The sequence below is a fragment of the Bradyrhizobium sp. SZCCHNRI1009 genome (assembly GCF_032487575.1).
Lineage (GTDB): Bacteria > Pseudomonadota > Alphaproteobacteria > Rhizobiales > Xanthobacteraceae > Bradyrhizobium.
Map to the genome: position 1 here is coordinate 1 of NZ_JAUEUL010000016.1, position 57,671 is coordinate 57,671.

47 protein-coding genes, 2 tRNA genes and 1 pseudogene (1 of these 50 running past the window's edge) are annotated in these 57,671 nt (G+C 66.0%); 26 read left to right on the plus strand and 24 right to left on the minus strand.

Annotated elements, in window-relative coordinates; translation table 11 throughout:
• The first annotated feature begins 676 nt into the window (after positions 1–676).
• Positions 677–2,722 carry an acyltransferase family protein gene (locus tag QX010_RS23670; RefSeq protein ID WP_316182205.1) on the plus strand — a complete coding sequence of 682 codons (2,046 nt, stop codon included), beginning with the start codon at positions 677–679 and terminating at the stop codon, positions 2,720–2,722.
• Here the strand turns inward: QX010_RS23670 and QX010_RS23675 are convergent.
• The 3 genes from QX010_RS23675 to QX010_RS23685 form a co-directional block, all read right to left on the minus strand.
• Complete coding sequence (locus tag QX010_RS23675; protein ID WP_316182206.1) at positions 2,716–3,888, minus strand: hypothetical protein; 1,173 nt, start codon at positions 3,886–3,888, stop codon at positions 2,716–2,718. The genes QX010_RS23670 and QX010_RS23675 overlap by 7 nt on opposite strands.
• Before the next feature lie 229 nt (positions 3,889–4,117).
• The gene (locus QX010_RS23680) at positions 4,118–4,930 is read right to left on the minus strand and encodes an alpha/beta hydrolase (protein ID WP_316182208.1); all 813 of its coding nucleotides are present in this window, start codon (positions 4,928–4,930) and stop codon (positions 4,118–4,120) included.
• A gap of 26 nt (positions 4,931–4,956) precedes the next feature.
• Positions 4,957–5,928, minus strand: a complete 972-nt coding sequence (locus tag QX010_RS23685) for an alpha/beta hydrolase (protein WP_316182209.1) — start codon at positions 5,926–5,928, stop codon at positions 4,957–4,959.
• Positions 5,929–6,034: 106 nt separating this feature from the next.
• Between QX010_RS23685 and QX010_RS23690 the strand changes: the two genes are divergently transcribed.
• Complete coding sequence (locus tag QX010_RS23690) at positions 6,035–6,946, plus strand: LysR family transcriptional regulator (protein WP_316182211.1); 912 nt, start codon at positions 6,035–6,037, stop codon at positions 6,944–6,946.
• 146 nt (positions 6,947–7,092) lie between these two features.
• On the opposite strand, the gene QX010_RS23695 is transcribed toward QX010_RS23690, so the two are convergent.
• Complete coding sequence (locus tag QX010_RS23695; protein WP_316182212.1) at positions 7,093–7,644, minus strand: carboxymuconolactone decarboxylase family protein; 552 nt, start codon at positions 7,642–7,644, stop codon at positions 7,093–7,095.
• A gap of 93 nt (positions 7,645–7,737) precedes the next feature.
• Between QX010_RS23695 and QX010_RS23700 the strand changes: the two genes are divergently transcribed.
• Positions 7,738–8,538 carry an AraC family transcriptional regulator gene (locus QX010_RS23700; RefSeq protein WP_315801516.1) on the plus strand — a complete coding sequence of 267 codons (801 nt, stop codon included), beginning with the start codon at positions 7,738–7,740 and terminating at the stop codon, positions 8,536–8,538.
• Between the two features lie 30 nt (positions 8,539–8,568).
• On the opposite strand, the gene QX010_RS23705 is transcribed toward QX010_RS23700, so the two are convergent.
• The 6 genes from QX010_RS23705 to QX010_RS23730 form a co-directional block, all read right to left on the minus strand.
• On the minus strand, positions 8,569–12,087 hold the full coding sequence (locus QX010_RS23705) for a PAS domain-containing hybrid sensor histidine kinase/response regulator (protein WP_316182213.1): 3,519 nt from the start codon (positions 12,085–12,087) through the stop codon (positions 8,569–8,571).
• Between the two features lie 301 nt (positions 12,088–12,388).
• Entirely contained in the window at positions 12,389–13,618 is a 1,230-nt protein-coding gene (gene hemA / locus QX010_RS23710) for a 5-aminolevulinate synthase (RefSeq protein ID WP_315801514.1), read from the minus strand.
• Between the two features lie 209 nt (positions 13,619–13,827).
• Positions 13,828–14,886, minus strand: coding sequence for an MBL fold metallo-hydrolase (locus QX010_RS23715; RefSeq protein WP_315801513.1), 1,059 nt, complete (start codon positions 14,884–14,886; stop codon positions 13,828–13,830).
• Between the two features lie 115 nt (positions 14,887–15,001).
• Positions 15,002–17,140 (minus strand): HAMP domain-containing methyl-accepting chemotaxis protein, encoded by a 2,139-nt coding sequence (locus tag QX010_RS23720; protein ID WP_315801512.1) that lies wholly within the window; start codon positions 17,138–17,140, stop codon positions 15,002–15,004.
• 243 nt (positions 17,141–17,383) lie between these two features.
• Positions 17,384–18,118, minus strand: a complete 735-nt coding sequence (locus QX010_RS23725) for a porin family protein (RefSeq protein WP_315801511.1) — start codon at positions 18,116–18,118, stop codon at positions 17,384–17,386.
• Positions 18,119–18,337: 219 nt separating this feature from the next.
• Positions 18,338–18,649, minus strand: a complete 312-nt coding sequence (locus QX010_RS23730) for a hypothetical protein (RefSeq protein ID WP_315801510.1) — start codon at positions 18,647–18,649, stop codon at positions 18,338–18,340.
• Positions 18,650–18,944: 295 nt separating this feature from the next.
• Between QX010_RS23730 and QX010_RS23735 the strand changes: the two genes are divergently transcribed.
• Positions 18,945–20,933 carry a methyl-accepting chemotaxis protein gene (locus QX010_RS23735; protein WP_316182216.1) on the plus strand — a complete coding sequence of 663 codons (1,989 nt, stop codon included), beginning with the start codon at positions 18,945–18,947 and terminating at the stop codon, positions 20,931–20,933.
• Between the two features lie 81 nt (positions 20,934–21,014).
• On the opposite strand, the gene QX010_RS23740 is transcribed toward QX010_RS23735, so the two are convergent.
• From QX010_RS23740 to QX010_RS23750, 3 genes are read right to left on the minus strand one after another with little or no spacing between them, the layout of a single operon-like run.
• Positions 21,015–23,279 (minus strand): xanthine dehydrogenase family protein molybdopterin-binding subunit, encoded by a 2,265-nt coding sequence (locus tag QX010_RS23740; protein ID WP_316182218.1) that lies wholly within the window; start codon positions 23,277–23,279, stop codon positions 21,015–21,017.
• Positions 23,269–24,327: a xanthine dehydrogenase family protein subunit M gene (locus QX010_RS23745; protein ID WP_316182220.1), complete on the minus strand. Its 1,059-nt coding sequence runs from the start codon at positions 24,325–24,327 to the stop codon at positions 23,269–23,271. The genes QX010_RS23740 and QX010_RS23745 overlap by 11 nt, the downstream gene beginning before the upstream one ends.
• The gene (locus QX010_RS23750) at positions 24,324–24,818 is read right to left on the minus strand and encodes a (2Fe-2S)-binding protein (RefSeq protein WP_316182222.1); all 495 of its coding nucleotides are present in this window, start codon (positions 24,816–24,818) and stop codon (positions 24,324–24,326) included. Before QX010_RS23750 ends, QX010_RS23745 begins: the two co-directional genes overlap by 4 nt.
• A gap of 197 nt (positions 24,819–25,015) precedes the next feature.
• On the opposite strand from QX010_RS23750, the gene QX010_RS23755 reads away from it, so the two are divergent.
• Positions 25,016–25,615 (plus strand): TetR/AcrR family transcriptional regulator, encoded by a 600-nt coding sequence (locus tag QX010_RS23755; protein WP_316182224.1) that lies wholly within the window; start codon positions 25,016–25,018, stop codon positions 25,613–25,615.
• Between the two features lie 16 nt (positions 25,616–25,631).
• Here QX010_RS23755 and QX010_RS23760 read toward each other — a convergent pair whose 3' ends face one another.
• The 4 genes from QX010_RS23760 to QX010_RS23775 all read right to left on the minus strand — a co-directional run bounded on the left by QX010_RS23760 (position 25,632) and on the right by QX010_RS23775 (position 28,831).
• A complete protein-coding gene (locus QX010_RS23760) occupies positions 25,632–26,150 on the minus strand; it encodes a hypothetical protein (protein ID WP_316182225.1) in 519 nt (172 codons plus the stop codon).
• Positions 26,137–26,424 (minus strand): hypothetical protein, encoded by a 288-nt coding sequence (locus tag QX010_RS23765; protein WP_315801503.1) that lies wholly within the window; start codon positions 26,422–26,424, stop codon positions 26,137–26,139. Before QX010_RS23765 ends, QX010_RS23760 begins: the two co-directional genes overlap by 14 nt.
• A gap of 75 nt (positions 26,425–26,499) precedes the next feature.
• Positions 26,500–27,201, minus strand: a complete 702-nt coding sequence (locus QX010_RS23770; protein WP_316182227.1) for an alpha/beta hydrolase — start codon at positions 27,199–27,201, stop codon at positions 26,500–26,502.
• An 829-nt stretch (positions 27,202–28,030) separates the two neighbouring features.
• A complete protein-coding gene (locus QX010_RS23775; protein WP_315801501.1) occupies positions 28,031–28,831 on the minus strand; it encodes an IclR family transcriptional regulator C-terminal domain-containing protein in 801 nt (266 codons plus the stop codon).
• Between the two features lie 211 nt (positions 28,832–29,042).
• Between QX010_RS23775 and QX010_RS23780 the strand changes: the two genes are divergently transcribed.
• The 4 genes from QX010_RS23780 to QX010_RS23795 all read left to right on the plus strand — a co-directional run bounded on the left by QX010_RS23780 (position 29,043) and on the right by QX010_RS23795 (position 35,108).
• Positions 29,043–30,401, plus strand: coding sequence for an aromatic ring-hydroxylating dioxygenase subunit alpha (locus QX010_RS23780; RefSeq protein ID WP_316182229.1), 1,359 nt, complete (start codon positions 29,043–29,045; stop codon positions 30,399–30,401).
• Positions 30,402–30,675: 274 nt separating this feature from the next.
• Entirely contained in the window at positions 30,676–32,115 is a 1,440-nt protein-coding gene (locus tag QX010_RS23785; protein ID WP_316182231.1) for a glutamine synthetase family protein, read from the plus strand.
• A gap of 288 nt (positions 32,116–32,403) precedes the next feature.
• Positions 32,404–34,008: a hybrid sensor histidine kinase/response regulator gene (locus QX010_RS23790; protein WP_315801498.1), complete on the plus strand. Its 1,605-nt coding sequence runs from the start codon at positions 32,404–32,406 to the stop codon at positions 34,006–34,008.
• A gap of 62 nt (positions 34,009–34,070) precedes the next feature.
• On the plus strand, positions 34,071–35,108 hold the full coding sequence (locus QX010_RS23795) for a magnesium and cobalt transport protein CorA (RefSeq protein ID WP_315801497.1): 1,038 nt from the start codon (positions 34,071–34,073) through the stop codon (positions 35,106–35,108).
• 94 nt (positions 35,109–35,202) lie between these two features.
• On the opposite strand, the gene QX010_RS23800 is transcribed toward QX010_RS23795, so the two are convergent.
• A complete protein-coding gene (locus QX010_RS23800; protein ID WP_316182234.1) occupies positions 35,203–36,486 on the minus strand; it encodes a hypothetical protein in 1,284 nt (427 codons plus the stop codon).
• 119 nt (positions 36,487–36,605) lie between these two features.
• On the opposite strand from QX010_RS23800, the gene QX010_RS23805 reads away from it, so the two are divergent.
• Together QX010_RS23805 and QX010_RS23810 are read left to right on the plus strand one after the other, a co-directional pair.
• Positions 36,606–37,334 carry an SDR family oxidoreductase gene (locus QX010_RS23805; RefSeq protein ID WP_316182235.1) on the plus strand — a complete coding sequence of 243 codons (729 nt, stop codon included), beginning with the start codon at positions 36,606–36,608 and terminating at the stop codon, positions 37,332–37,334.
• Positions 37,335–37,539: 205 nt separating this feature from the next.
• Positions 37,540–39,615, plus strand: coding sequence for a HAMP domain-containing methyl-accepting chemotaxis protein (locus QX010_RS23810; RefSeq protein ID WP_316182238.1), 2,076 nt, complete (start codon positions 37,540–37,542; stop codon positions 39,613–39,615).
• 454 nt (positions 39,616–40,069) lie between these two features.
• On the opposite strand, the pseudogene QX010_RS23815 reads toward QX010_RS23810, so the two are convergent.
• The 4 genes and pseudogenes from QX010_RS23815 to QX010_RS23830 form a co-directional block, all read right to left on the minus strand.
• Positions 40,070–40,615 (minus strand): annotated as a pseudogene (locus QX010_RS23815) (IS3 family transposase); the annotation flags it as partial.
• Between the two features lie 451 nt (positions 40,616–41,066).
• Positions 41,067–41,420, minus strand: coding sequence for a response regulator transcription factor (locus QX010_RS23820; RefSeq protein WP_316182240.1), 354 nt, complete (start codon positions 41,418–41,420; stop codon positions 41,067–41,069).
• 187 nt (positions 41,421–41,607) lie between these two features.
• Entirely contained in the window at positions 41,608–42,294 is a 687-nt protein-coding gene (locus tag QX010_RS23825; RefSeq protein WP_316182242.1) for a response regulator transcription factor, read from the minus strand.
• Positions 42,275–43,009 (minus strand): sensor histidine kinase, encoded by a 735-nt coding sequence (locus QX010_RS23830; protein WP_316182244.1) that lies wholly within the window; start codon positions 43,007–43,009, stop codon positions 42,275–42,277. Before QX010_RS23830 ends, QX010_RS23825 begins: the two co-directional genes overlap by 20 nt.
• Positions 43,010–44,086: 1,077 nt before the next feature.
• Between QX010_RS23830 and QX010_RS23835 the strand changes: the two genes are divergently transcribed.
• Entirely contained in the window at positions 44,087–44,302 is a 216-nt protein-coding gene (locus QX010_RS23835) for a hypothetical protein (RefSeq protein WP_315801491.1), read from the plus strand.
• Between the two features lie 5 nt (positions 44,303–44,307).
• Here QX010_RS23835 and QX010_RS23840 read toward each other — a convergent pair.
• A tRNA-Thr gene (locus QX010_RS23840) sits at positions 44,308–44,382 on the minus strand.
• Between the two features lie 352 nt (positions 44,383–44,734).
• On the opposite strand from QX010_RS23840, the gene QX010_RS23845 reads away from it, so the two are divergent.
• From QX010_RS23845 to QX010_RS23895, 11 genes are all read left to right on the plus strand, one after another.
• Positions 44,735–44,917 carry a hypothetical protein gene (locus tag QX010_RS23845; protein WP_316182246.1) on the plus strand — a complete coding sequence of 61 codons (183 nt, stop codon included), beginning with the start codon at positions 44,735–44,737 and terminating at the stop codon, positions 44,915–44,917.
• A 25-nt stretch (positions 44,918–44,942) separates the two neighbouring features.
• Positions 44,943–46,661, plus strand: a complete 1,719-nt coding sequence (locus QX010_RS23850) for an FAD-dependent oxidoreductase (RefSeq protein WP_316182248.1) — start codon at positions 44,943–44,945, stop codon at positions 46,659–46,661.
• Positions 46,662–46,808: 147 nt separating this feature from the next.
• The gene (gene murA / locus QX010_RS23855) at positions 46,809–48,098 is read left to right on the plus strand and encodes a UDP-N-acetylglucosamine 1-carboxyvinyltransferase (protein WP_316182250.1); all 1,290 of its coding nucleotides are present in this window, start codon (positions 46,809–46,811) and stop codon (positions 48,096–48,098) included.
• Positions 48,099–48,116: 18 nt separating this feature from the next.
• Entirely contained in the window at positions 48,117–48,566 is a 450-nt protein-coding gene (locus QX010_RS23860) for a DUF2948 family protein (protein WP_316182252.1), read from the plus strand.
• An 87-nt stretch (positions 48,567–48,653) separates the two neighbouring features.
• Positions 48,654–49,949 (plus strand): histidinol dehydrogenase, encoded by a 1,296-nt coding sequence (gene hisD / locus QX010_RS23865; protein ID WP_316182254.1) that lies wholly within the window; start codon positions 48,654–48,656, stop codon positions 49,947–49,949.
• Positions 49,946–50,452: a UPF0262 family protein gene (locus QX010_RS23870; protein ID WP_006613054.1), complete on the plus strand. Its 507-nt coding sequence runs from the start codon at positions 49,946–49,948 to the stop codon at positions 50,450–50,452. Before hisD ends, QX010_RS23870 begins: the two co-directional genes overlap by 4 nt.
• Before the next feature lie 54 nt (positions 50,453–50,506).
• Entirely contained in the window at positions 50,507–50,977 is a 471-nt protein-coding gene (locus QX010_RS23875; RefSeq protein WP_316182256.1) for an arsenate reductase ArsC, read from the plus strand.
• Between the two features lie 181 nt (positions 50,978–51,158).
• On the plus strand, positions 51,159–51,788 hold the full coding sequence (locus tag QX010_RS23880; RefSeq protein ID WP_006613056.1) for a Maf-like protein: 630 nt from the start codon (positions 51,159–51,161) through the stop codon (positions 51,786–51,788).
• 48 nt (positions 51,789–51,836) lie between these two features.
• On the plus strand, positions 51,837–52,034 hold the full coding sequence (gene yacG / locus QX010_RS23885; RefSeq protein ID WP_315801484.1) for a DNA gyrase inhibitor YacG: 198 nt from the start codon (positions 51,837–51,839) through the stop codon (positions 52,032–52,034).
• Positions 52,035–52,208: 174 nt separating this feature from the next.
• Positions 52,209–52,284: transfer RNA gene (locus QX010_RS23890), tRNA-Phe, on the plus strand.
• Between the two features lie 202 nt (positions 52,285–52,486).
• Positions 52,487–53,776: a tyrosine-type recombinase/integrase gene (locus tag QX010_RS23895; RefSeq protein ID WP_316182258.1), complete on the plus strand. Its 1,290-nt coding sequence runs from the start codon at positions 52,487–52,489 to the stop codon at positions 53,774–53,776.
• Here the strand turns inward: QX010_RS23895 and QX010_RS23900 are convergent.
• Positions 53,773–53,991: a hypothetical protein gene (locus tag QX010_RS23900; protein ID WP_316182260.1), complete on the minus strand. Its 219-nt coding sequence runs from the start codon at positions 53,989–53,991 to the stop codon at positions 53,773–53,775. The genes QX010_RS23895 and QX010_RS23900 overlap by 4 nt on opposite strands.
• Before the next feature lie 316 nt (positions 53,992–54,307).
• On the opposite strand from QX010_RS23900, the gene QX010_RS23905 reads away from it, so the two are divergent.
• The 3 genes from QX010_RS23905 to QX010_RS23915 form a co-directional block, all read left to right on the plus strand.
• Positions 54,308–54,661, plus strand: a complete 354-nt coding sequence (locus QX010_RS23905; RefSeq protein ID WP_316182261.1) for a hypothetical protein — start codon at positions 54,308–54,310, stop codon at positions 54,659–54,661.
• A 1,041-nt stretch (positions 54,662–55,702) separates the two neighbouring features.
• Positions 55,703–55,885, plus strand: a complete 183-nt coding sequence (locus tag QX010_RS23910; RefSeq protein WP_316182262.1) for a hypothetical protein — start codon at positions 55,703–55,705, stop codon at positions 55,883–55,885.
• A gap of 498 nt (positions 55,886–56,383) precedes the next feature.
• Positions 56,384–57,671, plus strand: partial view of a DEAD/DEAH box helicase gene (locus tag QX010_RS23915; protein ID WP_316182336.1) — the start only. The gene runs 1,544 nt beyond the window's last position; only the first 1,288 of its 2,832 coding nucleotides appear in the window; its start codon is at positions 56,384–56,386; its stop codon lies beyond the right edge, outside the window.

Genomic DNA, 57,671 nt, shown 5'->3' on the forward strand with positions numbered 1-57,671 from the left:
CAGCCTTGAGGCCGGCCGATCACCGGTCTACAAAAAAGACAGTTGCTCCCCGGGGACCGGCGTTCTTGCCCCCGTCATCCGCAACATCGTCGTCACGGACTTGGCATCAGCACCGGGATGCCAGGACCACACGGCTTGACCGTGCGCACCGGATCGTTCGTCCGCAGGCCAAAGCCCGCTGCGAGCCGACGCGCCCACCGCATCCCGCGCCCCACGTTCGTGACGATCGCGAAGCGCCCCTCATGGCGGGCACGGGATGCCGCAAGATGTATCATGATTTCGGGGAAAAAGAAAGCAGATTCGGCGGGCCGTGAACTTGTCGATCCGAATCGATAGCTGAACAGGTTGGAGTTCCGAGGACTCTTGGGGCAAGCGAACGCGCGCGGTCCTTGATCGCGCTGAAGCTGCGAGCAGACGGTGGCTCTGCCGAGACGCGCTGGTGCGTTTGATCCGAGCATCGGCTGACGGCAAACGGCCGTCGCTGGGGGACAACGGAGGCAGACGTAGACAGGAATAACTGGCCGGGGCCCACCGGCTGGGTGCTCAAGGGGATATGAAAATATCAGCGGGTTTGAGCTTCCGTCACGATTTCGGGTTTGATCGCCAAAAAATTGCAGATTAATGAATTTGCTCGCGCCGGAAGTATTTGGGCGCGTGCGGAAGAGAGCGGGTCGTTATGCATTCACCAGCCGAGGTGCGCCACGCCAGGGACGCCGTCCATGGGCCTCTCTACCGGCCAGACATAGACGGATTGAGAGCTGTCGCCGTTCTCTCCGTGGTCGCCTTTCACGCCTTCCCTGGCACGCTCCGAAGCGGCTTTGTCGGTGTCGACATCTTCTTCGTGATATCGGGCTTCCTTATCACATCAATTATTCTCGGCGGGCTGGAAAGTGGCACATTCAGCTTTCAGGTCTTCTACGCCCGGCGGATCAAACGGATATTTCCCGCGCTCGCACTCGTGCTAACCGCATCGTTAGCAGCGGGCGCGCTTCTGCTACTGCCAGACGATTTCCGTCTGCTCGGTAAGCATGTGGCCGCTGGCGCGGGCTTTGTTTCCAACTTTGCTCTGTGGCAGGAAGCCAACTATTTCGACGTCGCGGCAGACACCAAAATCCTTCTGCATCTCTGGTCGCTTGGCATCGAGGAGCAGTTCTATCTCCTGTGGCCGGCGCTGATCTGGATTGCCTGGCGGCTGCGCCTGAACCTGTTCACGGTTTTTGTCGCAATGTTTGCAGCTTCATTTATCTACAACATCAAGGCTACGCCATCGAACCTCGTCGCCGCATTCTATTCTCCGGGAGCCCGCTTCTGGGAGCTTTCAACGGGCAGCATTCTGGCCTATCTGGCATTTTCAACGCCACGGGCGGCGGTCTGGGTCGAAAATGGCCTCGCGACGGTCATAGCGTCCGTTCTCTTCGAGCGCGGGGGGGTGAACGAGAAGAAGATTTATCGCGACTTTGTTTCGGTGGCGGCTATCGCGCTGATTGCTGCGTCCGTCCTCGTGATCACGCGCCGGCAGGAGTTCCCAGGCTGGTGGGCGCTAATGCCGGTCCTCGGAAGTTACCTGGTCATCCTCGCCGGGCCGGGAGCTTGGCTCAACCGGGTGCTCCTCTCAAATCCGGTCATGGTCTGGATCGGTCTGATCAGCTATCCATTGTATCTGTGGCACTGGCCGCTGCTGACTTTTGTGCGCATCCACTATGGAGCCTCGCCGCCCCCGCAAGCCGTCATCACGTTGTTGGTCGGTGCGTCAGTCGGGCTTGCGTGGGGCACCTATCAGTTTCTCGAGAAGCCCATCCGGTATGGCGAGCTGCGAGTCTGGATGGTGCCAGGGCTAGCAATGGCGATGATCGCCATCGGCGCATTTGGGCTCCTCGATGTCGCGATGCAGGGTTTCCCGGGCCGGATCAACGACGAGGACAAGCGTGAATATGCGGCGTATTTTTATGGCGGGTCGCCGCTGATCCAGGCCGAGGCTCAGGATATCATGCAGAACCGCTGTAACTTTTACGCCTGGGATAGTCCGGTCCCTACGCTCGCGCCAAGAAAGGCCATCGATCCCAGTTGCTATATGCGGCACTCCGACAAGAGTGTGCTCATTATCGGAGATTCCAATGCTGCGGACCTATATTACGGGCTCAATGAAGTTCTTCCGAAAGATGTGTCGGTGTTGCTGATCCACAGTTCGGGCTGCCAAGTCAGTCCAATTATCGAGCACATCATAGAGACTCACCACTGTAACATGGCTAACTACTTTGCGCTGCGTCGGATTGCGATCGATCCGCCCGATGTTCTGTTGCTTTCATCGAACAACTCGTTCGACATCGAGTACATCCGCAAGTTTTCGATGATGGTGAAGGGGTATGGCGTCAAGAAGGTGCTCGTGCTTGGTCAGCGACCGCATTGGAAGCGCTTTCTGCACAAGATCATTCTGGATGAGTATTGGAAGTCGACCCCGCGGTATATACCGGGTCACCTCGATGACGAGTTGATGTCGTTCACCAAAAAGTTTCAATCGCAGCTGAAGCGCGACGAGCCCTTCGACTTCGTGGACGAAATGCAAGCGTTCTGTAGCGCAGAGGGGTGCCTTGCTTTCCTCGGAGATAACCGTCGCGAAGGGCTGATCACGGCTGATACGGTTCACCTCCGCCCATTCGCCTCGGTCTGGTTGGCGCGCCAACAGCTAGCCCCCCTGATTTTGAGGTCTTTGGGTAGTCAGTAAGCTGAGTCGTACACTTTTCCGTTCTGCGTCATCAGTGGCACGCCGTCGGGCGTACCCGGGATAAAGCAGCCGAACTTCACGAGCAGGCCGTTGCCTCCGACAATGGATGGGCCCACCTTGCGATAGCCATCCCTCCTGGGGCAATTACCGATACGTAGCTGTTCGCTCCCGATGACCATAAACAATCGGTTGATGCTCGGCATGTCGCCCGACTCGTCCGCTATCGGCTCTATGCTGGCGCATCCTTGAGAGCTGCAGCCTAGCGTAAACCGCCCTCCGCCTTGCTCCATGCGCCAGACGATATCGAAATGACCGGCGACTTGGATTCCGCCATTGAAGGACGAGCCTGCCGTTGGACCGTCAAACGAAATAGCGATATCCTTGTCGCCAGATCCGTGAAAGACGAGCTTTCCTGAGCCGTCGAAAACTCCGTTGTTGTGTGCGAGCATTTGCGGTGTATTCGGGTTGTTGTCCCTATTGCAGTGCATCTCGATCTGCCCCTGCGGCCCAAATTGATCCGCCCATAGAAACAGCTCACCATTGTCGCCTGCCGTAATGCACGTCGCTGCATGCACCAGCTTTATCGTTCCGTTTCCGTTCGGAGATAGCGCGATCAAATTGCTGCCCAGGGGCTGCCCACTAATGGCAACCGCGTCATCTTTGAAGGTTTGGCCGATGGTCGGCGCGATCGTTACGAGCGATTGGCGGGTGTCGAGGTCCTGCTGGATCAGCTGAACGGCGGTGGCGAGATACTTCACTGGCCTGCTGATGCCGTCGTTGCCATCATCGCCGTCATTATCGACGAGGATCTTCAAACTTCCATTCGGAACTTTGTATCGACCGGGCTTGTGCGTCGAAATCCAACGACCTTTGTAGCTTGTTATTCCGACCGACTGGTTTGGATAAAGCCGTGGGTTGATGTCTTGTGGGAAGTCGATCAAGAGCTTGCCGGCCTCGGACTCTTCGTTGACGAGAACGATATCGCATCCATCTTCGATGCCAGTCGCCGCGGGAAGAGTAATTCGTATGTTTCCTCCGAACGCAATAATGTTCTGGTCGCACGCAAGCGGAAGGGGGCCGCTCCGACCGATAGTCCCTATAGGGCGTGACTGCGCGTTGAGGAGCGTGCCCGTAAGCACAATCAAGACGAAAAGAAATCGCCCCACCAAACCAAATCCAATCGGGAAATTTCAAATCTAGGATCAACTAACTTTCTAGGCTTTGTCTGGTAAGGTTCAACCATGGGCTGTGTCAACTGCCGCAATCTGCGTTTGGGTCGCCGACTTCGCTTCAACTCGGTCAGACCCGCCGTTTTTCAAGCCAGTTCCTCCTCCGGCCCTCTCAAGATCGTAGTCGTCGAGTGGGACCCCCGCTAAAGTACGGAGTGGCCGAACGCTAAAGAAACCGCCCCACAAACCCCAGCGCCGTTTCCGCCACCTCGCGCCAGCCGCTGTCGATTGTCAGCGAGTGGCCGCGTTGCGGGAATTGGGCGAATTCGGTGACGGCGTGCTGGTTGCGCTTCTGCCGATCGTAGGCGGCGCGGGCGACCGAGGGCGGCACGGTGTGGTCGTGCTCGCCGGAGATGATCAGCAGCGGGCCGCGTTCGACGGCCTCGCTGTCGACGTGGGCCTCGGTCCAGGGATTGAGGTTGGCGGCCGCGGCCTGGAAGATCGGTCGGCCCGGGGCAGGCGCCTGGTAGGTTTCGTATAATGCGTCGCTCTCGGCTTCCGGCACGGAGTTCGCAAACGCGTAGCGGAATTGTTCGGGGGTAAGACTGACGTTGCGGTTGGCATTGAGCGGGTTCTGCAGGACCGGCCAGGCGGAGCGCAGCGCCGAGACGGGCAGCGGCAGCACGCCGCGGAATGGCGCCGGATCGATCGCGACCGTCGCCGCCGACAGCCCGCGGCCGGCGAGGATCTGCGCGATCAGGCCGCCGAAGGAATGGCCGATCACGGCGGGGCGCCGGTCGAGCGCGCCCGCGATCGCGGCGAAGTGCGCCGCCACCTCGCCGATCGTTTCGGGCGCTGCGGCGCCGCCCATCTCCGCCGGCCAGCCGGGCGCCAGCCCGGCATAGCCGGCGGCGTCGAACAGTTCGACCCACCGATCCCACGAGCTGGGCTTCAGCCACAGGCCGTGGATGAAGATGACCGCAGGCCGTTGCGATGCGTTGGCTGCGACGATCGCATCATCAAGTGTGGGGGTCGACATGATTGGCGCCCTTCTGATGCGTTGGATCAGCGCGACGACGGCGTGGCGGCCGGCTGCCCGTTGAGGAAGGCGTCGATCGCAGCGACCGTCGCGGTGGGCTGCTCTTCCATCAGCCAATGGCCGGAGCCTTCGATGACCTGCTCCTGCACGTTGTTCGCGCCGGCCCGCGCCACCACCGCCATGGTCGGGCCGAAGGACGCCGCGCCGCCGATCGCCAGCACCGGCATCGTCAGCTTGCCATGCGCCGCGAGCCAGGCGCGGTTGTCGATGGCGTCCTGATCGAAGGCGGCGAACTGGCTGAAGCCGGCATGCATCCGCCCGGGGCCGGCATAGAGCTCCGCGTAGTGGACGCGCGCGGCCTCCGGGAAATGCGCAGGGTTGGCGGAGAACTCGTTCCAGAAGCGGTCGAGATAGATGCGCTCGCGGCCCTCGACCAGGCGCTCCATGTCGGGGCCGCCGAAGCGGAAGTGCCACAGCAGCGGGTTCTTGAGGATCTCCTCCCACGGGCCGATGCCCGGCACCGGCGCATCCATCAGCACCAGCTTGGTAACGCGGTCGGAATGCCGCGCTGCCAGCGCATAGGCGACCATGTTGCCGATGTCGTGCGCCACGACCTCGGCGGTGCGCGCGCCCAGCGCGTCCATGACGCCGGTGATGTCCTCGGCCTGGTTGGCCTTCTCGAAACCCTTGTCGGCGCGGGCGGAGAGGCCGAGGCCGCGCAAATCGGGCACGATCACGGTGTGGTTCTCGGCGAGCTTGGCGGCGAGCGGCACCCACATGTCGCCGGTGTCGCCATAGCCGTGCAGCAGCACCACCGCGGGTCCTGTGCCGCCGACGCGGACGTGGAGCGTGGTGCCGTTGGTCGGGATCTCCTGGGTGCGGAAGCTCTTCGGGAAATTGCCGGGCGCCTCGGTCGCGTCGGCGAGGGCGGCGCTGGTCAGCATCGTGAGCGCGCTGGCGGCGAGGGCGGTTCGTTGCAGCAGGCGGGGCAGGGTCATGACGGTCTCCGTAGGTTGCATCGTGTTGATGCACGCAAAGCTAGACGAACCCCAATCGCGGTATTAGAGGGTAGTGACGCCAAGGATTTTTGATCTGGACGCAAAGATGGTACTGGCCAGCGCGGACCGCGCCCGGAATCTCGAGGTGTTCTGCGCGGTCGCCGACAGCGGCAGCTTCTCGGCCGCGGGCCGGGGCCTCGGGCTGACGCCGTCGGCCGTCAGCCGCACGCTCGACCGCATCGAGGCGCGGCTCGGCGCGCGGCTGCTGCTGCGGTCCACGCGCGTGCTCACGCTGACCGCCGAGGGCCTGGCCTATCTCGCGGCCGCCCGCCGCATCCTCGCCGATCTCGACGAGGCCGAGCAGGCGATCGCGGATCAGGGCGCGCCGCGCGGGCGCATCCGGGTCAGCGCCGCGCTGTCGCACGGCCGCATCTGCATCGTGCCGTTGCTCGGCGAGTTCGTGCGGCGCTATCCGAACATCCTCGTCGACATCAATCTCAGCGACGGCCTCGTCGATGTGGCGGCGGGCCAGGCCGACGTCGCCATTCGCGGCGGTCCGCTGGCCGACAGCGCGCTCACCGCGCGGCGCCTCGGCGACAATGGCCGCACCATCGTCGCCTCGCCGGACTATCTGGCGCGCTGGGGCGTGCCGCAGACTCCGGAAGACCTCACCAACCACAACTGCCTGAACTTCAGCTTCCGCCGCGCCGAGCCGGTGTGGCCGTTCCGCCGCGACGGCGTCAACTATGCGCTGAAGCTGCGCGGCGCCGTCGAAGCCAACAGCGGCGACACGCTCAGCCAGCTCGCGCTCGATGGCGTCGGCATCGCCCGCGTCGGCGATTTCAGCCTCGGCAACGCGATCGCAGAGGGACGGCTGGTGCCGCTGCTCGAGGCGTTCAATCCCGGCGACAGGGAAGTCTTCCACGCCGTGTTCGTCGGCGGTCCCAACATGCCCGCGCGCGTGCGCGTGTTCGTGGACTATCTCGTGGAGCGGATGGGCGCGAGGGGAGAACCTTAGTTCTTGCCTCAAAGGATGTTCTGCGACCCTCGCAAGCGACAGCGGCCGGGGTTTGCGCCCGGCCGCCGCGCCATGTTCGAGGATGCTCCGTCAACAGACGCTGTCAGATGCAGTGCGCGACGGCATGGATCGTCTGGGAGGCTTCCTTACCCAGCCGTCTGCAGGGTGAGCGCGACCTTCGGGAAGTCGATGTCGGTGTGCGCGGCGTTGTTGACGTAGTTCGTCAGCACGTTGATCGCGACGTTCGCGATGATCTCGATCAGCCGGCCATCGTCGAGACCCGCCGCGCGCGCCGTGGCGAGGTCGGCGTCGGCGACCTGTCCCTTGGTGTCGACGACGCGGCGCGCGAGGCGGGCGACGGCTGCGTCGATGGCGTCATCAGCGGTGCCTTCGCGAGCCTTGCGGAGGCCGTCCGGGCTGAGGCCTGCGCCCTTGCCCATCAGCGAATGGGCCGAGAGACAATATTCGCAGCCATTGGCCTGGGCGACCGCAAGCGCGACGATCTCGCGTTGCCTCGCGGTGAGCGTGCCCTTGGCGAGTGCATCGGAGAAGGCGATGTAGCCGTTCAGCGCGGCGCCCGACTGCGCGAGCGTCGAGAACAGGTTCGGCGTCATGCCGATCTTGGCCTTCACGGCGGACAGCGTGGCGACGACGCCGGCATCGGCGCTGACGGTTTCGACGGGAGCAATGCGGGGCATGGGAACATCCTTGGTGTGAGGTGCGGGCTTGCACGCCCCCTTCATGCCGGACTATGTGTGGCTTTAGGTGCCAGAAACATTGCAGATCGTCCCATGGACCCTTTTGCCGCGCTGTTTGCCCATGTCACGCCGCGGGCTCGGACCTTCTTCTCCGGCAACCTTTGCAACACCGTGGAATTCGGACCGGAGGGCCATCTGCACCTGTTCAAGGCCGGCGTGCTGACCCTGACCCAGCCGGGCGCAGACGACTTGAAACTGCACGAGCCGACCCTGATGTTCTTTCCGCGCGGACGGACGCATCGCTTCGTCGTCGATCCCGAGCGTGGTGCCGATCTCGTTTGCGCGACCGTCGAGCTCGGCGGCGCCGAGGGCAATCCGATCGGTGAGGGACTGCCCGAGCTCGTGGTGCTGCCGCTCGCCGGGCATCCGACGCTCACGCCGGTCTGCGACCTGCTGGTCGCCGAGGGGTTTGCCGATGGCGGCGGTCGGCAGGCGGCGCTGGACCGGCTGTTCGACTATCTGCTGATCCTGATCGTGCGCGACGTCGTCGCCAGCGGCGCGGTCGAGAGCGGCGTGCTCGCCGGGCTCGCTGACCCGCGCCTGGCGAAGGCGCTGACCGCGATCCATGACGCGCCGGGCCGGGCGTGGAGCCTCGAGGATCTCGCCGATATCGCCGGCATGTCGCGCACGCGCTTCGCCGATCTGTTCCGGGCGCGCGTCGGCCGAACGCCGATCGACTATCTGACGGCTTGGCGCATGACGCTGGCGCGGCAGCTGCTTGCCAAGGGCAAGTCCGTCAAGAGCGTCGCTTCGCAGGTCGGCTACGACAGCGCCGCGGCGTTCTCGCGTGTGTTCAGCCGGGTGTCGGGGCGCCCACCGCGGGAGGTGCGGTAGCCCGAGCGGCCGTTTCGCCGGACGGCGTTCCTACTCCGCCGCCACCATCTGCTGGATCCGCCACTGCCCCAGCAGGGCCCGCAGCGACGCCGGCTTCAGCGGCTTGTTGAGCACGGCGACGTTGTCGTCGCGGGCAGCGGCGCGGACGTGGGGGCTGCGGTCGGCGGTGATCAGGATCGCGGGCAGGGCCTCGTTGAAGCGGCGACGGATGTCTCGGATGGCGGCGATGCCGTTGCCGCGGTCGAGATGGTAGTCGACGAGCAGGCCGGTGACGGCGCCATCGCGCGCCGCGATCGCCTCCATCGCGGACTCCGGATCAGGCACGGCGATCACCTCGGCGTCCCACGCCGTCAGCAGGGTCTTCATGCCGTCGAGGATCGCCGGATCGTTCTCGATGCAGACGATCAGGGCGCCCGCAATCGGCGTCGTCGCCAGCGGCGTCGCGCTGGTGACGGCGGCGGTGTGGTTGATCGCTTTCGCAATCGGCACCGTCACCGAGAACACCGAGCCGCGGGCGGGCCGCGAGTCCAGCGCAATGCCGTGGTTGAGCACGCGGGCGATGCGCTCGACGATCGACAGCCCCAGGCCGAGGCCGCGCGCGATCCGCGCGCCCTGTTCGAGGCGGTGAAATTCCTTGAAGATCTCGCCGCGCTTGACCGGAGGGATGCCGACGCCGGTGTCGTAGACGCCGATCTGCAGCGACTGGCCGTGACGGCGGCAGCCGACCAGCACGCGGCCCTTCGGCGTGTACTTGATGGCGTTGGAGATGAAGTTCTGCAGCAGCCGGCGCAGCAGCAGGCGGTCGGACTCGACCGGCAGCGACGACGGCACGAACACCAGCTCCAGACCCTTGGCGCGCGCGGCGGGCGCGAACTCGATCTCCAGCGAGCGCATCAAATCGGCCATCTTGAAGCTCGACACCGAGGGCGTCATCGCGCCGGCATCGAGCCGGGAGATGTCGAGCAGCGCGCCGAGGATCTCCTCGATCGCTTCCAGCGAGTCGTCGATGTTCTCGACCAGGCGCGAATCCTCGCCGGCCGTCTGCCGCTCGACGAGGCTCGTCACGTAGAGCCGCGCCGCGTTCAGCGGCTGCAGGATGTCGTGGCTGGCCGCCGCAAGGAAGCGCGTCTTGGAGATGTTGGCGTCCTCGGCGGCGCTCTTGGCCAGCGCCAGCTCCGAGTTCAGCCGCGTCAGCTCCTCGGTGCGGTCGCGGACGCGTTTTTCCAGCGTCGCATTGGCGCGCTCCAGTGCCTCGGCGGCCTCGAACGAGGGCGTGACGTCGGTGAAGGTGATGACGAGGCCGCCACCCGGCATGCGGTTGGTGCGGACCTCGATCACCATGTGGCGGTCGGCGAGGCGTTCCAGATAAGGCTCGCCCTCGGTGGTGTAGGCGGCGAGCCGGCGCGCCAGCAGCGCCTCGCCGTCCTCATAGTTGGGCGCGCCGATCGTGCCCATGAATTCGAGGATTTCCTTCAGCGGACTGCCGATCTGCACCAGATCCGGCGGCAGCCCGAGCAGGTCGACGAACTGGCCGTTGGAGCAGATCAGTTGCAGATCGGCGTCGAACACCGCGATGCCCTGGCGCACGTGGTTCAGCGCGGTCTGCAGGATCTCGCGGTTGAAATGCAGCGCGGCGTGGGAATCGTCGAGCAGCTTGAGCGCGGCCTTGGCCGACACCGTGCGCTTGCGCAGGAGCAGCGACATCACCAGGCGCGACGACGCCGCGCCGATCGAGGAGGCGATCAGGTGCTCGGCATGGCGCAGCAGCTCGAAATCGGCCGGCGCGGCCGGATCGAGCGGCAAGTTGCGCTGGGCGGCGAACGCCTCGAACGAGGCGCGGGCGCGGTCGGGGCCGAGATATTGGCCGACCGTGCTCTGGATGTCCTGCACCGTCACGGTCGAGCGCCAGCGGCGGAAGCTCGGCGCGCTCGGCGTCAGCTCGGCCGGCACGAAGATGTCGGCCTGCAACAGCTCGATCGACGACGGCTGCCGCGCCAGCGACAGCACGATGTAGGTCAGCAGATTGAGCGACAGGCTCCACAGCACGCCATGCAGCAGCGGCGGCAGGTCGGTGCCGAGCAGCGCCTGCGGCCTGAGCGCCTCGAGCCCGAACGGGCCGTGCTGAAGAAACAGGATGCCCGCGGTCGAGGTGTCGAGGAAGCTCGGGATGAACAGCGTGTAGAGCCAGACGGCGAAGCCGACCAGCATGCCGCCCATCGCGCCGCGCGCGGTCGCGCGCCGCCAGAACAGGCCGCCGAAGAAGCTCGGCGCGAGCTGCGCGATGGCGGCGAACGACAGCAGGCCGATCGCGGCGAGCTGGGTGTTGCCGAGCGCGCGATAGTAGAAATAGGCCATCACCATGATGGCGAAGATCGCGATGCGGCGGGTGCCGAGCAGGAAGCCGGCGAAGTCGCGGCCGATCTCGCGCTGCTCCTGGCGCTGCAGCACCAGCGGCACGACGATGTCGTTGCAGACCATGATCGACAGCGCCACGCATTCGACGATCACCATCGCGGTCGCCGCCGACAGGCCGCCGACGAAGACCAGCACCGATAGCCATTGCGAATTGGCCTCGATCGGCAGCGCCAGCACGTACATGTCGCTGTCGACGGCGCCGAACGGGAAGGTGATCAGGCCGGCCAGGGCGATCGGGATCACGAACAGGTTGATCGCGACCAGATAGAGCGGAAACAGCCAGCGCGCACGCGACACCTCGGCATCGTCGGCGTTCTCGACCACGCTGACATGGAACTGGCGCGGCAGTAGCATCGCGGCGCAGAACGACAGCAGGGTCATGGTCAGGAAGCTGCCGATGCCCGGCACGTATTCCAGCGCGCGCTCGGCCTCCGGCGATTTCATGGCCCGCTCGATCAGCTCGACCGGCGAGAACATCACGAAGGTGACGAAGGCGCCGGCGGCGATGAAGGCGACCAGCTTGATGATCGACTCGGTCGCGACCGCCAGCATCAGCCCGTGCTGGTGCTCGGTGGCGTCGGTCTGGCGGGTGCCGAACAGCACCGCGAAGATCGCCATCGCCAAGGTCACCATCAGCGCCATGTCGCCGACGATCGGGATATGGGCGAAGGCGCGGTCGTCGACCATGATGGTCTCGAGCGACGATGCCACCGCCTTGAGCTGCAGCGCGATGTAGGGCACCGAGCCGATGATCGCGATCAGCGCCACGGTCGCCGCCACCGCCTGGCTCTTGCCGTAGCGGGCGCCGATCAGGTCGGCGACCGAGGTGATGTTCTGCGACTTGGCAAGGCGGATGACTCGGCGCAGCAGCGGCGTGCAGGCGCCGACCATCAGGATCGGCCCGAGATAGATCGCGAGGAAGTCGACGCTGGTGCGGGAGGCGAAGCCGACCGAGCCGAAGAAGGTCCAGGACGTGCAGTAGATCGCCAGCGACAGCGGGTAGATCAGCCCGGCCAGCCGGCTGCGGCTCTCTGCCGGCCGCCGTTCGCCGGCCCGGTTGCCGCGGCTGGCGACCAGGAACAGGAACCCGATATAGCCGAACGCGGCCAGGATCACGCCCCAGTCGTGCAGCATGGTGTTTACGCGAACTCCTCGATCGCTCCGCCCCGGGAATTGGCCGCGAGCTTAGCGCTTTGGGGGAGGCGGGGCGATAGCTATCCCTCCGGCGCGCGGGGAATGACGAGGGCGTCCTTAAGCGCGATCGGTCTTGCTTCCCGCAGCGCCGGCGTGGTCCGTCTCACCTTCGTTCACCGCCCCAGTCGATGAGAGCCGACGTCCTCGCGGCCCGGCCGGTCTGCTCCCCTCCCCGCAAGGGGGAGGGGAGCGCACCGCCGTCGCGGGAACGTGCGCGGGCTCACCACAGCAAATCGAATAACTACTCCGCCGCCAGCGGCTTCTCGTGCAGCGCGAGTCCCAGGCGTTCCCAGACCTGCAGCAGGGCCTCGGCCAGGCGGTCGATCAGGCCGTCGTCGTGGTAGGGCGAGGGCGTGATGCGCAGGCGCTCGGTGCCCTTGGCGACCGTGGGGTAGTTGATCGGCTGGATGTAGATGCCGTGCTCTTCCAGCAGCAGGTCGGAGGCCTGCTTGCACTTCTCGGGATCGCCGACGAACAGCGGCACGATGTGGGTGTCGTTGGTCATCACCGGCAGGCCGGCGGCGTGGAGGACCGCCTTCACCCGCGCGGCGCGGTCCTGGTGGCGTTCACGCTCCCAGCTCGACGATTTCAGGTGCTTGATCGCAGCCGTGGCGGCCGAGCAGATTGGCGGCGGCAGCGCGGTCGTGAAGATGAAGCCCGGCGCGTAGGAGCGCACGGCATCGATGATCTCGCCCTTGGCGGCGATGTAGCCGCCGAGGCAGCCGAACGCCTTGGCCAGCGTGCCTTCGAGGATGTCGATGCGGTGCATGACGCCGTCGCGCTCGGCGATGCCGCCGCCGCGCGGGCCGTACATGCCGACCGCATGCACCTCGTCGACATAGGTCATCGCGTTGTAGCGCTCGGCGAGATCGCAGATCTCAGCCAACGGCGCGACGTCGCCGTCCATCGAATACAGGCTCTCGCAGGCGATCAGCTTCGGCCGGTTCGGGCCCGCGGCGATCAGCAGCTGCTCGAGATGGGCGAGATCGTTGTGGCGCCAGATCTGGCGCTCGCAGCCGGACTGGCGCACGCCCTCGATCATCGAATTGTGGTTCAGCGCGTCCGACAGGATCAGGCAATCCGGGATCAGCTTGGCGAGCGTGGCGATGCCGGTCTGGTTGGAGACATAGCCTGACGTGAACAGCAGCGCCGCTTCCTTGCCATGGAGGTCGGCGAGCTCGGCTTCCAGCTGCACCAGGGGATGATGAGTTCCGGCGATGTTGCGGGTGCCGCCGGCGCCGGTGCCGACGCGGGTGGCGGTCTCGACCATCGCGCCGACCACCTTCGGGTGCTGGCCCATGCCGAGATAGTCGTTAGAGCACCAGATCACGACATTGCGCGGTCCGTTCGGCGAGTGCCAGGTCGCATGCGGGAACCGGCCGGCGATGCGTTCGAGATCGGCGAAGACACGGTAGCGACGCTCATCATGCAGGCGACCGAGGGCGGCACTGAAGTACTGGCTGTAGTCCATCACGAAACCCGAACTGGCGCGCTGCAGTGCAGCATCTGAAGCGAAAACCTCGCGGCATGCGTGGCGTGAGGTCTTCTTAGAGCGTTTCCAGAGCGGCTGTCGAGCCGGAATCCCGCGGCGGGAATTGGGCGATTTGTCCAAGGGGGAGCTGATCTCGGCCGAACGGCGCCGGGATTGCGGCGCCGCGGCGGCGTTGCGGCCCCGCAGCCTCAGGTGGTGCGATAATGCAGGACGCCGTCGACGTCGCGGGCGGTCAGGCGGCCCTCGACCAGCATGTAGTTGACATGCGCGATCAGCTCGCCGGCGGCGAAGCCCATCTGGTGCGCATCGAGCACGTGCTTGTGGAACACGACCGGTACGAGCTGCGCCGAGGTCTTGGTCTCGTCGCGGCAGGCGTCCGCGATCATCCGGCAGCGCTCCTCGTGGTGGTCGGCGAGCTGCTTGATGCGCGTCTTCAGCCCGTAGAACGGCACGCCATGCCCGGGCAGCACCAGCACGTCATAGGGCAGGGTGGTGGTGAGGCTCGCCAGTGACGCCAGATACTCGCCGAGCGAGTTCTGGTCGGGCTCGACCGCCCAGACGCTGACATTGGGCGAGATCTTGCTCAGCACCTGGTCGGCGGACAGGAACAGCTTGTCGGCGGCGCAGTACAGCATGACCTGGTCGAGCGCGTGCCCGCCGCCGGTGATGACCTTGAAGCGACGGCTGCCGATCTGGATCTCGTCGCCATGGGAGATGCGGCGGTAAGAGGCCGGCAGCACCGAGACGCGCTGCAGATATTCCTGGCCGCGGCCGAGCAGCTTGTCGGTCAGGGTCTCGTCCATGCCGTGACGGCGGAAGAACAGCCGCTGCGCGTTGCGCCGCTCCTCTGTGCCGCGGTTCTGGTGATAGACCGACTGCAGGTACTCGACCTGCGACATCACCAGCGGGCAGGCGAAGCGCTCGACGATCCAGCCGGCGAGCCCGACATGGTCGGGATGCGAATGCGTGACAATCAGCCGGGTGATCTTCACGTGCTTCAGCGGGCCATCGAGCAGCCGCGTCCAGGCGGCGATCGACTCCTCGTTGCCGAAGCCGGAGTCCACCGCGACCCAACCATCGCCGTCGGCGAGCAGATAGATGTTCACATGGTTGAGGCGGAACGGCAGCTTCAGGCGCAGCCACAGCACGCCGGGCGCGACCTCGACGACCTGGTCCTCACCGGGATGCTGCTCCCAGGGATAGCGCAGGGCCTCGGCGGAGGAGGGAACGGTGTCTGTCTTGGTCATGCCTCATCGATTAACGGCCGCCGCGGGCGAGCGCCAGCCGAAAAACGCGATGGAAGCGGCATGGCTGGACGGCATTCCGGGACGCGGCAGGCGCAGCGTCCCGGATCATCCCGCTTCACGCCGCCCTGATGTTGGTCAGGAACGCGTCGACCTCGGCGCGCAGCGTCTCCGCCTCGCGACGCAGCGCCTCCGAGGCGCTGAGCACCTCGTTGGCGGAGGTGCCGGCCTGGGCCGAGGCGCTGGAGACGCCGGTGATGTTGTTGGAGACCTCGGTGGTGCCGGAGGCCGCCTGCTGGATGTTGCGGGCGATCTCGTGCGTCGCGGTGCCCTGCTGCTCCACGGCGGCGGCGATCGCGGTGGTGACGTTGTCGATCTCGGCGATCGTCCCGCCGATGTTGCGGATTGCCGACACGGCCGAGGACGCAACCTGCTGCATGCTCGCGATCTGCGAACGGATCTCGTCGGTGGCCTTGGCAGTCTGGCTGGCAAGGCTCTTCACCTCCTGCGCGACCACCGCGAAGCCGCGGCCGGCCTCGCCGGCGCGCGCCGCCTCGATGGTGGCGTTGAGCGCGAGCAGGTTGGTCTGCGAGGCGATCGCCTGGATTAGGTCGACGACGACGCTGACGCGGCTCGCATTGTCGGCGAGTCCCTGCATCGTCGAGTCGGTGGCGCCGGCTTCCTCGACCGCCTTCTTGGCAATCTGGGCCGAGGTCACGACCTGGCGGCTGATCTCCGCGATCGACGACGACAACTGCTCGGTGCCGGCCGACACGGTCTGGACGTTGACCGAGGTCTCCTCGGCAGCCGCCGCGACCGCGTTGACCAGCGAGTTGGACTGGTCGGCGGTCTGCGACATGCTCTGTGCGGTCGCCTGCATGGCGGTGGCGGAGTTCTGCAGCGTGCCGAGGGCGCTGCGCACCGTCGCCTCGAACGTGGCGATCTGGGCCTCCATGCGCGCGGCGCGCTCGGCCTTGGCGGCATTCTCGCGGTCCTGCTCTGCGGCCAGGGTGCGGGCACGGACCATGTTGTCGCGGAACACCTGCAGGGTGTCGACCATCGCGCCGATCTCGTCGCGCTGCTTCGAGGCCGCGATCTCGGTGTCGAGGTCGCCGCCCGACAGCGTCTGCATCGCCTGCTGCAGCCGCTTGATCCGGCGCAGGATGTTGCCGCCGACATAGAGCCAGACGAACAGCACCGAGCCGAGCAGCGTGGCTGCGCCGGCGCCGACCATGCCGAGCGTCGCCAGCTCGATGTCGCGGCCCGCCGTGGTGGTGGCACCTTCGGTTGACTTGCGAACGCCTTCGACGAGCTGCTGCACGCTGATGTCGAGGCCGACATTGAGCTTGCGCGTCTCCTCCAGCACGGTCTGGCCGTAATCGTTGGCGTCGAGCTCCTTCTCGCGGGTCTTGAACACGCGGGTCTTGCCCTCGCCGAGCGCGGCGAGCTTCAGCGCGGCGTCGTGGATCGCCTTGGTGCTGCGGCCGGTCGGCAGCAATTCGAGATTGGATTTGAGCTGCGCCAGCGCTTCCTTGAACTGCCGCTCGATCGTCTCCAGCGTGTCGCTGTCGTTCGCCGATAGCGCGGCAGCCATCTGCGCCACCAGCAGGTTGCCGGACGCGATCACGTTGCCGAGCTGCTCGACGAAGCGGGCGGCGGCCGTCGCGTCGTCCGCCGACACCTCGGCCGCGCCGAGCACGGCGTTGAGCTGCGTCTGCGCATCCAGCATCGGCTCGTTGGCGGCGGCGGTGAAGTCCGCCTGCGCCTTGCGCAATGCGTCATACTGCTTGTCGTGCAGGGCTGCGACGTCGAGCCGCTCGCGTGCGGCGGACACCAGGCTCTGGTTGGCCTCGTTGATGTTCTTGATGGTCTCGGCGAGCGGCGCCACGACGCTTTTCGCGGCGCCGAGCGCGCTTATCTCGCTCAGGCGCTCCTGCGTGGCCTTCTGGATCTCCTGCATCTTCTTCAGGCGGTCGTTGAGCGCGTCCTCGCTCTGGGACTGCAGCAGCGCCGGGCCGAGGCTGGCAAGGCTGGAGCTCTGCGCCAGCAGTTGCAGGCTCGAGGTCAGGCGCGGAATGTCGCGGCCCGAGAGCTCGACCATGGCGCCGCCGACGTGGCGCAGCATCAGTCCCGCAGCGACGCTGATCGCGATCGCCATGCCGGCGATCACCGCGAAGGCTGCGAACAGGCTGCCGCGGACGCCCCATTTGGGTCGCAGCGCCCCGAGCATCCTGCTGAAGCTGAACCGAATCGCCATCTCTGGTGTCCCCCAATATGCACTATTTGTAGCTGTTGCTTGCAGGCAGTATCGGGGCCGGCGGTTAACAAATCAGGGAAACTACTCAGGGCGTGCCGAATTTTCGCGGATTTTCGCATTTCACCGCGCGGCATTTAACGGGATGGAAGGGATTGTTCGGCCGCGCTTTCGATAACCTATGACAGAAAAGGCCGGCATCGCTGCCGGCCTTCCCGTCGTTTGTTGTTATTTGACGCCTGCGGATCAGTAGCGGGCCGCGAGCGGAGCGCCCCAGTTGAAGCGGTAGTTCACGCCAGCCTTGAAGGTGTGGTCGTCGGTGGTGAAGCTGCCGGTCGGGACCAGCGCGGCGGGCGCCGTGAAGGTGGCGCTGCCGAAATTGTAGTACTGATACTCGGCCTTGGCCGACCAGTTGGGCGCGAACATGTATTCGAGGCCGGCGCCGACGGTCCAGCCGTTGCGGTGGTCGCCGCTGGTCGCGAAGCCGACCGGCGTTCCGGCGAACGTCACCTTCTCGTTGTTGTCGGAATAGGCATAGCCGCCCTTCACGTAGAGCAGGCCCGGACCCCAGGTGTAGCCGAAGCGGCCGGTGATCGAGCCGAGGCCGCGCTGGCTGTTGGTGTAGGCGTAGCCGCCCGGGAATGCTGCTCCGACGCTGCCGCTCAGCCAGCTGTACTGGCCTTCCGCGCCGATCACCCAGGTCGGGGCGAACTGCCAGTCGGCGCCGACCTGCACGCCGCCCAGGAAGCGGCCGTTGGAGTTGTTGCCAGTGGCGAGGCCGGAGAAATTGTTGTCGCTGGAGAACGCGCCGCCGAGATGGGCGCCGAGATAGAAGCCGGTCCAGTTGTAGATCGGAGCGGCGTAGGCCGGCGGCGCCTTGGTGGCGTAGGGGTAGGTCCGGGCGCCGAGATCGGCGGCGAAAGCGGACTGGGCCGAAGCCAGCGCGGCGACTGCAACGGTTGCGAACAGGATCTTCTTCATGGCGGGTCTCCGATACTCAACTAACAAGGCTCGCGCGTCGCGCGCCGTCGATGGATCGGAGATAGATCGCTTTTGAGTAAAATGCTGTCACTCGCGCAGCACACCGGCTTCCAACCCGACTTTCTCCGGGCAAAGGTTCTGGCGTAGTTAGCAATGCACTAACGAAGGCTGAACCGGGAGTTAACGCCGCGCCTTGCTGTGCCGTCGCGGCACAACCGGTTAAGGCGCGTTAAGGGCTCGATGCAGATCCGCGACTGCGTCGCGCAGCTGCTCGCGATGAACGATGTCGTCCTTGGGCATCGAAGCGATGCCGGCGGCGAGCTCGCGAAGAATCCCGGCGAGCAGTCCAAAGTGCAGATGCATGCGGATCGATTTTCGGACGTCCTCGGGGCCGGGCCGCTCCAGGGTCAATGCCAGGCCGGATGATTCGAGATGGGCTTCGAACCGCGAGGAATGCTCGAACGTGCCGGCATAGAACTTGTCGGGATATTCGAGCGCGATCTCGGCCTTGTCCGGGATGGGTTTCGACATGGTGGCTCCTGGTGGCTCCTGCAGCAACGACGCTTGAATGTTCGCAGATCCACCTCCCGCCGCCTTGCGCCAGGTCAGAGTGGGAGGAGCGCCTGCATCCCCGGCCGAACGGGCTGCACCGCATTTCTACGGGGGCGGAAATTTACCTTCCCTGAGAAAAGGTTGTGCACGCTGATCAAATTAACGACTCGATGCCGGTCGTTCCGGACCGACCATCTCCATGCAAGCGAACGGAGAGGGCTCCGGCGGGACGACGGCGGGTGCAGTCCACGCTCCAGCGAAATGTGCCGCCGCCATGAAGATGCGTCTCTCCATTTCCACGTTCATTGCGGCTTTCGGCCTCGTGCTCGCACTCGGCTTCGGTGCGGTCGTGCTGACCAGCGCCTTTGCGCTGCGCGAGCTCAAGGTCGGCGGGCCGCTCTACGACAAGATCAAGCTCGGCAATGATCTGGTGGCCGACATCCTGCCGCCGCCTGAATATGTGCTCGAGGCCTATCTCGAGGCGACCCTCGCACTCCGGACGCCGAAAGATCTCGACACGCATGTCACGAAGCTGGCGCAACTGAAGAAGGACTATGAGGATCGCAAGACGTTCTGGACCGGCTCGGCGCTGCAGCCTGATCTGAAATCGCTGCTGGTTGAACGATCGGACGGCGAGGTCCGGAAATTCTGGCAGGCCCTGGAAGCCGAGTTGATCCCGGCGCTGCGCTCCGGCGACATGGCGAAGGCCGATGCCGCCTATGCCCGGCTGGCCGACGCCTACGCCGCCCACCGCGCGGTGATCGACACGCTGGTCGACAAGGCGAACAAGTTCAATTCGGACATGGAGGCGACGGCGGCGACCCAGGACCGCAGCATCTCCATCATCGTGTGGAGCGTATCAGGCATCGTTCTGGCCCTGGTCGTCGCCGGCATGTCGGGTCTGGTGCTCGGCGTCGTCCGTCCTCTGTCGCGCATGACCGGCCTGATGCGGCGGATCGCCGAGGGCGATCTGTCGGCCGATATCTCCTATTCCGAACGCGGCGACGAGATCGGCGCGATGGCGGGCGCGCTGAGCATCTTCAAGACCAACGTGCTCGAGAACGCGAGCCTGCGCGACAGGCAGGAGCGCGATCGCTCGGCCGCCGAGGAGCACAAGAAGCGCGCCATGCTCGACATGGCCGACGTGATCGAGCGCGAGACCGAGACGTCCGTCGAAGCCGCGGCCGGCGCATCGCGCCAGGTCGAGGCCGTGGCCGCAGGCCTCTCGAAACTGGCCGAGGAGCTGTCGACCGATGCGCAATCGGTGGCCGCCGCCTCGGAGCAGTCGCTCTCCAATGCCCAGACGGTCTCGTCGGCAGCCGAGCAACTGAGCTCGGCGATCCGCGAGATCTCGAGCCAGGTGGCGCGCGCCAGCACGATCACCAAATCGGCGGTGACCGGGCGTGAGAAGGCCAAGAACACGATGCTCTCCTTGTCGACGGCCGTGGACAAGATCGCCGAGGTCTCCAACCTGATCGGCGGCATTGCCGAGCAGACCAACCTCTTGGCGCTCAATGCCACCATCGAGGCCGCGCGCGCCGGCGATGCCGGCCGCGGCTTTGCCGTGGTTGCGGCCGAGGTCAAGTCGCTGTCGGATCAGACCGCCAAATCGACCGAGGAGATCTCGCGCCTGATCGGCGAGGTACAAACCACCACGCAGGCCACCGTCGACGTCGTCGAAGGCATCGGCAGCCAGATTTCCGAGATCGACGAGGTCGCGGCCTCGATCGCTGCGGCGATGGAGGAGCAACACGCGGCGACCCAGGAGATCAGCCGCTCGGTCCAGTCATCGGCCAGCGCGGCGCGCGACGTGTCGTCCAAGATCGGCAATGTCGGCAGGGATGCCGGCATGGTCAACGATCGGGCCGCCGAGGTGCGCAGCGCCATCGGCTCGGTGGCGACGGGCCTGACCTCGCTCCGCGCCACGCTGGTGAAGGCTGTGAGGACCGCGACCGCCGAAGCCGACCGCCGGCAGTCGCCGCGGATGAAGTCGACCCTGCCGATCAAGGTCGTCGACGATCGCAAGGGCGTGGTGAAAGCCGATCTGGTGGATATTTCCGAGGGCGGCGCCTGGTTCCGGTTCGACCCCGAGCCGGGCATCGGCGATCGCGGCGTCATGGAGTTCAGCGGCTTCGATGGCCGCGTGCCCTATCGGGTCCGCGCCCGCGACAAGGACGCGCTGCATGTCGAGTTCGACGCCGGCCAGAACCGCGAGGCGTTCCTGGCGTGGTTCAGGCGGACCTTTGCGCGGCAAGCGGCGTAAACGGAGCGAGGTCGCTGGCCTCCGCTCTCGGTCAGGAGAACGGAGGCATTGCTTCGAACGGGTTTCGTTGCCGCGCTCACGTCATTGACGCGAGACCAGATCGCTGATCCGCACCGGAAACCGCCTGATGCGGATGCCGGTCGCATGCGCCACCGCATTGGCGACCGCGCCGGCCGAGCCGGTGATGCCGATCTCGCCGACGCCCTTGATGCCGAGCGGATTGACGAACGGATCGTGCTCCTCGACCGTGAAGGCCTCGATCGCCGGCACGTCGGCATTCACCGGCACATGATACTCGCCGAGATTGGCATTCATGATCCGCCCGGTGCGGCGATCGGTGACCGCCTCCTCGTGCAGCGCCAGCGAGATGCCCCAGATCATGCCGCCGACGAGCTGGCTCTTCACCAGCTTCGGGTTGATGATCCGCCCTGCCGCGAATGCGCCGACCATGCGAGTCACCCGGACCTGGCCGAGATCGGGATCGACCTTCACCTCCGCGAAGACCGCGCCATGTGAATGCATCGCGTATTGCTCGTTGGCGGCAGGGTCGGGCATGCCGCTGCCGGAGCCCTCGACCTCGTCGAGGCCGGCGCGTGCGAGGATGTCGGCATAGCTCTCGCCGCGGCCCTCGTCGTCGCGCCGGAGCAGCCGGCCGTTGCGCGCGATCACGCCGGCATTGCCGGCGCCGAACAGCGGCGAATGCTGATCGGAGGTCGCGAGCTCCGCGAGCCTGGCGACGACGGCGGCGCCGGCATTGTGGATCGCCGTGCCGACGGTCGCGGTATGTGCCGAGCCGCCGGCGATGCCGGCATCCGGCAGGTCGGAGGTGCCGGCCTTGAACGTCACCTGATCGAGCTCGAGCGCGAGAGAATCCGCCGCGACCTGCGCGAACGCGGTCCAGGCGCCCTGGCCCATGTCGTGCGCGCCGCTCTCGACCACGCCGGTGCCGTCGCGCCGGATCACCGCGCGGGCCTGGCCTGCAAACATCAGCGCATGGAACGTCGCGGTGCCCATGCCCCAGCCGACCAGGAAGCCGTCTCTGTCGCGCATCATCCGCGGCTTCAGCGGCCGATCCCACCAGCCGAACTTCTCCGCGCCTTGCGTGTAGCACTCGCGCAGCGCTTTCGACGAGAACGGCTTGCCGGTGGCCGGCTCGACCTCGGCGTAGTTCTTGACGCGAAATGCCAGCGGATCGAGGCCGCAGGCTTCGGCCATCTCGTCGACCGCGCTCTCCAGCGCGATCGATCCCGGCGCGATGCCGGGCGCTCGCACGAACAGCGGCGTGCCGGTGTCCATGCGTACCGCGTCGTAGGTGGTCGCGATCGCCGGCGCGGCGTAGAGCGTGTGCGTCACATGCGCCGCGGCTTCATAGAAGTCCTCGAAGCTCGAGGTTGCGATCCTCGCGTGGTGACGGATCGCCGACAATTGTCCGGTGTTGCTGGCGCCGAGCTGCAGCGTCTGCCGGGTCGGCGAGCGATGGCCGAACGGGCCGTAGAGCTGCTCGCGGCGCGCCACCAGCTTCACCGGCCGGCCGACCATCTTCGCGGCGAGGATGCCCAGGACCTGCGGGCCGGCCATCAGGCCCTTGCCGCCGAAGCCGCCGCCGAGATAGGGGCTGCGGATCAGGATGTTGTCCGGCGCGATGCCGAACAGCTCGGCCAGGCGGCCGCGCATCATCACCAGGCCCTGGGTCGGTGTGTCGATGATGAGCCTGTCGCCCTGCCACTCGGCGACGATCGCGTGCGGCTCCATCGCGTTGTGGTAATGCGGCGGGGTCTCGTAGATCGCGGTGATCTGCTTGTCGCTGCCGGCCAACGCGGCCTCGACATCGCCGTGATGACTCTCGGCGGGAAACCCCATGCCGACGACGGGCGGCACATAGGCGTCGCCGGCATCGAGACCGATGCGGGCCGGCTCGGCCTCGTAGCGCGGCGCCAGCAGGGCCGCGCCTTCGGTGGCGGCTTCCAGCGATTCCGCGATCACCACGGCGATCGGCTGGTTGGCGTAGCGCACGCGGTCGTTCTGCAGCGCCTCGAAGCGGAATGCGAACGGGTTCGGCTTGCCGTCGGGATCGGCATGCAGCGGCGGCCGATTGGCTGAGGTCATCACCTCGACCACGCCGGGATGCGCCTTGGCGGCTTCGACATCGAGCCCGACCACCCGGCCGCGCGCGATGCTGGAGACGGCGAGCACGGCATAGAGCAGGCCGGGCGGATTGTTGTCGGCGGCATAGCGCGCCGTGCCGGTGACCTTGGCACGGCCATCGATGCGGGACAGTGGCTGGCCGATGGTGGAGCCGTGTCTGACATGGGCGGGATCGCGGGAGAGATTGAGCTCAGGCGTCATGAAGCGCTCCTGGAACGGCGGAGAAGGGAGAGGCCGGCAGCGCCGGCACGCGCGACGGCGTGCCTTGCGCGGCGGCGGCCAGCGCGCGCATGACCAGGCTGCGCGCGAGCGGGATCTTGTGGGCGTTGTCACCGGATGGCTTTGCATCGCGCAGCGCGGTCTCGGCAGCGTGCTCGAATGTGTGCGGCGTGGCCGGCTGGCCCGCGAGCACCGCTTCGGCCTGGTGGGCCCGCCACGGCTTGGCGGCGACGCCGCCGAGCGCCAGACGTGCGTGCTTGATCGCACCGTTCTCGATGACGAGCGCGGCCGCGGCGGAGACGACGGCGAACGCATAGGAATTGCGCTCGCGCACCTTCAGATAGCGCGCGTGCCCGGCGAACGCGCGCGACGCCGCGGGCAGCCGCACCGCGACGATCATCTCGCCCGGCGTGAGCACGCTCTCGCGCTCCGGCGTGGCGCCGGGCAGGAGATGCAGCGCCTCGAGCGCGACCTCGCGCCGGCCGGAGCCGCCTTCGATCTCGACGATCGCATCGAGCGCCGCGAGCGGCACGCAGAAGTCCGAGGGATTGGTGGCGATGCAGGCCTCGCTCCAGCCGAGCACGGCGTGCTGATGGGTGTCGCCGCCGCGCGCGTCGCAGCCTGCGCCGGGCGTGCGCTTGTTGCAGGCCGAGGCCGGATCATAGAAATACGCGCAGCGTGTCCGCTGCAGCAGATTGCCGCCGACGCTGGCCGCGTTGCGCAGCTGCGCCGACGCGCCCGACAGCAGCGCTTCGGCGACCGCCGGGAAGTCGCGCGCGAACGCTGCGTCATGGGCAAGGTCCGCATTGCGCACCAGCGCGCCGATCCGGACGTCGCCATTGCCTGACGTCTCGATGCGCGTCAGCTCCTTGATCTGCGAGATGTCGACCAGCCGCGCCGGCCTGATGACATTGCCCTTCATCAGGTCGAGCAGGTTGGTGCCCGAGGCGAGATAGGCCGCGCCCGGCGCGCTGGCGGCTGCGATCGCCTCCGCGACCGTCGACGGCTTCACGTAGTCGAACCGGTTCATGCCGCGCGCTCCGTCTCGTCAGTGAGCGTCGCCTGGGCGTCGAGCACGGCCTCGACGATGCCGACATAGGCGCTGCAGCGGCACAGATTGCCGCTCATGCCTTCGCGCACGCGCTCCGGATCGCTGCCGGCCTGGCCTTCGTTGATGAGGCCGACCGCGCTCATGATCTGGCCGGGCGTGCAGAAGCCGCATTGCAGGGCGTCGTGGGCGATGAAGGCCTCCTGCACCGGGTGCAGCTGGTCTCCGTTGGCGAGCCCCTCGATGGTGGTGACGGCGGCGCCGTCGAGGCTGAGCGCGAGCGTCAGGCAGGCGTTGATACGGCGCCCGTCGATCAGGACGGTGCAGGCGCCGCACTGGCCGCGGTCGCAGCCTTTCTTGGTGCCGGTGAGATGGAGGCGCTCGCGCAGCAGGTCCAGCAGCGTGACGCGGGGGTCGTCGAGCGCAAGCGTTCGCGGCTCACCGTTGACGGTGAGTCTGACAGTCCAATTCATGCGTTGTTCCGATCGAAGCGATGGCCTAATCGGATCGCAGCGGGCACCGCCTTACGGGCGGTGGTCCGTCCAGATCCAGCGACCGCGGGACGACGAGCTGAGGAAGGTTGGCTGTCCCGGGTGGCAGGTCTATTTATACGGAGGGCTCCTCCGTTTAGCAAGAGGACATGAACGGTCCGTCATCAAGAGCTGGTGAGATGGAGACGAAACCACAAGACCGCCATCGCAAGCCGCGCGCGGACGCGCAGCGCAATCGCGAGCGTGTGCTGGAGGCGGCCAAGGCGGTGTTCAGCGTCGGCGGCGCCGAGGCGAGCCTGGAAGCGGTGGCGCGCCAGGCCGGCGTCGGCATCGGCACGCTGTATCGTCATTTCCCGACCCGCGAGGATCTGTTCGAGGCGGTGTACCGGCGCGAGGTCGAGCAGCTCGCCGAGCTGGCGGAAGAGCTCAAGACCGAGCCGTCGGCGGTCGAGGCGCTCCGGCGCTGGCTGCGCTCGACGGTGCAGTTCGTCGCCACCAAGAAGGGCATGATGGCCGCGCTCGCGATCGTCATGACCGCGAACTCCGAGCTCGCCGCCTATTCGCACGGCCATCTCACCCGCTCGATCGGCGCGCTGCTCGCCCGCGCCGTCGACGCCGGCGAGATTCGCGGCGACATCAGCGCCGACGACGTCCTGCGCGCGCTGATCGGTATGTGCTACATGCACGACCAGACCGGCTGGCAGCAGAGCGTGCTGCGGCTGCTGGATGTGTTCGTGGATGGGCTGAAGGTGGGGAAGGGAAGAGTCGGCGAAGCGTAGTTGACGATGTCCGCGCTCAGCGGGGCGGAAATAACAACAACGTCAACGATGTCAGGAACGCGTCCTGGTTTTGGACGCGGGCGGCCTCGAAGCTCGTCAGTGCAGCTCTCGCCATTCTGATGGCGAGCTGCGCATCCAGGGTTTTGACCCGGATCATCGGATTATAGTCGGCTTCATGTCGCTTCTCCTGTAGCTCCAGGACAGCAGATGCGAACGCGTGAAGGTTTGCTCCAAAGCCTCCGGAAGGTGCAAACGGCAGGTATTTTGCGGAAAGCTTCGACTTTTTGACCTCCTCGCATAGCAATCGGAGGTCTCGATGATCCACGGCTCTATAGACGAGGGCGTATAAGGGTGTCCCTTGTTTCGTCTTGCCAACGAATTGATCTGCAGCGGCAATGAGCGTTGCATGAAACAATCCATAATAGGCAGCGGAAATCGCGCGACGGATGTTCACCTGTCGCGGTGGCCCCGCTGCAGGCGGAGCGATCAACTGCTCAGCCTGCTGAAACAGATGCTCCGGATTAAGTATCGCCAACGGGCTCGTTCTCCGCCTCGTATTCGATCAGCGGAAAACGGTCCTCGCCTGCAGCCCGGAGCTGCTCTTGGATCTGGACCAGCGTATCCAGCACTGCTTCTCCCTCGATGCTGGTCCCTTGGATGGGGCTCAATACGATGGTGATCCGCAGGGCATCACGGCCTTCGGAGTCCGCATAGGGCGCTGTGGTGACGTCTGTAACCGCGGCGGAGCTGCTCAGATTCGCAGTGGCGACCTCGCGGGCGATCTTGGCGATTTTGGCGTTGTCCAGCATGGACGCAATATACGCTGCATTCCGGAGAGTTGCCATCGGCTACCGTCCGGAGTTTCATACGGCTCGACGGCCATCTCACCCCCGCAACCACTCCATCAGCGCCTGCGCCGTCTCCTCCGGCTGCTCGGGTTGCGGCAGGTGGCCGCAATTCTCCAGCACCACCAGCCAGCTGCCGTCGATGCCGTCGGCCATCTCCTTCGACAGGCTGTTCGGGATGGTGTTGTCGGTGTCGCTGGTCAGCACCAGGGTCGGACAGCGGATCGCGGTCAAGGTCGGCCGCGAATCCGGGCGCGACATGATCGCCGTCAACTGTCGGATGAAGCCGATGACGCCGACCTCCTCGGCCATGTCGTGCACGAGCTGGCGCAGCCGCGGATCATCCTGGCGCGACGGATGGACGAAGCCGGAGAACAGCTCGTCGACAACGCCGTGGTAGTCGCCCTCCTTGGCGCGGGTGATCATGGTGCGGCGGCGGGCGCTCGCCTCCGGCGTGTCGGGCCGCGCCTGGGTGTTGATCAGCGCCAGCCGACCCACGCGCTCCGGCGCCTGGCGCATGATCTCGAGCGCGATGTAGCCGCCCATCGAATGTCCCGCGAGCGCGAAGCGCGGCGGCGCCTCGGAGAGGATGCGGCGCGCGATCGCGGCCATGCTGTCGTCGCGGACGTGGTTCGCCACCATCACCGGCCCGAGCCGCCACAGCGCCGGGATCACCGGCGCATAGATGCGGGGCGACGAGATCAGGCCAGGCACCAGCACGAGCGGCAGCGCATCAGTCATGGGTCTTCCCCCCGGAAACGGCGTTCACCTGCATGTCCGGGTGTCGTCCGCCCGGAATGCCATTTACGCGCGAGAGGCGGCCAATGTCCAACGATGTGCTGCGGCTCGCGCCCGGCGTCCCAGGGCGACGACCTCGTCCCCAGCCTTGTCCTGGCTCATCCTGCGCCCCTTCGCGACAGTGGATGGCCAGCCGGATGATCGCTGTGATCGGGGCGCACGCGATGCTGCTTGGGCCGCGGCGCCTCTGGCTTTCGTGATTACGGCGTCATTCGCGGCAATCTGGTGGCGTCGTCCGCAATTCGCGCGCGAGGAAGGGGTCTAACTACTTCCGCTCCGGATCATGCCACCATCGCATGCAGCGCGATGATACCTGGATGGATCGTCAATCGTGGCAAACGAGGTCGGGCGTCACGATAATATCACGTAATGGGCGTGGGGCCCGGCGTCGCAAGGCCTGCGACCACAACGATTAGTTCGAGCGGCTGGTAACTTCACGTGGCTGTTGACGCCCGGCGCTCTCGTTCCGTCGCGGCGATGAATTGATAGCACCGGGCTGTCGGCGATGACATCGGAGCGATCGTCGCACCCGGCTGCAAACATATCCGCGCGAGGTCCAGCTCTTGCAGGAGCAGCGCGGGCCGACGCTGTTGATGGAACGAGAGACGACTGCTCGCCCGGCAGCAGCGAGGACGCCGCCGGCGAGGTCGCTGCCGGATGAAACGGTGGCGCTCGCGGCAGCGAGGTCGATGCGAAGCTTGCGGTGCTGTGGCCCGATGCGCGAGCACGAGCCGGCACGGCTGCAGCCGTGCCGGTGCCTCTCGTCGAAGGATCAGACGAGCAGTGGCTGCGCCGTGGCGGCGAGCTTCTTCAGCAGCGGCAGGAAGCGCTCCTTCATCTCGTCGACGCCGATGCGATCGACGTGGCCGCCGATGTTGGCGGCGGCGATGATGCCGCCGTCATAGCGGCGGATCGGCACGGAAATCGAGCGGAAACCCTCCTCCGCCTCGCCGTCGACGAGCGAATAGCCGTCGTCCCGAACGGCCGTGACCGACGCGATCAACGCGTCCTTGTCGGTGATCGTCTGCGGCGTCATCTCGGTCAGCGTCATGCGCTCGACGGCCTGGCGCAACTGATCGTCCGGCATCCGGCTCAGCAACACGCGGCCGACCGACGTGCAGAACGCCGGCAGCCTATAGCCGATCTCCAGGCCGGTGGAGAACATGCGCGCCGGCGTCGCGCGCGCGATGAACACGACCTGGTCGCCGTCGAGGACGGCGAGAGAGCAGACCTCGCGGGCCTCGCCGGCCGTGCTGTCCATCAACGGCTGCATCACGCTGTTGACCTGGTTGGAGGCGAGATAGCTGGAGGCCAGCAGCAGCACGCGCGGCGTCAGCGAGAACAGCCGGTCGTCGCCATGGACGAAGCCGGAGGCTTTCAGGGTCAGCAGAATCCGTCGCACCGTGGCGCGGGCGAGGCCGGTGAGTTCCGCCGCTTTGCTCAGCGTCATCGGCCGGCCCTCGCGGCTGAAGGCTTGTATCACCCGCAGGCCGCGATCGAGCGCTTCCACGAACTCGGGACCGTCGCCCCGAGCCTGCTTCTTCTCCTCATCAGTGCGCTTCAGTTTCGGCATCGGCCTGACATGATCCGCTGTTGTTGTTTTCGGCCGCAGTGAAGCTGCAGTCCGTTGGCCCCTCGGCTTCGGTTGTAGCTTTTTCACTTGCGCTTCTCCCCACTTAAAGCGAATCTAATCTGGGCGAACATGTGTTCGTCTAGCGAACATTATTAGATGATCGCGTGACGCTCAACGCCCGACTTGCGACGGAACAGGAGAGACGGCCATCATGATGAGCCAGGAGCAGAACGACCTGATCACGCGCGTCGGACCCGGCGCGCCCGCCGGTAAACTAATGAGGATGTACTGGCAGCCGGCCGCACTGGTCGATGAGCTCGCAGGCGAGCGCCCGGTGCGCGCGGTGAGACTGCTCGGTCAGGACTTCGTGCTCTTCAAGGATGCGCAAGGCCGCTACGGACTACTTGATCGCGATTGTCCGCATCGCGGCGCAGATCTCGCCTTCGGACGGCTGGAGAACGGCGGCTTGCGTTGCGCCTTCCATGGCTGGCTGTTCGACGCTGACGGCAATTGTCTGGAGACGCCGGCCGAACCGGCCGGCTCGCCGTTGTGCAAGAACGTCAAGCAGCGCGCCTATCCCGTGATCGAGAAGGGAGGCATCCTTTGGGCCTGGCTCGGCGATGGTGCAGCCCCGGCGTTTCCCGATCTCGACTGCTTCACCGCGCCCGACGCCTACACCTTCGCCTTCAAGGGCCTGATCGAGTGCAATTGGCTGCAGGCGCTGGAGGTCGGCATCGACCCCGCGCATGCCTCGTTCCTGCACCGCTTCTTCGAGGACGAGGATACGTCGACCGCTTATGGCAAGCAGTTCCGCGGTGCCTCCGCCGACAGCGAGCTGCCGATGACCAAGGTGCTGCGCGAGTACGATCGTCCGATCATCAATGTCGAGCGTACCGAATACGGCCTGCGCATCATCGCACTGCGTGAGATCGATGCCGAACGCACCCATGTCCGTGTCACCAATCAGCTGTTCCCGCATGCCTTCGTGATTCCGATGAGCACGGAGATGACGATCACGCAGTGGCACGTGCCGGTCGACGACGAGACCTGCTACTGGTACGCGATCTTCACCAGCTATGGCGCGCCGGTGGATCGGGCGAAGATGCGGGCGCAGCGGCTCGAGCTCTATGAGCTGCCGGACTATCGGTCGCGCAAGAACAAGAGCAACGATTACGGCTTCGATCCACGGGAGCAGGCGACCGCGACCTACACCGGCATGGGCAACGACATCAACGTGCACGACCAGTGGGCGGTGGAGTCGATGGGCCGGATCCAGGACCGCACCCGCGAGCATCTGGGCCAATCCGACAAGGCGATCATCCAATATCGTCGGCTGCTGCGCGAGCAGATCGAGAAGGTCGCGAGCGGCGAACCGCCGATGCTGTTCCTCGATGCCGCCGGGGCCCGCAGCGTGCAGGGCCCGGCGACGATGGACGGCATCGGCCCGACCCGCGGCTGGGAGACCTACTGGATGGAAGTCGACGTCCGCCGCCGCCGCAACGCCCCCTGGGCAGCGCCGGTGCCGGCCGATATCGTGCGTCTCGCGCCGCATCTGAGCGCGGCGGAGTGATGGCAGGCGTGAGTGCGCATATGTCCTTCGGTGTAGTTGGCCAGCTCTCGCTCCGAGCGCAGTGCGCTCCCTCTCCCCGTTCTTCACCGGGAGAGGGTTGGGGTGAGGGGCAGCCGCACGGGAAGTGCGAGTGGTTGGACCTGTCCCCCCTCACCCGGATTGCATCTGACGATGCAATCCGACCTCTCCCCGCAAGCGGGGAGAGGTTAGGGCTCGAGCGCCGCAAGACTGCGCCCATGATCTCGCAGTTTGACAATGCATCATGGAGCCATCGTTGAGTTTCGTCGACAAGCATCAGTTGTGGACCGCCGAGCAGGCCGAGGCCGCAGTGCGCATGCGCCGCCTCGCCGAGGAGCACGGCCTCACCACCATCCGCTTCTCGTTCCCGGACCAGCACGGCATCCTGCGCGGCAAGACGCTCACTGTCGATGCTGCGTTGTCCTCGCTCGAGGAAGGCTGCTCGATCACGACGACCCTGCTCGCCAAGGACACCTCGCATCGCACCGTGTTTCCGGTGTTCACCGCCGGCGGTGGCTTCGGCATGGCCGAGATGCAGGGCGGCAGCGATGCACTGATGGTCGCCGATCCCACCACGTTCCGCGTCCTGCCTTGGGCGTCCGGCACCGGCTGGGTGCTCTGTGATCTGTACTTCGCCAACGGTGCGCCGGTCCCGTTCGCCACGCGCAATCTCTACCGGTCGGCATTGGCGACGCTCGAACAGCGTGGCTATCAGTTCATGGCCGGCCTCGAGGTCGAGTGCCACATCTTCAAGGTCGAGGATCCCAGGCTCGCGCCCGGTGATGCCGGCTCGCCCGGTCAGCCCGGCGTGCCGCCGACGGTCAGCCTGCTGACCCAGGGCTATCAATATCTCACCGAGCAGCGCTTCGATCAGATGGAGCCGGCGCTCGAGATCATCAGGGCCAATCTCGTCGCGCTCGGCCTGCCATTGCGCTCGATCGAGCTCGAATATGGCCCGAGCCAGTGCGAGTTCGTCCTGCAGCCGGCGCTCGGGCTCGCGCCTGCAGATACGATGGTGCTGTTCCGCAGCGCCGTGAAGCAGATCTGCCAGCGCCACGGCTATCACGCCACCTTCATGTGCCGGCCGCGCATCCCCAACGTGATGTCGTCGGGCTGGCATCTGCACCAGTCGCTGGTGGCGCGCGACGGCGGCAACGCCTTCATGACCGAGGATGCCGAAGGTCTGTCCGCGCTCGGCCGCCACTACATGGCGGGCCTGCTCGCGCATGCGCGCGCCTCGGCGCTGTTTTCGACGCCGACGATCAACGGCTACCGGCGCTACCGCGCCTATTCGCTGGCGCCGGACCGTGCCATCTGGGGCCGCGACAACAGAGGCGTCATGATCCGCGTGCTCGGCGGCCCCGGCGATCGCGCCACGCGCCTGGAGAACCGCATCGGCGAGCCCGCCGCCAATCCCTATCTCTACATGGCGTCGCAGATCGCAGCCGGCCTCGATGGCATCGACCGCAAGCTCGAGCCGGGACCGTCGGCCGATGTGCCCTATGAGACCAAGGCGAGCCTGCTGCCGAAATCGCTGCGCGAGGCCGTCGATGCGCTGAGGGACGACGCGTTCTTCCGCCAGGCGTTCGGTTCGACCTTCGTCGACTACTACACCTTCATCAAGAATGCTGAGCTCGAGCGCTTCCAGGCGGAGGTCTCCGACTGGGAGCAGCGCGAATATTTCGAGATGTTCTGACGGCGATGCACCGCCTCACCGGCTGCGCACCAGCCCGCCGTCGACCTGGTTGTTTTGCCCGGTGACGTAGGCCGCGGCCCCGCGGCGCGGGTATTTCCGTATCCGCCGGATTTGTTCCCGCGCCGCCGCGTCGCATTTTCGTGAGTCCCGTGTCCGTTATTCCGCGCGCAAGCAGGCCTGCGGGAACCCGATCCCATCCAGCGGCATATCGAAGGAGGCGTTGCACAACTCACGCCGGTGCCGGCGCGACCCTGCATGTCATGGCGATGGAAGGCGGAGCAAGGAAGCATGTTGGAACACGGGCCGCAGCGCGATCGCGCGATTGTCGACAGCGGCGATGCATCCGATCTGTCGTCTGAGCGCCACGACATCTTCTTCGCGGCCGTCGAGACCACGCGGATGCCGATGATCGTCACCGATCCGCGCCAGCCTGACAATCCGATCCTGTTCGCCAACCGGGCGTTCCTGGAGATGACCGGCTACGCGCTGTCCGAGATCGTCGGAGCCAATTGCCGTTTCCTGCAGGGGCCGGACACCGACCGCGACACCATCGCGGCGATCCGCACCGCGATCGCCAACCGCCAGGACATTGCGGTGGAGATCCTCAATTATCGCAAGAACGGCGCTGCGTTCTGGAATGCGCTGTTCGTCAGCCCGGTCTACAACCGCGACGGCGAGCTGGTCTATTATTTCGGCTCGCAGCTCGACGTGTCGCGCCGGCGCGACGCCGAGAGCGCGCTGGTGCAGTCGCAGAAGATGGAGGCGATCGGCCAGCTCACCGGCGGCATCGCGCACGACTTCAACAACATCCTGCAGGTCATCATCGGCTACACCGAGACGCTGCAGGGCGCCGTCAGCGAGCTTGCCCCGCGGCACCGCCGCGCCGTCGAGAACATCCGCTCGGCCGCCAACCGCGCCGCGACCCTCACCCAGCAGCTGCTGTCGTTCGCGCGCAAACAGCGGCTCGACAGCCGGCCGATCAACCTCAACAACATGATCGAGACCATGGTGCAGATGGCGCGCCACACGCTCGGCGACAGCGTGCGCATCGTCGTCAAGGCGCAGCCCGGCCTGTGGAATAGCCGCGTCGACCAGACCCAGGCGGAGGTCGCGCTGCTCAATCTGTTCGTCAACGCACGCGATGCCATGCCGCATGGCGGCACGTTGACCATCCGGACCGAGAACAAGGAGATCGCGGAGGAGGACATCGTGCAGTTCGGCGTGCCCAAGGGCGGGCGTTATGTCGCGCTGAAAGTGTCGGACGACGGCGTCGGCATTCCGCACCATATTCTCGCGCGGGTCGCCGAGCCGTTCTTCACCACCAAGGAGGAGGGCAAGGGCACCGGGCTCGGCCTCGCCATGGTCTACGGCTTCACCCGCCAGTCCGGCGGCAGCACCTATATCTACAGCGAGGTCGGGCAGGGCACGACTGTGCAGCTGCTGTTTCCGGCGACCGAGCAGGCGATCGCTGCGCCGTCGATCCGGCCGCAGATGGCGATGGACCGCACCGGCAGCGAACGCATCCTTATCGTCGAGGACCGCCATGAGGTCGCCGAGCTGGCGCGCTCGATCCTGGAGGATTTCGGCTATCGTACCGAGGTCGCGGCCAATGCGCATGCCGCGCTCGAGCTGCTGGATTCGGAGGTCCGCTTCGATCTGCTGTTCACCGATCTCGTGATGCCCGGCGGCATGAACGGCACCGTGCTGGCGCGCGAGGCGCGCAAGCGCCAGCCGAAATTGAAGGTGCTGCTGACGACCGGCTATTCCGATGCCGCGGTCGAGCGCGCCGACGCAAACATCGGCGAGTTCGAGATCATCAACAAGCCGTACCGCCGCACCGATCTGGTCCGCCGCGTCAGGCAATTGCTCGACGGCCCGACCGGCGTGACCTGATGCGACGCTTGACCAGGCGACTCCTCGCATCGAAAGTCGGGCTGGAGAGCGGAGATCCAACCATGCGTCACGTCACGGTGCAGACACCGGCCGATGCGCCAGTCCTTCAGCCCCGCGGTGAGCCACGGGAACTGGGCGTGGTCGCGGCCGGTGCCTATGCCAATGGCCGCCGCGTCGCCGACATTCCGATCGAGGACGCCGGCGACTGGAGCAAGCGGCCCGGCCACGTGGTGTGGATCGGGCTGCACGAGCCCGACGCGGCGCTCCTGCAGCGCGTGGCGGACCAGTTCGGCCTGCACGAGCTCGCGATCGAGGATGCGTCGAAGGCGCATCAGCAGCCCAAGGTCGAGCGCTATGGCGATGCGCTGTTCGTGGTCGCCCGCACCGCGCAGCTCGTCAAGGAGCACATCGTGTTCGGCGAGACCCACATCTTCGTCGGCCCCGGCTTCGTGGTCTCGGTGCGCCACGGCGCCTCGACCTCCTATGGCGCGGTGCGCGAGCGATGCGAGAGCTGTCCGGGCTCGCTCGCCAAGGGCGAGGACTACATCCTCTATGCGATCCTCGACTTCATCGTCGACAACTACCGGCCGGTGACCGAGAGCATCATGGCGGAGGTCGAGACGCTGGAGGAGGTGGTGCTGCAGCGGCCGCTGGCGCGCCACGAGGTCGACCGGCTGTATCGCCTGCGGCGCGATCTGCTGCGGCTGCGCCGCGCCGTCGGCCCCGTGGTCGACGTCTGCAAGCGGCTCGAGCATGTCGACAACGTCGCGATCGATGCCGAGATGGCGCCGTTGTTTCGCGACGTGCTCGACCACGCCAAGCGCGCCGAGGAGGATGCGGATTCCCTGCGCGAGATCCTCGCCTTCGTGTTCGAGGCCAGCATGATGGCCGGCCAGGCGCAACAGACCGACATCGCGCGGCGGCTGGCGGCGTGGGCCGCCATCCTCGCCGTGCCGACGGCGGTGGCCGGCATCTACGGCATGAACTTCGAGCACATGCCGGAGCTGAAATGGCAATACGGCTACTATGCCGTACTGGGCTTCATCGCCACCGTGTGCAGCGTGCTGTATTGGCAGTTCCGCCGGCGCGGATGGCTGTGAGGGGATGGGCTGTCGGTCCTCCTCGCGAAGCGGTGCGCGTGACCTCGAAATCGTTTGCCGTTGAGGGAGCAACGCGCATGTCATGGCGCAGCGCTCACGCCGCGGCGGATCGCCCAGGATGTGCGGACCACCACGCGGCGATCGCGTCCGTCACTTCGTCCCAGATCGCGGTCGGCAGGTCGGGCACGGCGACGCGCACGCTGTAGCGATCCGTGGTGGCGTCGTGAAACCATTCCGTCGCAGCGAAATCGAAGCCGAAGCTGCCGGCGTGGCGGATCGGCAGCCCGGCGCGCCGGAGATCATCACTCATGGCGGTTGCGGCTTGCCGGGCGGTGGCCTCGTCGAGCGGCGCGCGACCGGCGAGCGTGACGTAGAGGCCGTGCGCGAAGTCGAGCTCCGCGGTCAGGCCGCGCAGCGTGGTCGCGAAGTGGCGCCGCGCCCGCCGGCTGTTGCGCAGGATGGCGGCCACGCGTCGCGCGGTCAGCTCGCGATAGGCCGGCAGGCCGACGTAAGGCGGGAAATGCGCCGGCAGCGCCGCGCCGCCGAGCAGCCTGACGGCGTTGCGCGTCTCGTCCGGCAGCGCCCGAAGCACAATGCGGCCCGCGGCGCCGGCCTTGCTCCAATCGGCGAAAGCGACCGAGCCGAGCCGGCCATATTCAGCGCCGAGCGAGTCGAGCTTGGTGTGGCTGCGCACCATCACGACCGGCACGTCCCAGCGCCGCGTCCAGGCCAGCACGCGGCGAATGCGGCCGGAGCCGTTGGCAAAGCAGGTGGTGTCGAAGATCAGGAGATCGATCGCCGGGCGGTCGCAACCCAGCACGGCTTCGAAGCGCGGCGCGGTCGCGCTGGAATCGATCAGCAGCAGCCGCGGCGCGGGCGAGCGCTGCGCCAGCGCGGCGGCCAGGTCGCGGGTCAGCGTCACCGGGCGCAGATGCCGCGCATGCGCCGCGACCAGCTCCTGCGTCTCGCCATAGGAGCCCGGCAGCATCAAGAGGTCCGCCGTGCCGAGAACGGGCCGCGTCGCCAGCAGCAGTGCCGCGATCGCCGCCATGCCGGAGATGGTGTAGATGGTGTCATGGCGGCTCTCGCCCGCCGCGTAGAACGACGGCCCGCGCACGTCGAGATCGGCGCGCTGATAGTCGTAGCTGAAGGCGAACGGGCCGGCGCGATGATCGTCCGCATCCGCCCAGGCCGTCTCTGTCGCGGTCCAGTCGCTGAGCGCGTGCTCGGCCTTCAGCGCGGCCGTGAGCTGAAACTTGCGCCGGATGACCTCCATCACCGAGCGCGGCGCCGGCAGCGCATGCGGTCTCCGCAGGCAGCAATTCAGGAGCTGCAGCTCCTGATGCTTGCGGGCGAGATAGGCTTCGATCGTTTCCATCGGGCTCTTCATGGGTGATGCTGGCGGCCGGGATGCAACGCGTGGGGATCGCGATGGGTCCAACGGAGTGCGGCAACGCGGCGCGGTTTGCTGTAGTCTGGCCGGACAAGGAGGAGATGATGGGCAGGGAACTCGAGGGCAAGGTGGCGGCGGTCACCGGCGCGGCGTCGGGCATCGGCCTGGCCAGCAGCGCGGCGCTACTGGCGGCCGGCGCGCGCGTCGTCATGATCGATCGCGATGCCGCGGCGCTGGCGAAGCTGCGCGAGACCCATGGCGACGCCGTGATCCCCGTCGTGATCGACCTGCTCGATCCCGCTGATTGCGCCACCCTTCTGCCGCGCGTCCTCGATGCGGCCGGACGGCTCGACATCCTCCACGCCAATGCCGGCAGCTATCTCGGCGGCGATCTCGTCGACGCCAGGACCGACGCGATCGACCGCATGCTGAACCTCAACGTGAACGTCGTCATGAAGAATGTGCGCGACGTTCTCCCGCACATGATCGCGCGCGGGTCGGGCGACATCATCGTGACCAGCTCGCTCGCGGCGCATTACCCGACGCCGTGGGAGCCGGTCTATGCGTCGTCGAAATGGGCAATCGACTGCTTCGTGCAGACGGTGCGGCGCCAGGTGTTCAAGCACGGCATCCGCGTCGGCGCGATCTCGCCCGGCCCGGTGGTCACCGCGCTGATCGCCGACTGGCCGGCCGAGAAGCTGAAGGAGGCGCGCGAGTCCGGCAGCCTGCTGGAGCCCTCGGAGGTCGCCGAGGTGATCATGTTCATGCTGACCCGTCCGCGCGGCATGACCATCCGCGACGTCGTGATGCTGCCGACGAATTTCGATCTGTAGGGCCGTCCAAAATTTCCCGAGCTGGACTCAACCCCAAGTTGTCGCCGCGCGTAAGGACATTCTTCGAGCGGGGCGGGATGACCTGTCCGGCGCCCGTGTCTCCGATCAAGGACGCGCGACGTCTCCGTGGAACTACGGGGGTCGAATTAAGCGCAACCTTAATCATACGGAACCTAGCGTGAGCCCGCGCAATCCGGGGGCAATAATGAAGATCGGCCGACTTTTCGCAATTTCCATGCTGTCGGTGACGGCTTTGGCCGTCCTCCCTTCTGCTCAAGTCGTGATCGAGCAGGTCAGGGCTGTCAGCAACAAGGCCGAGGCGATCAAGACGGTCGAGGCGTTCGGCGCCGTGCTGCTCTACGCGCAGGACGTGGTCGGCCATCGCGCCCCCTACATCACGCCCATATTCCAGGATTCGCCCGCGACGCCCGCGCAGCTCGAAGGCGTGCGCAAGATCAGGCAATCGGCCGAGGCATCCTTCGCCAGGGCGCGCGCGCAGCTGGCGAACGTCTCCAACAGCGAGGCGATCACACGCAGCCTGGACCAGGCCTCGTCCAAGCTGAACGAGATCCTCGCCAAGGTGGACCCCACGCTGGCCGCGCCGCTGAACGCGCGTGATCCGGCCGTCATCAAGAGCTTTCTCCCCGGGGTCACCCAGGTCGCCCTGGCGATCGAGCCGATCCTGAACCAGCTGCAGAACCGCATCGCCAATGCCGACGCGTCGCTGACGACGCTGCTCGACGTCGCCCGCACCGCGCAGGACCTGCGCGTGACCGCCGGCGGCCGGGCTGCCGCGCTGTCGCCGGCGCTCAGCGCCCGCCGCGCCGTCACTCCGGCCGAGAAGGCGGCGATGGACCGCGCCCAGGGCCGCACCGAGGCCGACCGCGAGCGCCTGGATGCCGGCATCGACCAGCTCGGCAATCCGGAGCGGCTGCTCGCGGCGTTCAAGGAGGCGCGTGACGCCTATTTCGGGCGCGCCGTTCCGATCGTCGACAAGGACATCGCAGCCGGGCTCGGCGATCTCAACTACGCCCTCACCGCCGACAGCCTGGCCGAGGCGGTCGTCCCGGCCGTGCAGAAGTTCTTCGTCGTGCGCGACGCCGCGATCGGCGAGGCCCGCGACCGCGCCGTCGCGGCGCGCGATGCGGCCTATCTGATGCTCGCGCTGGCGACGGCGGTGGTCGCGGCGCTCGCCGGCATTCTCGTGTTCGTCACCCTGCTGCTGCGCCGCCGCGTGATCAACCCGATCGTGGCCCTGACCGGCCTGATCGGCGAGATGGCGGCCGGCCATGACGACGTGGCGATCCCGACGATCGATCGCGACGACGAGATCGCCGCGATGACCGGCTCGCTGCAGACCTTCAAGGAGGCGCTGCTGGAGAAAAAGCGCGCCGAGCAGGCGGCCGCGGCCGACGCGCAGGCCAAGATCGAGCGCGGCCAGCGTGTCGAGCGTTTCACCCGCGAGTTCGAGATGGCGATCGGCGAGGTCGTCGGCATCGTGTCGTCAGCGTCGGCCGATCTGGAGCGCTCGGCCTCGTCGCTGACGACGACCGCCGGCCGCTCGCTGGAGCTCGCCACCGTCGTCACCCAGGCGTCCGAGGAGGCCTCGACCAACGTGCATTCGGTCGCCGCGGCCGCCGAGGAGATGAGCTCATCGGTCACCGAGATCAGCCGCCAGGTGCAGGACTCCGCACGCATCGCCAACGAGGCGTTGGCGCAGGCGCGCAAGACCAACGACAACGTCGCCGAGCTCGCCAAGGCCGCCGCGCGGATCGGCGACGTCGTCGAGCTGATCAATGCGATCGCCGGCCAGACCAACCTGCTCGCGCTCAACGCCACCATCGAGGCCGCCCGCGCCGGCGAGGCCGGACGCGGCTTCGCGGTGGTCGCCTCGGAGGTGAAGGCGCTGGCCGAGCAGACCGCCAAGGCCACCGGCGAGATCGGCCAGCAGATCGGCGGCATCCAGGCGGCGACCCAGGAGTCGGTCGGCTCGATCAAGGAGATCGGCGAGACCATCGCCCGGATGTCGGAGATCGCGTCCGCCATCGCCTCCGCCGTCGAGGAGCAGAGCTCGGCGACGCGCGAGATCTCGCGCAACGTCCAGCAGGCGGCGCACGGCACCCAGCAGGTGTCGGCCAACATCGCCAGCGTCCGGCATGGCGCCGACGAGACCGGCTCGGCCTCGTCGCAGGTGCTGTCCGCCGCGAAGTCGCTGTCCGGCCAGAGCAGCCGCCTCCGCGACGAGGTCAGCAGGTTCCTCGACTCGGTGCGGGCGGCGTGAGGGTGCATTTTGCGTGGCCTCGACGAGGGCCGCGCATCGCCACCCGATCGCAGCAGCTGTAGCCCGCATGAGCGCAAGCGACATGCGGGGCCGGCCCCCTCAGATATCGGTGCCGCTCATGCGGGCTACAGCTACTCAGATCTGCGCTGCTGCCGATGCTCCGCGATCGGACCGATCGCGCCCTTTGTTCTTCTCGGCTGCCCCATTCTCCCGCGAACGCGGGAATCCATAACCCCAGGCGGCGAGACAGGTTCAACTGAAGTGGACCCCACGCACGGGACCATGGATCGCCGAAAATTAAGGTGTGATCGCGCCTGCCTTGTCGTTCAAATCAAGCAGCTTCCTGCTGCTGCGTTTGGGCCTGCTGTGGGGATGTGGGCAACGCGTTTGCGTTGTCCAAGCGAAGCGGCATATCCACAGTCTGGGCCGCCTCGATCACATCCATGCCGGCGCGCCATGCCGCCATGGGAAACTGATTGTTCATCGCCTGGTGCGGGCGGCGATGATTATAAAAGGTCATCCATGAGCCGATGCCGTCTCGCGCTTCGCGCCCGTCAGCATAGGCTTTCAGATGCACTTCCTCATACTTGATCGAGCGCCACAATCGTTCGATGAAGATGTTGTCCATGAAACGGCCGCGTCCGTCGATCGAAATCGCAATGCCTGCAGCCTCCAGCCTGCCGGTGAAGGCTGAGCTGGTGAACTGCGCGCCCTGATCGGTGTTGAAGATCTTAGGCCGGCCGTGCCGCGCCATCGCCTCGTCGGGCGCAGCGATGCAAAAGCCCGTATCCATCGTGTTCGACAAGCGCCACGCCAGCACCGCCCGGGTGGCTCAGTCGATGATCGCCACCAGATACAGGAACCCCTGCGCCATCGGAATGTAGGTGATGTCGGCCGCCCAGACGTGATTGGGCTCGGTGATGCTGACGCCGCGCAGCAGATAGGGATGGATCTTGTGGCCGGAGACGGCCTTGCTGGTGCCGGGGCGCGGGACCAGCGCCAGTACCGTTAACGGACCGCCGGACAATGGTTGAAGTTTCCGATACAGCTGCTCTTTGAGTTTTCCTTCCAACCCTCTCCCTTTGAGGGGTTTCCAAGACATGTCTTGCAAGAAGTGGTCGACGTCGTGCCCTTGCAACCTAGGTTTTTGTAGCAAGTGCCCGCATGGACGGTCCAAGGAATGAAAACAATCGCGACTATTGCGGCGGCGGTGCAGATATTTCTCATCGTTTTTTCCCATTTGAAGCGGTGATGGTCTCGATCGAGCCGATAAGCGAAGGGCTCGACCAGCATTTCGGTCGTCAAAGCGGGCACGACATTGGTAGCCACCAATGCTAACGCTGGAGACTTAAACCGACATCGGGGTCGCACCCCGTTTTCGCATTGGGAGAATCCCCCATGGACCGCCCAGCTTCGCACGCGTGAACTTGCCGGACGCAGGCGGGCATGGATCAAGGCGCCGGTGCGCCGTAAGGGTCGCCGAGCAGCACGCTGCGGATCGCCACCAGAAGGTCTTCCGTCATCTCCCGCTTGGCGACGTAGCCGTCGGTGCCGGATTCGAAAGCGCGGCGGACGTATTGCGGCGAATCATGCCTGTTCAATCCAGGTAGCGGCAGACGAACAAAGCGCGCGCGAACGTCTCTCACCAGATCCAAACCATTGCTATCGCCAAGGAACAGATCGACGATCCCTAGATCCGGTTTCGTGGCCGCGATGGCCACGAGCGTATCCCGTTGGATGGCCGCCAAGGCACATACGACAAGATCGGGCTCAGCATTGATCAGCGCGGTCAGCCTGCGCCGCATCAGGGGTGACTGTCCACAATGAGCAGACGCCGCTTGCGCCGTGCTGATCGCGCAGTCCGCTTTAGCACCATGGACCAGACCGCGTGTTCGGCCGTCGCGCTTGCCGGAAAGCGGCTTGGTCGAGAAGTCATCGGCGGCATGGCAGACGTGTATGACACTAACCGCGCACTTGGGCGAACTTTATGACTCAACCCAATCGGCCGATTGTAACCCATTGAGCCGCGCGTTGGGCGAGTTCAGCAGCCGATTCGATCGCCAGCTTATTCTTGATGTGCTCAAGATGGGATTCTACCGTTTTGACGCTGCGGTTCAGTAGACCAGCGATCTGCCGCGTGGTTCGGCCCTGACCAACGAGCCGAAATACCTGCAATTCGCGATCGCTCAGCGTGCGCACCGGCGAGGCGGCCTCGAGCGGTCGCGCGCCGACGCATCGTTCAGCCAGCCGCCGCTGCAGAGCCTCGCTCATGTAGGTCTCGCCTGCAAGCACCCGACGAATGGCAGCGATCACGGTCGATTCGAGCTGTTGTTTGGTGACATAGCCGAGGGCGCCGGCGCAAAGCGCGCGCTCGGCGAACACCTCTTCGTCGTACATCGAAAGCACCAGCGAGCGAACGCCGGGATGACGCGCCTTGATTTCCTTGACGAGGTCTAGGCCGTCCTCGTCGCCGAGAGCAAGGTCTACGATCACCAGATCAGGGCGACTGATCGCGATGGTCTTGAGCGCGGCCACGCGCGTACCGACCGCGCCGTGAACGGCGAGGCCATTTTCCGCCTCGATGAGGGCGATCAACCCGCGGCACAGCACGGGATGATCGTCGACGACAAGCAGCCTCTTCCGCACCGCGTCCGCGGCTTCAGCCAGGCAAGTGGGCATCGCCGATACTTTCCTGCCGTTCGTAATTCGATAACAGCGGAAACGCGCACGCAACCATGACGCCGCGACGGGCCTGCGGCTCCACAGTGAGAGAACCGCCGATCGCCCGCGCGCGGTAGTCCATGGTATAAAGCCCGATGCCGTCATGATCGCGCCATTTTTCGGGAAGCCCGACACCGTTATCCCGGATGCTCAATAGTCCCGAGCCTGCAGTGCACGCCAGACGGATCTCGATTTCGTCGGCTCGGCCGTGGCTGACCGCATTGCGGACGGCTTCTTGGGCGATGCGCACGAGGTGGCTCGTGGTTTCGCGGCCAAGATCGGGACAAGGGTTATCTTCCACAAACGCACAAAAGGCGCCATGAGCGGCGCTGACGTTGCGGGCGAGGCTCTCAAGGGAGCCGACAAGATCCGCGCTATTCAGACCGATCGAGCTGAGCCCACGAGCGAGGTCACGCGCCTCGCCGATGGTCTCGTTCAGCAATCGTACGAGTTCGGCCGCGGCCGCGGCGGGACTCGGTTGGCCACTCGCCGCCAAACTTCGCCACAGCGCCGCAGCTAGCGCCGCTAAGCCGGCGAGCGATTGGCAGAGCCCGTCGTGGAGTTCACGCCCGATGCGCTGCCTCTCGCGAGAGGCAATCGCAAGAATTTCACGTTCAAGAATTTCTTGTTGCCCAATATCGCGAGTTATGGCTTCGATCTGCTCCCGTTGCATCGAAGACCAGCCAGGTTTTCTCGTGACTAAGATACACCCTTAGGATGTATCAGCAGTATGATCGAGTCAACTTCAAAGATCGATTTAAACCGCATAACTTTATGTACATTAGAGCTGCGCGCCGCACCGTTGTAATTGTCGATCGGCAGGGCGCCGATGAAGCTCATCGCGTCGACGGAGAGCACTGCGCCGCCATTCGTCGTCTTTCCCGACGCTAGCATGAGCCAGTGGACGCTGAGCCTTGCAGCTTCCATACGCATGAAATGTGGACGTGAGGTGAAGGTCTCACAGGCGTTGAATAGCGGGCGGCGGGTTTATCCTCATTCATGATTGATCGCCTCGGCAACTCTGTTGAGGCAATCTCATGACAGGCAAGATCAAACCAATCTCGATCTGTCTCGCGGGCGCCCGACCGCAAGGTACGACCGCCGTGCTTCCACATCAGTTGCGCGAAGCGAAATGCAACGACAGCGGTCGCCACGCTTCCATTAGACGTTCGTGTAGCAGCCAGTCCTCCGGCTTCCGTCGGCTTTGGTGAAGTGCGTGCGTGCATTCACGGCACCGATGTCTCCAAGGACCCTGATCTGGATGTCGCTGCCGGAAATCTCGGTGACCGGCGACTTCCGGGCGACTTGCTGCAGGAAGCCGGCGCGGTGGAGGACGGTCCCGTCCGGGGATTACGGTGACGCTGCACCAAACAAAGCCCCCTCCGCCGCCTGCATCCCAGCTCTGCTAAAACTGCCCGTCGTGCCACTCTGCCGCACTCATTCCCCTTGTGTCGTCGGGCAAATCACCTGCACCTTTCCGGCCGTCCCGTGCTCATCGAAGAGGGGCGTTCGCGAGTCGTCACGAGCGTTGGGTGTGGGATGCGGTGGCCGGGTCGGAGTTGCAGCGCGCATTCGCGAGCGGACGAACAACTCCGATACGGACGGTGAAGTCGCGTGGTCCTGGCCTCCCGATGCTGAGGTCAAGCTCGCTGATGTGCGTCAGTGCATCGCGGGTGATGGGGGCAACAAAGCCCGGTCCCCAGGGAGAGCGCGTATAAGCCGTAAGCCCATTGCGCAGGGAGGGCCGGGTGTGTTCGGCCAGACCTGTGGTACCTGCCGCCTGCATTTTCTTTCGCAGGCGGGCCACGGGCGCGGCCAGCGCCCGGCCTTCCCTGCGCCCTCGATTTCCGGAGAGGGCGGTGCTGCAGCAGAGCTCGGACGCAAATTGCGCCGCGAGGCCGATGACGCGCATCCGCGCGTGGCCTGTGGTCCCGAGGCGTCGCCGAAGATCATGTTGGGGGAATGATGCCCTGGTGCTGCCGGACAGGATTGAACTGTCGACCTCTCCCTTACCAAGGGAGTGCTCTACCACTGAGCTACGGCAGCAAAGGGACTGGCGGGGACCGGCCCGAAGGGCGCGACCGAACGCGGGCGGTTCTTGCCACAAGGTCCTCGCCTGCGCAAGCGCGGCTCGCCCGGTTTTCCGGGAAAGACGTCAGCGTGATGCATGGAAATGGAGCGAAAGACCTCCGAATCGGCGCGAAATCGCCCGCTCGCGGCGGATTCTCGCGGTTGGCCGCTCAAGGTGCCCAACTGGCCGTCGCCGCGGCGGCAACTCCCCATCCGGGCAGGCGACGGCCGGCCGGGCGGAACCTACCGTCTGCGTCGCCAACGCCTCTTGGCTTTCCCATCTGCGGCCCCAATTGTGCCTCTGGTATGGGGTGACCGGGGGGAAGGGATGACGGATGAGACCGGGAAGGCGGCGCCGAAGGGCGCGCGCGAGGAGCGGCTGAAGCAGGCGCTGCGCGAGAACCTGAAGCGCCGCAAGGCACAGAGCCGCGCGCGCAGCCAGCCGGTGACGGCCGAGGAGCGCGGCCTGGACGAGGCCGCTGCCGGCGGTCCGGACGATTCGAAGCGTTGAGCAGATGGCAGGCGGGGTGGGCGTGATGGCAGCGGATGACGGGATGACGGCGGATGCGGCGGCACAACGGGCGGAGCTCGCGAAGACGCTGCCGCGCTTCGACCAGACGTTTCCGGAGCTGACGCCGCCGGAGATCGCGCGTCTGCGCGGCTTCGGCGAGATCCAGAGCTATCGTGACGGCGAGCTGCTGTTCGAGACCGGCAAGCCCGGCCCCGGCATGTTCGTGATTCTCAAAGGCCATGTCGCGATCACCCAGCGTGACGGTCTCGGTCACGTCACGCCGGTGATCGACCAGGGGCCAGGGCAGTTTCTGGCCGAGATCGCCCAGCTCTCCGGCCGCGTCGCGCTGGTCGACGGCCATGCCGAGGGCGACGTCGAGGTCATCCTGATTCGTCCCGAACGGCTGCGCGCGCTGTTGATCGCCGAGGCCGAGCTCGGTGAGCGCATCATGCGGGCGCTGATCCTGCGCCGGGTGAATCTCATTCAGGGCGGCGCCGGCGGCCCGGTCATGATCGGGCCGCCGCAATCGGCCGCGATCGCGCGGCTGCAGAGCTTCCTCACCCGCAACGGCTTTCCGCACCATCTGCTCGATCCCGCCACAGATCACGACGCGGCCGATCTGATCGCGCGCTATTCGCCGACGGCGGCCGAGCTGCCGCTGGTGGTGGTGTCCGACGGCAGCGTGCTGCGCAACCCGAGCGAGACCGAGCTGGCGCGCGCCGTGGGGATGATCGGCGGGCCGCGCGGCGAGAAGGTCTACGACGTCGCGGTCGTCGGCTGCGGGCCGGCGGGCCTGGCCACGGCCGTGTATGGCGCGTCGGAGGGGCTGACGGTCGCGGTGCTGGATTCGCGCGCGTTCGGCGGCCAGGCCGGCGCAAGCGCGCGCATCGAGAACTATTTCGGCTTCCCGACCGGCATCACCGGCCTCGCGCTGACCGCGCGCGCCTTCAACCAGGCGCAGAAGTTCGGCGCCGAGATCATGATCCCGGTGTCGGTCAATGCGCTCGACTGCGAGCGCAAGGCCGGCGCCTTCGTGCTGGCGCTCGAGGGCGGCGACGAGGTGCGGGCGCGCGCGGTCGTGGTCGCGAGCGGCGCGCGCTATCGCCGGCCTGATCTTGCCCGGCTCAAGGAGTTCGAGGGCAGGGGCGTGTGGTACTGGGCCTCGCCGATCGAGGCGCGGCTGTGCGCCGGGCAGGAGGTTGCGCTGGTCGGCGGCGGCAATTCCGCGGGGCAGGCCGCGGTGTTTCTGTCGGGTCACGTCAAGAAGGTGCGGATGATCATCCGCGGCGGCGGGCTCGCCGCGTCGATGTCGCGCTATCTCATCGAGCGCATCGAGGCGACGCCGAACATCGAGCTGTTGTTCAACACCGAGGTGGTCGCGCTCGATGGCGGGGCAGACACGGGGCTCGAACGCATCACCTTGAAGAGCCGGCTGTCCGGCGAAGAGACGCCGGCCGACATCAGCAATCTCTTTCTGTTCGTCGGCGCCGATCCCGCCACCGGCTGGCTCGACGGCTGCGGCATCACGCTCGATCGCGCCGGCTTCGTCGTCACCGGCGCGCAGTCGGAGCAGAATGCCGGGCGGATGGTGTCGCCGCTCGAGACCTCGGTGCCCGGGGTCTATGCGGTCGGCGACGTCCGCTCCGGCTCGGTCAAGCGCGTCGGCGGCGCCATCGGCGAGGGCGCCCAGGTCGTCGCCGCGCTGCACGGGTTTCTGGCCGATGCGCTGGTCCCGCCGGTCTGATTCGCGCCTTCCGCCGCGGCGGGCCGCACCGTCAGGGGATGAATTCCCGCCGGTTGCGACCTGCCGTTGCGAACTCATCAAATCGCCGTAATGTCGGTCCTGTTGCGCCCATCTCACCCAATTTCCCGGCCAGCCAGCAGGACCAGCATGGATCGCATTCGCATCGTCGGCGGCAACCCGCTTCACGGCACCATCCCGATTTCGGGCGCGAAGAATGCCGCCCTGCCGCTGATGATCGCGGGTCTTCTGACGCCGGAGACGCTGATCCTGGACAACGTCCCGCGGCTGGCCGACGTCGCGCAATTGCAGCGCATTCTCGGCAATCACGGCGTGGACATCATGTCGGTCGGCAAGCGTCCCGGCGATGGCCAATACCAAGGTCAGACGCTGCAGATCTCGGCGGCCAACATCATCGACACCACGGCTCCTTACGAGCTGGTGTCGCGGATGCGCGCCAGCTTCTGGGTGATCGCGCCGCTGCTCGCGCGCATGCACGAGGCGCGGGTGTCGTTGCCCGGCGGCTGCGCCATCGGCACGCGGCCGGTCGATCTCCTGATCATGGCGCTGGAGCGGCTCGGGGCCAGCATCGACATCGACGCCGGCTATGTCGTCGCCAAGGCGCCGGGCGGCCTGCGCGGCGGGACGATCGATTTTCCCAAGGTCACGGTCGGCGGCACCCATGTCGCGGTCATGGCGGCCGCGCTCGCCAAGGGCACGACCGTCATCACCAACGCCGCCTGCGAGCCGGAGATCACCGATCTCGCCGAGTGTCTCAACAAGATGGGCGCGCGCATCTCCGGTGCCGGCACGCCCCGCATCGAGATCGAGGGCGTGGCGTCGCTGCATGGCGCGCGCCATACCGTGCTGCCCGACCGCATCGAGGCCGGCACCTATGCGATCGCGACCGCCATGACCGGTGGCGACGTCCGCCTTGCCGGCGCGCGGCCGGAGCTGCTGCAATCGGCGCTCGACGTGCTGACCGAGGCGGGCGCCGAGATCTCGAGCGATGCCGAGGGCATCCGCGTCGTCAGAAACGGCCACGGCATCCGCCCGGTGCAGGTGACGACCGCGCCGTTCCCCGGCTTCCCGACCGACCTGCAGGCCCAGCTGATGGCGCTGATGGTCTGCGCGCAGGGCGCCTCGGCGATCACCGAGACCATCTTCGAGAACCGTTTCATGCACGTGCAGGAACTCGCGCGGTTCGGCGCGCGTATCAGTCTCGACGGCGAGACCGCGCGGATCGAGGGCACCTCGAATCTGCGTGGCGCGCCCGTGATGGCGACCGACCTGCGCGCCTCGGTGTCGCTGGTGATTGCCGGCCTTGCTGCGGAAGGCGAAACCATGATCAATCGCGTCTACCATCTCGATCGCGGCTTCGAGCGGCTGGAGGACAAGCTCAAGGCCTGCGGCGCCACGATCGAGCGCATTCGCGAGTGAGGTTGAAGGGATGATGCCGTGACCGACCGGCTCAAACTGATCGCGCTCGACGCCGACGATCTCGCCGTCATCTCGGCCCATGTGCAGGACGCGCGGGTGCAGGCGGCGGACATCATCTGGCGCCAGGCCGAGAAGCGGCTGGTGATCGGCATGAACCGGCTCGACTGGGATCAGGCGCTGCATGGCGAGAGCGAGCCGCGCCGGCTGCTGGCAGCGCTGCGCTTCGACCGCGTGCTGGCCTGCAAGTCGCGCCGCATCGACCTTGCCGCGCCCGAGGCAGCGCTGGAGCTGATCGGCATCGAATTCCACGCCGGCGCCGAGCCGCCGGCCGGCAGCGCGCTGCTGCTGTTCTCCCACGGCGGCGCATTGCGGCTGGATGTCGAATGCCTGGAATGCGAGCTGACCGATCTCGGCGAGGACGACCTCGGCACCAGCGATATCGATGGCGTCCCGCCGCTGACGGGGTAGGGGCTGGTTCAAAGGGTTGACGGCCCCGCGCCGCCGCGCCATTGAGCAGGAGGTCGGGGGCAGCCACCCCTTCGGAAAGTGCCAGAGATGCCCATTCGCCTGTCCCGCGCCAGCACCGATTTCGACGCCCAGTTTCGGCGGTTTCTCGCCGCCAAGCGCGAGACCTCCGCCGACGTCGAAGCCGCCGCCCGCGCCATCGTGGACGACGTCGCCAGGCGCGGCGATGCGGCGCTGCTCGAGGCGACGCGCAAGTTCGACCGGCTCGAGCTGACCGCCGCGTCGCTGCGCGTGACGCCCGCCGAGATCGAGGCCGCGGTGAAGGCCTGCGACGCGGCTACCGTCGACGCGCTGAAATTCGCCCGTGACCGCATCGAGGCCTTTCACCTCAAGCAGCTGCCGGCCGACCAGCGCTTCACCGACGCCGCCGGCGTCGAGCTCGGCTGGCGCTGGAGCGCGATCGAATCCGCCGGTCTCTACGTTCCCGGTGGCACCGCGGCCTATCCGTCCTCGGTGCTGATGAACGCCATTCCCGCCAAGGTCGCCGGCGTCGGGCGCCTCGTGATGGTGGTGCCGGCGCCGGACGGCAAGCTCAATCCGCTGGTGCTGGCGGCCGCCCATCTCGGCGGCGTCTCCGAGATCTACCGCGTCGGCGGCGCCCAGGCCGTGGCCGCGCTGGCGCATGGCACCGCGACGATCGCGCCGGTGGCGAAGATCGTCGGTCCGGGCAATGCCTATGTCGCCGCCGCCAAGCGGCTGGTGTTCGGCAAGGTCGGCATCGACATGATCGCCGGCCCCTCCGAGGTGCTGGTGATCGCCGACGACAGCGGCAATGCCGACTGGATCGCCGCCGACCTGCTCGCGCAGGCCGAGCACGACGCCAGCGCGCAGTCGATCCTGATCACCGACAGCCGCCGCCTGGCCGATGACGTCGCCCGCGCCGTCGAGGGCCAGCTCAAGACGCTTCCTCGCGCGGAGATCGCAGGCGCGTCCTGGGCCGATTTCGGCGCCATCATCGAGGTCGACCATCTCGACCAGGCCGTACCGCTCGCCGACGCCATCGCCGCCGAGCATCTGGAGATCATGACCGCCGACGCGGACGCGTTCGCCGCGAGGGTTCGCAATGCCGGCGCCATCTTCCTCGGCGCGCACACGCCGGAGGCGATCGGCGACTATGTCGGCGGCTCCAATCACGTGCTGCCCACCGCGCGCTCGGCGCGGTTCTCCTCCGGTCTCGGCGTGCTCGACTTCATGAAGCGCACGTCGCTGTTGAAATGCGGCCCCGAGCAGTTGCGCGCGCTGGGACCAGCGGCGATGACTCTGGGCAAGGCCGAGGGTCTCGACGCCCATTCACGCTCCGTGGGAATACGCCTCAATCTGCCATGACCCAGCACCCGCCAGGCGACGACCGGACCAATCGCATCGTGGCGGTGACGCTCGACGAGGAGTCGATCGGCCGCTCCGGTCCGGACATCGAGCATGAGCGGGCGATCGCGATCTACGACCTCGTCGAGGAGAATTTGTTCGCGCCCGAGGGCGCCGACGGCACCGGCCCCTTCACTTTGCATCTCGGCATCACCGCCAACCGGCTGATGTTCGACATCCGCAGGGAGGACGGCACGCCGGTGGTGACGCACCTGTTGTCGCTGTCGCCGTTCCGGCGGATCGTGAAGGACTACTTCATGATCTGCGACAGCTACTACCAAGCGATCCGCACTGCGACGCCCGACAAGATCGAGGCGATCGACATGGGCCGCCGCGGCATCCATGACGAGGGCTCGCGCACCCTGCAGGAGCGGCTCAAGGGCAAGGTGCGGGTCGATTTCGAGACCTCGCGCCGGCTGTTCACCCTGATCACGGTGCTGCACTGGAAGGGCGAGGGCCAGTGATGCCGCGGGCCGCCACGCACGCCTCCCAGCTTCCGGCCAAGGGCGCGTAGGCGCATGGCCGAGGGGCCGCCGCGCGCGCGCCAGCCGCAGGCGGTGCTGTTCGCCTGCGGCCAGAACAGCGTGCGCTCGCCGATGGCCGAGAGCCTGCTGCGCCAGATGTTTCCGCAGGCGCTGTACGTCCGCTCCGCCGGGGTCAAGAAGGGCGAGCTCGACCCATTCGCGGTGTCGGTGATGGCCGAGCTCGGCCAGGACATCTCGCAGCACAAGCCCACCACCTTCGAGGAGCTCGAGGACTGGGAGGGCCTGAACTTCGACCTCATCATCACCCTCTCGCCCGAGGCGCATCACAAGGCGCTGGAGCTGACCCGCACCATCGCCGCCGACGTCGAATATTGGCCGACGCCGGACCCGACCGGCGCCGACGGCAACCGCGAGCAGAAGCTTTCAGCCTATCGCGAGGTCTGCGACGGCCTGTTCACGCGGATCCGCAAGCGCTTCGGCAAGCCTGGGCCCGCCGGTCTGTAGGTTTTCGGTTCCCGAGCCGGTGTCATCGAACCGAAATACCAACGTCGTCCCCCGCTCAAATTCGCGCCGTAGAGCAGGCCTGTCGCAGCCTTGTCGCAGCCTTCGGGTTGTGGAATGACAGCCCTTCCGATAGGTTCCGCGCGCCCGCCCCGCCGCTTCCGAATCCCTCAGCGAAATCAGCATGCTCGGCCGTCCCAAAATCGTTCTTGCATCCGGTTCGCCCAGGCGTCTGGCGCTGCTCAACCAGGCCGGCATCGAGCCCGACGCGCTCCGCCCCGCCGATGTCGACGAGACGCCGAAGCGTGGCGAGCTGCCGCGCGCCTGCGCCAACCGTCTCGCCCGCGCCAAGGCCGATGCGGCGCTGAAATCGGTCCAGCTCGACGATGAGCTGCGCGGCGCCTTCATCATCTCCGCCGATACCGTGGTCGCCGTCGGCCGCCGGATCCTGCCGAAGGCCAACCTGGTCGACGAGGCCTCGCAGTGCCTGCGGCTGCTGTCGGGCCGCAACCATCGCGTCTACACCGCGATCACCCTGGTGACGCCGAAGGAGGCGTTCCGCCAGCGCCTGGTCGAGACCCGCGTCCGCTTCAAGCGGCTCAGCGAGGACGACATCCAGGCCTATATCGGCTCCGGCGAATGGCGGGGGAAGGCCGGCGGCTACGCCGTCCAGGGCATCGCCGGCTCGTTCGTGGTGAAGATGGTCGGCTCCTACACCAATGTCGTCGGCCTGCCGCTGTACGAGACCACGACGCTGCTCGCCGGCGAGGGCTTCCCGATCCGCTTCGGCTGGCTGAACACGGTCGGCGTCTGACGCGAACGAGGGGATGCATCGGTCGCCGCGCGCGCCTAGATAGCGGCCATGCCCGACGAATCGACCAGCCCGAAGACCGCCACCCCGGCCAAGCCCGTCCGCCGCTGCCCGATCTGCAACCGGCCGGCCGCCGAAGGCTCGCGCCCGTTCTGCTCGCCCCGCTGCCGCGACGTCGACCTGCATCGCTGGCTGAGCGGCTCTTATGTCATTCCGGCCACTGAGGGCGACGAGGACGACGTCGAATAGATCAATATTCTCATGCTGTTGCGGCGGCGGTGCCGGGCGGCATCGGCGCGCACTCCGCGTGGCTGCGCAACCGCAAAAGGAATGTGAAAACTTCGCCTCAGGGCGGTAGACAGCGCCGCCCGCTCTGACTATAACCCGCCGGCTCGCCGGGCTTTTCTGCCCTTCACGAGACCTGCCCAGGTAGCTCAGTTGGTAGAGCATGCGACTGAAAATCGCAGTGTCGGTGGTTCGATTCCGCCCCTGGGCACCATCCCACTTCCGGCCTCGTTCTTTTTCGTCCGCGCAGGTTCGCCGGCCTTCGAAAATCGACATAAAATCAGGCTCTTCGTGATATAGTGACGTTCCAGGCGGTTCGCGGCCGTTCGGGGGCATCCGGCGTTTTCGGGTACACTGTGGGTACACTGGAAAGGCCGGGTACACTGGCGTGTCGCCCGATCGTGAGGGGCGTGCCCATGGATGAGCTGAGCGACACGAAGATCCGCAATGCTGCTCCGGCGGAGAAGGAATACGCGCTTGCCGACGGCCAGGGCCTCAGCGTGGTGGTCCGGCCCAATGGAACCAAGCTCTGGCTCTACCGCTACCGCTACGCCGGTAGGCGCAAGAACATGTCGTTTGGGACCTTTCCCGGCGTCGGGCTGAAGGCCGCGCGCGACAAGCGCCACGAAGCCGAAAAGCTGCTTGACCAGGGGCAGGACCCAGTCGCTGTGCGAGAGGCGAGGCGCCGCGAAGACGACAAGCTCAAGCACACCTTTCGGGCGGTCGGCGAGGAATGGGCAACCAAAAAGCTAGAGAAAGAGAACAAGGCCAAGGCGACGATCAAGCGCGAGCGATGGAATCTCGATCAGCTCAATCGCGAGATTGGCGAGCGGCCGCTCTGTGAGATTGGCCCGCCCGAGCTGCTGACCGCTTTGCGCCGCGTCGAAGCTCGCGGCCGGTTCTACACCGTCGGGCGCCTACGGTCGACGGCCTCGCGGGTATTCCAGTTTGGAGTTGGCGCCGCCTATTGTGACAGCGACCCAACCCGCGACTTGAAACACGCTCTGACCAAGGCACCCAAAGGCAACCCGCGCCCAGCTCTGACCGATCCCGAAGACGTCGGCGATCTGATGCGCCGGATCGAGGTCTATGACGCCAAGAGCGGCGGACTCGTCCGCTACGCGCTCAAGCTGATTGCCTTGACCATGGTGCGCCCTGGCGAGCTGCGGCTGGCCGAGTGGGCAGAGTTCGACGAGAAGAATTGCATCTGGGTGATCCCCGCTGAAAAGATGAAGATGCGCGATGATCACGAAGTGCCGCTGTCCCGCCAGGCACTGGCCATTCTGGCCGAGTTGCGTCCTTTGACCGGCCGTGGCCGTTACTTGTTTTCGCACGACGATGATGTGCCGATGTCTGACAACACGATCAACAAGGCATTGCGGATCATGGGCTACGATACCGGCCCCGGTGGCGACCATTGCGCGCACGGCTTCCGCTCCAGCGCCTCAACCTTGCTCAATGAAGAAGGCGCATTCGACGGCGACGTGGTCGAAGCTCAACTCGCCCACGAAACAGATGAGAAGAAGAGGCGGCGCCGCGACGAGGTGGTGCGGCGCCAGCTTGCAAAGGGCGACAAGAACAAAATCCGCGGGATCTACAACCGGGCAGCCTATTGGAGCGAGCGCGTGCGCTTGATGCAGCATTGGGCTGATCGCCTCGACCACTTGCGCAAGAGAGCTACCCAGCCGCTGCGCAAGTCAGCCTAAACCGTTGCGCGCGATTCAACGCGGGGCAGCGAGGCATGATACTCATCGATGCTGTCGAGATCGATGAGTGTCTTGCCTCCCATCTTGTAGGCCCTGATCTGCTCCCTCGCGATCAGCTCATAGGCTTTTGTCTTGCCAAATTTGCCGTAGCGGCACCCGTCTTTGAAATGGACGAGGCGGCGCTGCCTGATATCAACGTTTTCAATCATGCTCATACAGGTGCTTCGATCGCCCGGCTGGCGGTTGGCTAAGGCGACCCTGCAAGCTCGGTTGCTCTGGACTCGCAGGAGGGGACCTTCGCTCAAGGCAGTTAGGATGCCGCAGCGTGTCGATGGAAGGGCTCCAGAGCCTCAGTGCGTGTTTCGGATACAGTTTCGTAGAAGCGAGTTTCAAGCGGACAGGTCGAAAACGGGCTGACTGCCAGATTGCGACGCGTGTTCACCTGTGCCTAGACGGACCAGCAGTTCGACACCTTTCGGACGGAAGGAAAACGCTTTAAAAAATGTCGCTCTCTCACGATCGGCAATCAACATGATCGAAGCTGCGCCGGGGCAGACGGAGGCCAACCGACCGGTACCTGCCAGCCACCGGAAGCTCTCCTTCTCAATCGGCGCAGACGGGCCGCCCGCTGGTTTGGCGATCCAGGAAGATGCCATCTATCACCCCAAGGATCATTCCATCCTACTCATCCAGAGCCATGACAGCGTGCAGATATTCACCCCAACCGCCTTGCGAGCGCAGCCCAGTCGTGTCCTGGATCGCCAGAACATGACGGCCCGGGCAACGTTCGGCCGTCCCTGCGGCTGCCCGCATCTCAGCGCTGCTGACCGCCTCTTTGCGCAGAAGCGGCGTCAGGCGACTCTTTCCAGCCCGCGTGCCGCCTAACCGGCGCACACGCAACCTCTGCCTCCCAAACGAAACGAGACGCTCAGAAGAAAGGCGCCCCTATTCCACGCGACGCTCGTCAAACCGTCCCAGCCGAGCTCAATGCTATCCTGCTCCGCAACAAGACGCCACGGAATCAGACGCTTTTCCCTTATTCAGCATCGATGTGTGAATACGGTAGCCTTCGCCGGTGAGGTGCACCAACAATGGGCGCTTCACAAAACTGCATGTGGGTGCGCCCCTTGGGATCGCGGCGATTACTCCCGCCCGGGAAAATCGGGATACGGGCAGCCCTTGTCGGAGCAGGTGTAGAGGCGCTCCATCGTGAGCACGGCGCCGCACCGCGGGCAGATCTCTCCGATGGTTTGGCGCCTAGGAGGGATATAGTCATCCGGCTTATCGTCGCTGCCGCTTACCCCCTGCTTACCGAAGCGATTTCTAGAGCACTCAATCGTGCACCAAGGTTGCGATATTTCCAGCGTAGTGAGCGCGCCGAGACTCGAACCCAGGATTCCGCGAGAAAAAATCATGTGCTCAGCTGGATAAAGCATGTCCATGTCGAAACAACCGCGAGTCTGTGCAGATAACAAAATCTACCTTTACGGTATGATTCGCGGTTTGTCAGTAGTGGTGTTGTGCGCGGGAAAGACGGGGCACCTGGCCGTGTAACGGACTTATGGGGTCGATCGCCGGAGGCACTCGCGTTCGGGGCTGCCGCTTTCGCTGCACCGCTATCACTGCCCCAAACGCGGGTGCCTTGTTAACCGGTCTCACGACTGCACTCGGCCCCGGGGCCCACCGCTGACGCGATGGCCGCAATGCTGCCCCTCCTGCGGGTGCGTTCTCTGCCTTCGCTCCGCTGCGGTCTCATTGTTCACAACGTGCGAGCTGGCCAGTTATCAGTGAGCAAAGGTCGAACTTGCGCTAGCGGGGACATGATCGAGGGAAACTACGCGCCCTTACACTCAGCGCATCATTTTGCCGGTTAGGGATTGTCTCTGAATTTCTTGGGACGTCACGCAGATCTGGTCCGTCGCGGAGATGCGCTTCGTCGTCGGACCTGAAGCTGGGACAAAGGTCTCCTTTTTCGCCGACGCTGTTGAACAGTTCAGTCTCGTCGATCAGGTGTTCGACCACGATGTGGACGATTCGGCTGGCGGCGATTTATTCTGCAACTGCAGTAAATTGCAGATCTTGGGTGCCTTGTTGACCCGAATCCGCTAGGTGTCGTCAGATGGCTGGGCTCTTTTCCCGGCGCCCTCAGTGATACGCGAGCCGAAATCTTTGCCCTCAGTCCTTCGTATTTCCCGCAGCTCTGTGCAGCGGAAGACGACTGCACCAAAATCCACCACCGCACCAAAGAAGCCGTCTCCACGCAAGAAGATCTTGGGTGCGCCTAAAAAGGCAGCGGCTGCGAGGCTTGCCGTATCCTCCGCATCGCCACTGGGACTTTTGGCACTGCACCTCGTAGAACGGTGGCAAGGGGCTGGTCGAAGCGGCCTCGTATATCTCGCCGAGAACGAGCGCAGAGCCGAGCGGTTAGCATCCATCATTCTGGTTCTCGAGCCGGCGTGTGATGTGCTCGTTTATCCACGACTGAACACCTTGCCATTCGATCTGCTCGAGCCGTCGCGTGACATCGCCGGCAGGCGAAGTTCCGTGTTGAGGCGTCTTGCGCGCGCAAAGAGGCCGATCCTGCTGATCACGACCGTGGAGGCGCTGATGGAGCGCCTTCCGCTGCCGGCGGACTGGTCGGGGATCGGCATGCTGCTGCGGGTCGGCGACGCCTATTCCGAACAGCAGTTCGAATCGCGCTTTGGTGCGCTCGGATATGACCTGGATGACAGCCCGGACTATCCCGGCGGGATGCTGTTTCACGGAAACACGTTCGAGATCTTTCCTGCCGGCGCGCGCGGCCCGTTCAGGGTCGAGCATTCCGGGGGCAGGATACGGCGGATTGCCGCCTTCAATCCGTTGAATCAGGAGGTGATCTCCGAGCTCAAGCAGCTTCAGATCGATCCGATGTCCGAGCGGCTTGCGTTCAAGGAACGAGCTCGGAACAAAGCCACTCTGTTCGATTACTGCACGCGAGCCAAGTGGATTGCCGATGCGGAGGTCCCCAAGCACGCGGACACATGGCTGAGCACGATCGAGGACGCGGCTTCCCGCGCTGAGCGTGATCGTGCGTATGTGAGCCGTCGCGAATGGGACCAAGCGGCGAAGAGCATCGCTCTGCTGTCGACGACAGCGCCATACCGAGCAACGCCGGAGTTCTTCAAGGAAGCGGCGCCCCGAAAGACGCTGCGCGCTTTTGTCGAGGAAGCCCAGCGTCGCGACGCGCGTCTCGTGTTTGCTGCTGCGGTCGAGGCGGATCTGCGGCTGATGGCGGCGATGAGCGGGGTCAAAGCCGAATGCGCCGCTGATTGGGCGCAGGCAACCGCCAGGGGCCGGAGAGAAACGGCGTTGCTGGCCGGCTTCGACGCCGGCTTCATCATTCCCGGGCGGAAACCAATTGTCGTCATCACCGCGTCCGATGTTTTCGGCAGCAGGGCGCATCAGCCGCAGCCCACGAATTGGGCCTGGACACCTGGCTTCGAAGCCGTGGACCTGCCCGAGCTTGGATCGGTGGTCGTTCATCTGCAACGTGGACTGGCCCGGCTTGGCGGATTGCGGTCGATGGGCAGTGCCGGAGTCTCTGCTCGTGAGATGGCTCGGCTGGTGTTTGCCGAGAATGATGCCGTTCTGGTGCCTCTTGCGGAGTTGGCCTTGATCTGGCCCTACGCGGCTGAGCTCGGCGACACCTCTCTCGACAAGGCCGATGGCAGCTCATGGCGGCCGCGGCGCGCCGCGGCCGAGACCGAGATCCATGTCGTCGCCAAGGAGGTCGCAAAGCAGATGAACCAGCGCCGGCGGCGGCCGGCGCCGAAGCTCGTGCCGCGGCCGGCCACCTATGAGAAGTTCGCCGCGCGGTTTCCGTATTTCACCACCCCGGATCAGGCCCAGGCCATCC

Coding starts and splice junctions, on each gene's coding strand:
- QX010_RS23670 (WP_316182205.1), top strand. CDS start 677: ATGCATTCACCAGCCGAGGTGCGCCACGCCAGGGACGCCGTCCATGGG.
- QX010_RS23680 (WP_316182208.1), bottom strand. CDS start 4,930: ATGTCGACCCCCACACTTGATGATGCGATCGTCGCAGCCAACGCATCG.
- QX010_RS23685 (WP_316182209.1), bottom strand. CDS start 5,928: ATGACCCTGCCCCGCCTGCTGCAACGAACCGCCCTCGCCGCCAGCGCG.
- QX010_RS23690 (WP_316182211.1), top strand. CDS start 6,035: ATGGTACTGGCCAGCGCGGACCGCGCCCGGAATCTCGAGGTGTTCTGC.
- QX010_RS23695 (WP_316182212.1), bottom strand. CDS start 7,644: ATGCCCCGCATTGCTCCCGTCGAAACCGTCAGCGCCGATGCCGGCGTC.
- QX010_RS23700 (WP_315801516.1), top strand. CDS start 7,738: ATGGACCCTTTTGCCGCGCTGTTTGCCCATGTCACGCCGCGGGCTCGG.
- QX010_RS23705 (WP_316182213.1), bottom strand. CDS start 12,087: ATGCTGCACGACTGGGGCGTGATCCTGGCCGCGTTCGGCTATATCGGG.
- hemA (WP_315801514.1), bottom strand. CDS start 13,618: ATGGACTACAGCCAGTACTTCAGTGCCGCCCTCGGTCGCCTGCATGAT.
- QX010_RS23715 (WP_315801513.1), bottom strand. CDS start 14,886: ATGACCAAGACAGACACCGTTCCCTCCTCCGCCGAGGCCCTGCGCTAT.
- QX010_RS23720 (WP_315801512.1), bottom strand. CDS start 17,140: ATGGCGATTCGGTTCAGCTTCAGCAGGATGCTCGGGGCGCTGCGACCC.
- QX010_RS23725 (WP_315801511.1), bottom strand. CDS start 18,118: ATGAAGAAGATCCTGTTCGCAACCGTTGCAGTCGCCGCGCTGGCTTCG.
- QX010_RS23730 (WP_315801510.1), bottom strand. CDS start 18,649: ATGTCGAAACCCATCCCGGACAAGGCCGAGATCGCGCTCGAATATCCC.
- QX010_RS23735 (WP_316182216.1), top strand. CDS start 18,945: ATGAAGATGCGTCTCTCCATTTCCACGTTCATTGCGGCTTTCGGCCTC.
- QX010_RS23740 (WP_316182218.1), bottom strand. CDS start 23,279: ATGACGCCTGAGCTCAATCTCTCCCGCGATCCCGCCCATGTCAGACAC.
- QX010_RS23745 (WP_316182220.1), bottom strand. CDS start 24,327: ATGAACCGGTTCGACTACGTGAAGCCGTCGACGGTCGCGGAGGCGATC.
- QX010_RS23750 (WP_316182222.1), bottom strand. CDS start 24,818: ATGAATTGGACTGTCAGACTCACCGTCAACGGTGAGCCGCGAACGCTT.
- QX010_RS23755 (WP_316182224.1), top strand. CDS start 25,016: ATGGAGACGAAACCACAAGACCGCCATCGCAAGCCGCGCGCGGACGCG.
- QX010_RS23765 (WP_315801503.1), bottom strand. CDS start 26,424: ATGCTGGACAACGCCAAAATCGCCAAGATCGCCCGCGAGGTCGCCACT.
- QX010_RS23770 (WP_316182227.1), bottom strand. CDS start 27,201: ATGACTGATGCGCTGCCGCTCGTGCTGGTGCCTGGCCTGATCTCGTCG.
- QX010_RS23775 (WP_315801501.1), bottom strand. CDS start 28,831: ATGCCGAAACTGAAGCGCACTGATGAGGAGAAGAAGCAGGCTCGGGGC.
- QX010_RS23780 (WP_316182229.1), top strand. CDS start 29,043: ATGATGAGCCAGGAGCAGAACGACCTGATCACGCGCGTCGGACCCGGC.
- QX010_RS23790 (WP_315801498.1), top strand. CDS start 32,404: ATGTTGGAACACGGGCCGCAGCGCGATCGCGCGATTGTCGACAGCGGC.
- QX010_RS23795 (WP_315801497.1), top strand. CDS start 34,071: ATGCGTCACGTCACGGTGCAGACACCGGCCGATGCGCCAGTCCTTCAG.
- QX010_RS23800 (WP_316182234.1), bottom strand. CDS start 36,486: ATGGAAACGATCGAAGCCTATCTCGCCCGCAAGCATCAGGAGCTGCAG.
- QX010_RS23805 (WP_316182235.1), top strand. CDS start 36,606: ATGGGCAGGGAACTCGAGGGCAAGGTGGCGGCGGTCACCGGCGCGGCG.
- QX010_RS23810 (WP_316182238.1), top strand. CDS start 37,540: ATGAAGATCGGCCGACTTTTCGCAATTTCCATGCTGTCGGTGACGGCT.
- QX010_RS23820 (WP_316182240.1), bottom strand. CDS start 41,420: ATGCGGCGCAGGCTGACCGCGCTGATCAATGCTGAGCCCGATCTTGTC.
- QX010_RS23825 (WP_316182242.1), bottom strand. CDS start 42,294: ATGCCCACTTGCCTGGCTGAAGCCGCGGACGCGGTGCGGAAGAGGCTG.
- QX010_RS23830 (WP_316182244.1), bottom strand. CDS start 43,009: ATGCAACGGGAGCAGATCGAAGCCATAACTCGCGATATTGGGCAACAA.
- QX010_RS23845 (WP_316182246.1), top strand. CDS start 44,735: ATGACGGATGAGACCGGGAAGGCGGCGCCGAAGGGCGCGCGCGAGGAG.
- QX010_RS23850 (WP_316182248.1), top strand. CDS start 44,943: ATGGCAGCGGATGACGGGATGACGGCGGATGCGGCGGCACAACGGGCG.
- murA (WP_316182250.1), top strand. CDS start 46,809: ATGGATCGCATTCGCATCGTCGGCGGCAACCCGCTTCACGGCACCATC.
- hisD (WP_316182254.1), top strand. CDS start 48,654: ATGCCCATTCGCCTGTCCCGCGCCAGCACCGATTTCGACGCCCAGTTT.
- QX010_RS23870 (WP_006613054.1), top strand. CDS start 49,946: ATGACCCAGCACCCGCCAGGCGACGACCGGACCAATCGCATCGTGGCG.
- QX010_RS23875 (WP_316182256.1), top strand. CDS start 50,507: ATGGCCGAGGGGCCGCCGCGCGCGCGCCAGCCGCAGGCGGTGCTGTTC.
- QX010_RS23880 (WP_006613056.1), top strand. CDS start 51,159: ATGCTCGGCCGTCCCAAAATCGTTCTTGCATCCGGTTCGCCCAGGCGT.
- yacG (WP_315801484.1), top strand. CDS start 51,837: ATGCCCGACGAATCGACCAGCCCGAAGACCGCCACCCCGGCCAAGCCC.
- QX010_RS23895 (WP_316182258.1), top strand. CDS start 52,487: ATGGATGAGCTGAGCGACACGAAGATCCGCAATGCTGCTCCGGCGGAG.
- QX010_RS23900 (WP_316182260.1), bottom strand. CDS start 53,991: ATGAGCATGATTGAAAACGTTGATATCAGGCAGCGCCGCCTCGTCCAT.
- QX010_RS23905 (WP_316182261.1), top strand. CDS start 54,308: ATGATCGAAGCTGCGCCGGGGCAGACGGAGGCCAACCGACCGGTACCT.
- QX010_RS23910 (WP_316182262.1), top strand. CDS start 55,703: ATGCGCTTCGTCGTCGGACCTGAAGCTGGGACAAAGGTCTCCTTTTTC.